Genomic DNA, 57671 nt, shown 5'->3' with positions numbered 1-57671 from the left:
CAGGAGTCGGCGGGGTTCCTCGGCACTCCGGGCCTGGTGGGGAGCCGGGCGGGGCAGGACTTCTCGACCTTGTTCGCCGTCCGGTCGTGGGACGCGCAGACCGCCCCCGACGGGACGCAGCGCCTGACCGTCCACGCGACCGACGATGCCGCGAGGCTCGGCCTGGTGCTCGAGCTCGAGCTCACCGCGCAAGGCGTGGTCCGCGAGCGCGCCGTGCTCACCAACGACGCCGACGACGTCTTCAGCCTCGACGCGCTGCTGCTCACGCTCCCCGTCCCCGCCGTCGCGACCGAGCTGCTCGACTTCACCGGGCGCTGGGCGCGGGAACGCAGCCCGCAGCGCACGGCCTTCACGCACGGCACGCGGCTGCGCGAGAACCGCCGCGGTCGCACCGGCTACGACGCGGCCTTCGTGCTCGTCGCGGGGACGACCGGCTTCGCGAACCGCACAGGCGAGGTCTGGGGGCTGCACACCGCCTGGTCCGGCAACCACCGCTCGCTGGCCGAGCGCAGCCACTACCACCCGGGACTGCTCGGCGGCGGCGAGCTGCTCGGCTCGGGCGAGGTCCGGCTGGGGCGTGGCGAGTCGTACACCAGCCCGTGGGTCTACGGGTCGTGGGGAGTGGGGCTCGACGCGCTCGCGGCCCGGTTCCACGCGTGGATGCGTGCGCGGCCGCAGCACCCGCGCACGCCCCGGCCCGTCACGCTCAACACCTGGGAGGCCGTCTACTTCCAGCACGACCTGGGGCGGCTGACCGCGCTCGCGGACGCCGCCGCCGCGGTGGGTGCGGAGCGGTTCGTGCTCGACGACGGCTGGTTCGGGGACCGTCGCGACGACACCAGGGCCCTCGGGGACTGGTACGTGTCCGCGGACGTGTGGCCCGAGGGGCTGCACCCGCTGGTCCAGCACGTCACCGGGCTCGGGCTGCAGTTCGGCCTGTGGGTGGAGCCGGAGATGGTCAACCCCGACTCCGACCTGGCCCGCGCGCACCCCGACTGGCTGCTCCGCGTGCCGTCCCGGCTGCCCCGGGAGGCGCGCCACCAGCAGGTGCTCGACCTCGCCGTGCCCGGGGCGTACGAGTACCTGGCGGAACGCCTGCACGCGTTGCTGGAGGAGTATCCGATCGGGTACCTCAAGTGGGACCACAACCGCGACCTCGTCGACGCCGGCCACGGGGGAGCTCCCGGGGTGCACGGGCAGACGCTGGCCGTCTACCGGCTGCTCGACGAGCTGCGCGCGCTGCACCCCGGCGTCGAGATCGAGTCGTGCTCGTCGGGCGGGGCGCGCGTCGACCTGGAGATCCTGCAGCGCACCGACCGGGTGTGGGCCAGCGACTGCATCGACGCCTACGAGCGGCAGCAGATCCAGCGGTGGACCAACCTGCTGATCCCGCTGGAGCTCGTCGGCGCGCACATCGGGTCCGGCACGGCGCACAGCACCGGTCGCCGGCACGACCTGTCCTTCCGGGCCGCGACCGCGCTGTTCGGGCACCTGGGGATCGAGTGGGACCTCCAGGAGGCCGACGAGGCGCAGCTGGCCGACCTCGGCGCGTGGATCGCCCTGTACAAGGAGCTGCGGCCGCTGCTGCACACCGGGACGGCCGTGCACGCCGACGTCGTCGACCCCGTCCTGGCCGTGCACGGCGTGGTCGCGCAGGACCGCGGCGACGCCCTGTACGCCGTGGTGATGACGGGCCGCTCGGCGAGCACGTCCCTGCCGCGCGTGACGCTGCCGGGGCTCGACCCCGACGCGCTCTACGACGTCCGGCCGCAGGCCCCGGGCGACTCCGTCGACCACGCGCCGGCGTGGTGGACCTCGGAGGGCGTGCGGCTGCCCGGTCGGCTGCTGTCCGGTGTGGGCCTCGAGGCGCCCCTGCAGCTGCCCGAGCGCATCGCGCTCGTCCGGGCCGTCCGGGTCTGACGGGACGACGACGGGGGCAGCCAGCCCAGCTGCCCCCGTCGCCGAGCCGGGGACTACTTCGTCGCGCCCGAGGTGAAGCCGTTGTAGATGTACCGCTGCAGGAACAGGAAGAGCACCAGGATCGGGATGATCGTGATGACCACACCGGCCGAGATGATCTCCCACTGCGAGCCGTAGGGGCCCTTGAAGTCGAAGAGCGTGGTCGAGATCGGCCGCAGGTCCTTCGACGGCAGGTAGAGGAACGGCAGGTAGAACTCGTTGTAGATCGCGATGCCCTTGATGATGACGACCGTCGCGATGGCCGGCTTGAGGTTGGGCAGGATGATCTGGAAGAAGATCCGCAGGTGCCCGGCGCCCTCGATCATCGCCGCCTCGTCCAGGGACTTCGGGATCGCCCGGATGAACTGCAGGAAGATGTAGATCGAGATGATGTCGGTGCCCATGAAGAGCAGGATCAGCGCGAAGCGGGAGTCGTAGAGCCCCAGCCCGTTGATGATCTGGAACGTCGCGACCTGCGTCGTGACACCGGGGACCAGCGTCGCGAGCAGGAACAGCCCGAGCACCGTGGCGCGACCGGCGAAGCGGAAGCGATCGAGCGCGTAGGCCGTGGCGGCACCGATCAGGATCGTGCCGACGATCGCGGCTCCGAAGATGAAGACGGTGTTGCCGAACGCCTGGAGCATGTTGCCCCGGGTGAACGCCGTGACGTAGTTCTCGATGTTGCCCCAGTCGGACGGCGGGGTCATCGGCCCCGTCGACAGGAACTCCTGGCTCGTCTTGAAGGACCCGAACAGGATGAGGCCCAGGGGCAGCAGCATGACGATCGAGGCGATGACCAGCGAGACGTACTTTCCGGTGCTCGTGGCTGCACGGATCATGTGAGGTCGACCTCCTCCTCGGGGATCACCTTGCGTTGGATCCAGGTGACGATGAGCACGATCAGCAGGAGCACCACGGCCATCGCCGAGGCCAGGCCGACCATGTTGCGGTTGAAGGCCATCCAGACCGTCCTGATGACGAACGTCTCCGTGCCGTTGGCGCCGCCCGTCATGACGAACGGGACCTCGAACACCGAGAGCGCACCGGAGATCGCGAGGATCAGCGACAGGCCGATGATGGGGCGGATCGACGGCAGGATGATGTACCGGAACTGGTGCCACCGGTTGGCGCCGTCGAGCTCCGACGCCTCGTAGACCTGGGCGTTGATCGACTGGATCGCGCCGAGGAACATGACGAAGTTCAGGCCCATGTAGCGCCACACGGACACCCCGGCCAGAGAGAAGTTCGCGACGTCGGGGTCACCGGTCCACTGCTGGATGAGGTTCTCGAGGCCGGCCGCCATGAGGATCGTGTCGATCCCGCCGCCCGGCTTGAGGAAGTTCAGGAAGATCAGGCCGATCGCGACCCCGTTGATGAGGTACGGGAAGAACAGGATGCCCTTCCACAGGTTCCTGAACCGGGTGTTGAAGGACAGGATCGTCGCGAAGTACAGCGCGATCGCCATCTGCACGAACGAGGCGACGAAGTAGTAGAGCGAGACGTAGAACACGCGGACGTTGTCCGGGTCCGTGAAGACCTCGACGTAGTTGTCGAAGCCCACGACGTTCTTGGTCTTGTCCAGTCCGTCCCAGTCCGTCGCCGAGTACCAGAACATGTTGAGGACGGGTGCGAACGTCAGAAGAAGCAGGAGCCCGACGGGGATCAGCAGGAAGTAGTAGGGCGTCAGCCGGCGGTACCACGCGGTGCCGCGGCCCGCACCGCCCCGGGGCTTCCGGGGGGTGCGGACCGCGTCGGACTGCTGCGCGGCCGCCGTCGCCGGGTCGTCCAGACCCGAGGGAGCGGTCGTCATGGGAGGGACCTCAGCCGGCCGAGGCTCGACCCTCGGCCCACTGGGCGTTGAGGTCGTCGAAGATCTGCTGCTTGGTCCGAGCACCCGAGCGGGCGTCGTCGATGTTCTTCTGGCGGAACTTCGGGTCCGTCGTGACGATGCCGGACGCGGTGTCGATGTCCGCGAACAGCGCCTCCTTGCCCTCGGGCGCCGGGTTCAGCGTGATGAGCTCGACCTCCTCGACGAAGCCCTCCAGGGCCGCGGGCACGGGGCCGTCGATGATCGGCGACAGGCCCGCCTGCGACTCCGAGAAGCCCGACTCGTGGTTGAACCAGTCGATCCACGCACGCGCGGTCGCCTTGTTCTCCGAGTTCACGTTGATGCCCAGGTTGTAGTCGCCGCCGGCGACCGAGTGGAACTTGCCGTCGACCTGGACCGGGGTGGGTGCGTAGGCGATGTCGTCGCCGCTGGCGCCGGCGGCCTCGGCGGCCGCTGCCATCTGCGGGATCGCCCACGAGCCCAGGACCATCGTCGCGACCTCGCCGGTGCCGAGGAGGCGCTTGGACTCCTCCCAGTTGGTGGTCGTCGGGTCGGCCTCCGTCAGGCCCTGCGCGACGGCGTCGTAGATCAGACCGTCGACCACGCCGTAGTCGCTGTCGTCGGTCCACGGGGTGTCGGACTCGACGATCTTGTTCTTCCAGTCCGGGTCCGCCGAGACGGCGCCCAGCCAGCCGTCCCACTGCGAGAGCGGCCAGCCGTCCTTGTAGTTGGTGTACAGCGGCGCGATCTCGACGCCGTTGTCCTTGATGGCCTGGAGCGCGTCGAGGAACGCCTGGGGGGTGTCGGGGAACTCCGTGATGCCGGCTTCCTCCCAGACGCGCTTGTTGTAGACGAAGCCCTGGACGTTGCCGACGACGGGGATGCCGTACGACTGGCCCTTGAAGGACTTGTCGTTGATCCACTGGTACTCCGCGCCGATCTCCTCCTGCGTGCCGAGCGGCTCGAAGAAGTCGCCGAGCTGGTCCGGGGTCACCGAACCGGGGATGGCGAGCACGTCGCCGTAGTTCTCGGTGTTCATGCGCGTCTTCACCTCCCCCTCGTAGTCGGTGAGGCCCTCGACCTTGACGTCCGTGACGTCGGGGTACTTGGCCTTGAACTCCTCGACGTACTCGTCGAACGTCCCGTCCTCGACCAGGTCGGTGCGCCAGGTCAGGACGGTGATCTCACCCGAGGGGGCGCCGTCGTCGTTGGCCTCGTCGCTGCTGCCGCCGCCGGACGAGCAGGCGGTGAGCGCGAGGAGCGAGCCGGCGGCCGCGAACGCCATGAGGCGGGTGCGTCGCTTCTGAGGGAACATCGTTGATCCTCTCTTCGGGCCGGCACCTCCGCGTGCCGACCAGGGTCTGATGAGGCACAGCGGCTCGGGGGTCGAGTGCACTGTGCTCCGCGTGGCATTCTTAGGCAAGTGAACAAAGTTAGTCAACGGGCGTGTCCTAGAAGACTCAGGCCGTGCCCAGATCGTTATGGTGTGCGACGAGGGGGACACCCCACGAAGGAGGACTGGTGAGCGGCTCCCAGCCGGGTCTCGGCGCCGCGCACGCGAGCAGCCGATCGGCGATCCTGGATCTCATCCGGGCCGCCGGGACGATCAGCCGGGTCGAGCTGACGCGCGCGACAGGGCTCACCGCGGCCACCATCTCCACGGTGGTGCGGCGGCTCATCGACGACGGCCTCGTGCTCGAGGTCGGCCGGGCCGAGTCCACGGGGGGCAAGCCCCGGATGCTCCTGCAGCTGGACCCGTCCGCGCGCTACGCCGTCGGCGTCCACCTCGACCACGCCGGGATCACCTACGTCATCGCCAACCTCGGCGGCGCGATCGTCGCGCGCTGGCGCCGGCCCGGTGCCGGGTCCGACGACCCCGCCACCGTCGTCGCCCGCATCGCTGCGGAGATCCGGACCACCATCACGCGCGTCGGGGTCGACCCCGCGCGGATCCTCGGGCTCGGCGTGGTCTCGCCCGGACCGATCTCGTCGTCGACCGGGATGACGCTCACCCCGCCCGTCATGCAGCGGTGGGCCGAGTTCCCGCTCGCCGCCGCCCTCGAGGACGCCGTCGGGCTGTCCGTCCTGCTCGACAACGACGCGACCGCCGCCGCCATCGGCGAGTACTGGTCCGGCGGGATCGCCACCGGCTCGGCGTTCGCCGCGCTCTACATGGGCACCGGGATCGGCGCCGGGATCATCGTCGACGGCACCGTCTACCGCGGGTCCAGCTCGAACGCCGGCGAGGTCGGGCACATCTGCGTCGACCTCGACGGACCCGTCTGCTGGTGCGGGAACATCGGGTGCGTCGAGGTGCTCGCCGGACCCGCGGCGGTCGTCGCAGCCGCGCGCGACGCCGGCCTCGACCTGGCCGGCCGCAACGTCGCGGAGAACTTCGGGGCGCTCGCCCGCGCCGCCAGCCGGGGTGAGGAGGTCCCGCTGCGGCTGCTCGAGCGGTCGTCCCGGTACCTCGGCGTCGCGGCGCAGACCCTGGCCAACGTGCTGGACCTCGAGCTCGTCATCCTCACCGGCCCGGCGTTCGCGCTCGCGGGCTCGCTGTACCTGCCGGAGATCGAGCGTCGGCTGGGGCAGTCGTTCTTCGCCCGCGGCAGCCACCCCGTGCGCGTGACGATCTCCTCGAACGCGCCCGAGGCTGCGGCCGTCGGCGCCGCCGCGCTCGTGCTGCAGAGCGAGCTCGCCCCGCGCCAGTCCGGCGTCCGGATGCCCCTGGAGCTGCCGCTCGAGGTCACCGCCGGCTGACCCGGCATCAGTCGCGGTCGGTGTCCGGCCCGCTCGGCAGCGCCGCCGCGCGGTCCAGGACGAACCGGGTGCGCAGGACCGCCGCCACAGGGACGTCGCCGTCGGCCAGCATCGCGTCGACCGACGACGCGAGCGTGGCCAGCGCACAGTCCCGCGCCACCGCCGCCTGCGACGTCAGCGTCGCACGCTGGTCGGCGCTGAGCCGGCGACGGCCGGTCGCGAGCACCTGGTCGACGACGTCCGACACGGACGCGCACACCCGGTGCACCGCCGACCCCGCAGTCCGGTGCTCGGGGCGGTGCCGTTCGAGCGCGGCGTGCGCGGCGTCGAGCAGGGCCTGGCGTTCCTTCCACGAGTGAGCCGCGGGCCGGTACGCGTCGTGCGGAGCGAGGTCGAGCGCGAGCAGGCGCGGCACGCCCGCGACCCGGACGACCACGCTCACCGGTTCGAGCAGGAGCTCGCGCTCGTCGACGACCGCGTCCACGAGCACCAGCACCACCTCGTGCACCGGGAGCTCCAGCAGGGCGTCGACACGTCGGCGACGTTCGGGCGTGGCCCGCTGACGCAGCTCGAGCGACGACCCGTCCGTGTCCACGACGTCCCACACGAGGTGCTGACGGACCTCGTCGATCCGTACCGGCCGGACCTCCTGCGGGCGCAGGAGGACGGAGCGGGCCGCCGTGTCGTCGAGACGCGCAGACCCGAGGCCCCGGTGGTGCAGGTCGGCCCACCGGTCCACCGCGATCGCGGACAGGGCGCCGAGGTCGACGACGTCGGACGCCTCGCGAGACAGGACGGACCCGCCGGTGGCGGCGAGGCTGCCGTCCGCGGCGAGGCGGGGAGCGTGCAGCCGGAAGGGCCCCGCGCACACGGACTCGACCGTGCGCCCCCAGAACGTCGGGACGTCCCAGCCGACCGTGAACCCCCGGTCCGCACCCGACGCCCGGGCCGAGGTCACCGACCTCGACTCCGCGCCGTCGACGTCCCAGACGGTCAGCGTCGTGCCTCGTGCGCCCGACGTGGACCGCCACGTGCGCGCGCCGAGCGGGACGAGCCGCAGCGTGTCCGTCGCCGTGAACTCGCGCCGGGTCCGGCCCAGCAGCGACTCCAGGGCGCCGCCCGTCGACCGGCGCAGCGCCTCGCACAGCGCCAGGCACGCGGCGAGCGCGGCGCCGACCGACCGCTCGGTGACGTCCGTCTGGTGCCGCGCGTAGCCGCCGACGAGGCCGGCGGCGTCGTGGGTCCTGCGCGCCAGCAGGGCGAGACCTGCCGCCCGCGCGGCGTGCGCGGTCGCGGTCAGGCGGTCGGCTGCGTCGGCGCTCGCGTGGGCGACCCCCGCGCCGGCGACGGCCTCGACCGTCGCGGCGACGGAGTCGACGGCGTCGGACTGTGCAGCGCTGAGCGTGCGTGGCCGGTGCAGCGACTCGACGTGCTCGGCGACACCCGGTGGCCAGGACCACGCGCGGCCGGCGTCGAGGAACACGCGGCACACCGCCTCGAGGTGGACCGCGGACCGCTCCGCCGGCGGGCTCGCACTGAGCATGCCGGCGAGGCCGCCGCCCGCGACGTAGACCACGGGGTGCGCGGCGCCGGGCCAGCTGATCTCGACCTGCCGGCCCGCCGCCGTGACCTGCGTGCCCGTCGCCTCGGCACGGCCCGCCGCGACCCGGGTCGCGGCGATCCCCGCCGACCGGCAGAGCGTGAGGGGGTCGAGGCCCAGCAGCTCGGCGAGGGGGTCGGTCGTCTGCACGGCCAGCCCGTCGCGAACCCATCGCGACGCCAGCAGCACGTGCACGCACGTGCCGGTGGCGGGGCACGGGCAGCGGGCCGTGCGGGGGCCCCCGCCGTCGAGCCGGACGACGAGCTCGCCGACGCGGACCTCGCCCGCGGTGGCGCCCCGCGACTGCCAGTCGACCGGCGTCGACGCCTGCAGCTTCACCGCCCGCCGGACCGTACCGGCGCCCGCGGCGATCGCGAGGGCGTCGTCGTCGTACCCGGCGTACACGGCGACCCAGTCGTCGACGCCCGTCATGGCATCACGTCCGACAGCCACTCGGCGAAACGGTCGGGCGTCAGGGCAGCGATCTCCATCCCGCGGTCCGCCAGCAGGCCGGCGACGCGTGCGTCGTAGACCGGGCGCGCGTCCTCGTCGAGCGCCGCGAGGCCCAGCAGGCGCACGCCGGCGGTCCGCAGCCGGGTGACGGTGCGCAGCAGGCTGCTCACCGAGCCGCCCTCCTCGAAGTCGCTGACCAGCACGACGACGGTCCGGGCCGGGGCCGTGACGAGCGTCTCGCAGTACCGCATCGCACCGGCGATGTCGGTGCCGCCGCCCAGCTGGGCGCGCATCAGGAGCGTGACGGGGTCGGCGGCCAGGTGCGACATGTCCACGACCGACGTGTCGAACAGGACCAGCCGCACGGTCACGCCGGGCAGGCCCGCGAGGATGCTGGCGCACACCGCGCTGTAGAGGACCGACGCCGCCATCGAGCCCGACTGGTCCACGCACAGCACCACGTCCCAGGGCACGTGCCGGCGGGTGCGGGACACGAACCAGGGCCGGTCGATGACGAGCGTCCCCGACGAGGTGTCGTAGTGGCGCAGGTTCGCTCCGATGGTGCGTCGCCAGTCGAGGTTCTGCGCGACCGCGTGCGGGGACCGGCGGAACCGGTTGCGCCGACCGGACCGGGCCGCCGTGAACCGTGGGCGGAGCTGCTGCACGATCTCGTCGACCACCCGGGCGATCACCGTGCGCATCCCCGCCTCGAGCTGGGCGTCGAGGGTGCCCCGGACCGACAGGAGCGCCGTGGCGAGCTGCGGGCTCGGGTCGAGGGTGCGGGCGGTGTCCTCGTCGGCGAGCAGGTCCGTCAGCCCGTAGCGCTCGATCGCCTGCGCCTGCAGCCGCTCCACCGTCGACGCGGGGAACAGCTCCCGCGCGCGGGCGAGCCAGGTGATCGCCGTGAGCGCCGTCGGGTCGAGCGTGCCGCCCGAGCCACGACCGGCGAGGCGGTCGCCGCGCTGCGTGTACTCGCGGTCGAACAGGTACCCGAGCGTCTCCTCGAGCAGGCTGTCCTGACCGCCGAGCACCTGGTCGGCGGGCAGCCGGCCGTCGGCGTACCGGCCGAGCACGAGCCGCCAGCGCCGGGCGGTCTCGTCGCTCACGAGGGCTCCCGGTCGAGCACCCAGGCCAGCAGCGACTCGTCGGCCAGCGACCGGCTCAGCTGCCGCTCCAGGGCGACGCCCTCGGCCAGGTCCGCCTGGGTGAGGTCGGTGTGCCGGACGTCGACGAGCCCGCCGGCGGGCCCCGCGACGTGCTCGGCGAGCTGCGCCGTCTCCGTCGGGCGCAGGCGCGCGAAGCTGCGGCGCAGCTCGGGCAGGGCGGCGAGGAACGCCTCGTCCGACATCCGGGTCAGCGCCGCGCCGACCGCGTCGACCAGGGCGGGCGTGTGCAGCAGCAGGTCCGGGGCGGCCGCCATCACCCCCGCCAGGAAGCGCACCGACACCTCGACGTCCGCGCCCGTCCCGAGGTGCGCCACGAGCTGCGCGGAGAGCTCGTCGTCCCCGACGGCGCCGTCGACCACCCCGAGCGCGACCAGCGCGCCGCGGACGCCCGGCGACGTGTCCGGGTCGAGGCGGGCACGGTCCAGAGCACGTTCCAGAGCCGTCACGTCGAGCTGGTGCTGCAGGTCGCGCAGCAGGTCGTGCACCGCGACGAGCGTGGCGACCGCGCGCTCCTCGTCGTCGGGGCCCGGACGCGCGCCGCCGAGCACCAGGTACGCCGCGGCCGGCACGGCCTGGTGCAGGAGCTGGAGGAGGGAGTACCCGATCGCGTCGTCGACGTCGAGGGACGCACGCGCCCGCCACAGCGCGAGCGTGCGGTGCGCGGCGCCGACGACCGAGCCGAGCGAAGGATCCACGTCGAGGTGCGACCCCACGAGGTCGACGAGCGGTCGCAGGCGCGAGCCGAGGCCGACGACCGCGGCCTGGGCGAGGACCTGGACCGCGCCCGCGGCGCTGCGGCGCTCGGGCGAGGCGTCCAGCGCGTGCTCGGCGGCCACGATCCTGGCCTCGGCGACATCCAGGAGCGTGCCGCCGTGCTGCGCGAGGTCGATCAGGGCGGCCTCGACCATCGGGGTCCACGCGTACTGCCACTGCTCCTGGAGCAGACCCAGACCCTGGCCGCGGACCAGGTCGGGTCCGCCGACGCGGCGCGAGAACCCGGTGCCGAGGAACTCCATGAGCGCCAGGAACCTGCTGCGCTCGCGCTGCCCGGGGCTGCGGACCGGGTCAGTGGTCGTCGTGCGGGGCAGGGAGTCCGTCACGACGAGCCGGAGACGTTCCGCGGTGCGACGTGCCTCGGCGACGATCGGCGGCGCGGCCGTGCCCGGCGGGACCTCGCCCAGCGCATGCCCGCAGAACGCGCGGTCGACGGCCTCGCGCAGCGCCGCGTCCGGGCCGGAGTCGTCGACGAAGCACGAGGTGATCGCGTCGAGGACGTCGGTGCGGCCCGGCCACGGGTGCCCCCGCAGGTGCGCGAGCCGGGTCGCCTGCTCGAGTGCCGCCCCTGTCGCTGCCGTGCCCGTGCGGTCGTACGCCCCCGCGGCGTGCACCCGCCGCGCCACGTCGACGAGGATCTCCGCCGTGACCTGCTCGGGCCCCTCCGCCGCGGTCAGCCACTGCCACGTCCGCTGGTGGAACCCGGGCGAGGGCATCCCGGCGCCGTACCCACGGAGCGCGTCCAACCGTGCGAAGTCGTACCGGATGAGCCATGCCGCGGTGTTCTGGGTGGCGGGTGGGCCGTACCCACCGGCCGGTTCGAGCGCCCGGACGGGGTCGCCCTCGGGGGCTCCGGTCAGCGCCTCGACCAGCGCGAGCGTGTGGAAGCCGCCCGTGACGACGACGACCGGCCCGTCCACCCGCGCCCGCCACTCGCGGACGCGTGCCGCCATCCGCGCCTCCCGGTCCAGCGAGCCCTCCGCGGCCAGCACCTCCGGCTCGTAGTCCAGCCGGGCCAGCGCGCTCCACACCAGGACGTCGCGGCACGTCCGCCGCCAGTCGGCCAGGTCCTCACGCGGCCGCAGCTCGACGAGCTGGTCCCAGAGCTCGTCGTGGTCGCGGCAGTGCTCCCGACGGGCGATCTCCGCGAGCGTGCGCGAGTCCGCGAGGTAGCGCTCCGCCTGCAACGTCCTCGTCAGGTGCTCCTCGTCGGGGTGCTCCGCGGCGGCCCATGGACGGTCGATGAACGCCACGGGGACACCCGCCTCGCCGGCCGCGCGCAGTGCGACCCACTCGGGCGAGAACTCCGCCAGCGGGTAGAACGCACTCGAGGTGCTCTCCCCGGTCCGCGCGATGCTGAGCACCGCGACCGGGGGGACCGTCGCCGGGTCCTGCAGGGCGGCGACCAGCGGGGTGTACTCCTCCGGGCCCTCGATGAGGACGGCCGCGGGCCGGACCTCGCGGACGAGCGCCGCCACCGCCAGCGCGCACGCGGGGCTGTGGTGCCGGACCGGGACGAGGTACAGCCCGTCGTCCTGGAGGCCCGCGAACGCGTCGAGCGCTCGCTGCAGCCGCGGCGGCACCACGGCACCGGGGGCGGTCAGCCCCACAGGTCGGTCGCGGCGCCGAGGAACTCGCGCCACCGCGCGTCCGTCCGGGCGCGCTCGCGGACGACCGTGTCGACGTAGTAGCGCAGGCGGGTGGCGTCCTCCGCGGAGTCCTTGAGCGCCACCCCGGCGAGCTGGCGGGCGATCCCGGCGCCCGTGACCGTCCCCGAGCCGAGGTAGCGGGCCTCCAGAGCGGCCGCGTGCGCCACGTTCACCGCCTCGGCCGTCGACATGACCGTCTCGGGGGTCTTCACCGGCACACCGTCCGACGTCCGTCCGCCGCGCAGGTCCTGGAACGCGGTGACCAGCAGGTCGAGCACGTCACGGTCGACCCGGACGCGCTCCGCCTGGTCGCCGAGTGCCGCCGCCAGCTGGTGGGAGATGAGCTCGACCTCGAACGCGCGGTCCGTGAGCGGCCGGACGGTCTCGAAGTTGAACCGGCGCTTCAGGGCCGCGGACATCTCGTTGACGCCGCGGTCGCGGAGGTTCGCGGTGCCGATGAGGTTGAAGCCCGGCCGCGCCGAGACGCGGGACTCGGCGCCCTGCTCGGGCACCATGAGCTGCTTCTCCGACAGGATCGAGACGAGCGTGTCCTGGACCTCCGGCGCGCAGCGCGTGATCTCCTCGAACCGCACCACCTGCCCGCCGACCATGCCCTGGTACACCGGCGACGGCACGAGCGCGCGGGGCGTCGGCCCCTCCGCCAGCAGCAGCGCGTAGTTCCACGAGTAGCGGATGTGGTCCTCGGTGGTGCCCGCGGTGCCCTGCACCGTGAGGTTCGACGTGCCCGAGATCGCGGCGGCGAACAGCTCGGAGAGCATCGACTTCGCGGTGCCGGGCTCGCCGACGAGCATGAGCCCCTGCCGGCCGAGCAGCGTGACGACGGCCCGGTCCACCAGCGGGTCGTCGCCGTAGAACTTGCGGGTCACCCCCACGGCGGGGTCGCCGACGACGAAGTCGCGCACCGCGCGCGCGGACAGCCGCCAGCCCGGCGGGAGCTCGGCGCCCTGCTCCCGGTCCCGTTCGGCGAGCGCGACGAGCTCGTGGGCGTACCGCTGCTCGGCGGACGCGCGGATCTGGGCCTGCTCTACCACTGGCACTTCTTCTCCCAGTCCGCGTCGAACGAGCCGCCGGCGGCGACGTGCAGGTAGTCGGCGTAGGCCTCGGCCAGGAGCACCGGCGGCACCTCGGCGAGCGCGACGTCGCTGCGCCGCCGCGACGTGGCGCGGAACGTCAGCGCACGGACGGCGGCAGCGACATTCTCCTCGGGGAGGGTGTTCCCGGTGAACTCGATGACGACGTCCAGGCCGGCGCTCGCGAACGACTTGGTGTAGGTGCAGAACCAGCCCCCGTCCTCCGCCGGGCCGCGCTGGTAGCCGCGCTTCGTGGCTCGCCCTCGCACCGTGAACGTGTCGGTCAGCCAGCCGCGGCGGTCGTCGATCTCGGCCGCACCCTCGGGGTAGGGGGGCACGCTCGACGCGAGCTGGTCGAACCGGGGGAGCACCGCGTAGTCGGCGAGGTGGGCGCGCCAGGCGGCGACCTCGTCCGCGCTCATGGTGGCCGCGTGCGCCAGCGCGACGACCGCGTCCGGGGCCAGCACCACGTCGTCGTCCTCGGCGTCCACCAGCGCGCCGTCGGGCGTCGGGCGGAACAGGCGGGCGCCCGGGCCGGGGTTCTCCACCCAGACGAGGGTGCCGACGAGGCGGGAGACCACCGGGTGACCGAGCAGGAACTCGGACCACTCGGCGGCCGGCCACGTCCGGCCCACGCACATGGCCTCGTAGAGCCGCTGGGTCTGCAGGGTCACCACCTGCTTGAGGCCCGACCGGGCCGCGGTCAGCTGCGCCTTGGCGGCCGTGACGAGCTCGGCGTCGTCGTCCGACCGCGCAGGCGGGAGACCCTTGACCACCGCCCCGTCGGGGCCGGACAGCTCCAGGCTGAACGTCGGGGTCATCCGGGCCGTGAACGCGCGCGGCCCGTAGTCGAGCACCAGCACCCCGGTGTCGTCGAACCCCGCGGTGGGGATGGTGCGATCGGCGAGCTGGTCCGCCGACCAGCCCTTGCGCTCGGCCAGCTCCTCGACCAGCACTCGCGCGCGCTCCTGGATCGACGCCTGCTTGAACCGGCGGGAGACGCTCAGCAGGTACTGCACGGTGGCCGGCTCGTCGATCGCCGAGAGCAGCACCACGAGCGACTCGAGCTGCGAGCGGCGCCGACCGTGGTCCTTCGCGTACGCCTGGACCGCCTTGACCGCCTGAGGCCCGTCGGTCCCCGCCGCGAGGGCGAGCACGCCCTTCGACGCGATCGCCGACCCCAGGTACTCCGCGCCGTACGCGCGTCGGAGCTGCTCGGTCATGTCCTCGAGGGTCAGCGACGCGAACTGCCCGTAGTACTCGGGCATCTGCTTCGCCCACGCGTGGTGCTGCGCCAGCGTCGCCGGTGCCTCGGCGGCGGCACGGTCGCGCGCCTGCGCGTCCGGCACCTGTGCGGTGTCCTGCGCGATCCACGACCCCAGCACGAACGTCCCCAGCGCGTGCCGGCTCTCCGGTGTCAGCAGGGACACGTAGCGGGGGACCAGCCCGGCGCCGAGCGGGTCCTTGAGGCGCACCGCGAGGTGCACCCACCAGCGCAGCACGTCGGCCGGGACCACGGAGCCGTCGCCGGCCCACCGGCACTCGGGGAGGCGGTCGAACGGGAACCAGTCGAGGCCCGCCGGCGGCTTGGCGCGCAAGCCCGTCGCGGCCTCGGCGGCGAGGACCTCGGGCGTCAGGAACGTGGAGACGTCCTCACCGAGCAGCGCGACCGCGCTCAGTGCCGTCGCGCGGACGTTCTCCCGCTTCTCCTTGCCGATCAGCGCCCGCAGGGGCTCGATCCCGGCCGGGTCACCGATCTGCCCGAGCCACGTCGCGGCGGCTGCTCGCACGTCGCCGTTGCTCGCCGTCAGGGAGTGGACCGCCAGCGGGACGGCGGCAGCGTGCTGCTCGAGCAGCCGCTGGGCGGCGCGACGGTGCGTCTTGCCCGTGCCCGTGGCGAGCGAGGCGATCGCGGGGACGAGCGGCGCGGGCAGGGTGGGGAACGAGCCGAGGATCTGCAGGGCGCGTCCGACCGAGTCGTCGCCGAGGGACCCCAGCGAGGACCGCACCCCCAGGGCCGCCTCCAGCGCCGCCGGGTGCTCGGCGAACCAGGGCCAGACGTTCTCGGGGTCGAGGGTCAGGTAGCCCCAACCGAACGCGAGCTCGGCGACGAGCAGCTCCGGGTCGACGCCCAGCGAGGCCCACGCGTCCGCGATCACCCGCAGGTCGGTCTCCCGGGGGTCGGTCGCCGACAGGTGCTCCACCACCCACCACTGGCCGTGCCCACGGCTCGTGCTGAGCAGCGCCCACCGCATCGCGGCACGCAGCGGCAGTCCGGTGACCGGCACCCAGATCTGCTGGTTCTCGAGCACGGAGAGCGTGGCCTTGGTCGGTACAGGTCCGCGTCCGTCGATGTGGCGGACCACGCCGCGCACGTCCGCGGGCGTGACGGCGTCGATCTGCTGCAGGTACCTGGCCAGCCGTTGGCGGTTCTCCTTCGCCCAGCGCTGCTCGCGGGCGTCGGACCGGTCCGCGTCGGCGCTGGCCAGGTGCTCCTGCTGCTGCCGGCGGAGCTGGGCGAGCGACGCGACGAGCAGGGACACCGTGGCGTCCTCGTCGATCCGGGCGTCCGGCACCGGCTGCCACGGCGGGGTCGGGACGACGCCGTCCGGAGCGGGGGCGTCGTCGATGATCGCGGCGCGATCGAGGGCGGCGCGCAGGACGTCGGACCGGCGCGTGGTCGTCGAGCGTGCGATCGCCTCCTCGATGGCGGCGCGGCCCTCGGCCTCGAGCGCCAGCAGCGGCTCGACCACCGACGGGACGGCCGTGAGCGGTACCGACGTCAGCGCCTGGCCGAGAACCCTGGAGCGCAACCCGACGGGTGCGGTCTCCAGCAGACCGATCGCCGCGGACCGCACGTCCTTGGAGCTACCCGCGACCAGGGCCGTGATCTCGGGTGCGAACAGCGCGACGAGCGCCGGGTCGGTCGCCAGGACGCGGACGAGTCCCTGCCTGGCCTGCAGCGTGAGGTCGGGGACGGCGGCGCGGACGGCGTCGGCGTGCAGGCGGAGGTAGTCCGGGACGCCTGCCATCTCCGCGGGCTGGACCATCGGGTGGCCGTAGGTGGAGGTGTCGAGGGTCAGGACCGCCTGTACCACGAGCACCGGAGCCGCGTCCGCGGGGACACCGGCCGCGACGACGAGCTGCTCGACCAGCGCCGTCGACCAGCGCGCGGCACGCCGGGGCTTCGCCTCGAAGATCGGGTCGTACCAGGTCCACAGGCGGACGAGCACGCCGAGCCACGGTGGCGAGCCGAGCTCCGGCTGCCGGCCGGCGGGGACGAGTGCGGCAACCAGCCGCAGCAGGCGCACCCAGCGGTCGGCGTCCACCTGCTCGGGCCGCGCGACGAGCGCCCGCCACGCGTCCGCACTCTGCTGCACGGACCAGCCGGTGAGCGCCGCGTCGATCGTGTCGTCGAGGGCGGCGTCCCAGGGGTGCAGGTTCGCCAGGACGTTGAGGGCGTGGAACGGCACGACGTCGTCCGACGGCTGGAGCTCCATCAGCAGCTCCGCACCGTCACCCCGGTCGACGTAGGCGAGCGCGCGGGCGTACAGGTCCGCCGGCTGCTCGCACGCCTTCAGCGCGGTCAGCGCGTCGACCAGCGCCTTCGGGGGTGCGTCCTTGCCCAACGACCGCCGCAGACCTTCGAGCACGTCCAGCCCCTTCGCCGTCCCTCGTCGACACGGCGGTCCGAGGTCCGGGCGCTGCGTGGTGCAGTGATTGTGCCCGTCCGCACCCACACGCACCTAGGGCGTCACCCGAGCGGCGGTCAGGCCGTCAGCCGCTCCAGCCCCGCGATCGGGATCGGCAGCCACGTCGGCCGGTTGCGGGACTCGTACACGGCCTCGTAGAGCGTCTTGTCCAGCTCGAGGGCGCGCAGCAGGGTCTGGTCACCGCCGCCGTAACCGCGCAGCAGCCCGTCCCGGGCGTCGGACGTCCAGGCGGCGGCGTCGGCACCCGTGAGCCCCCCGACGGCGGCGGCGTAGTCGACCGAGCGCAGCAACCCGGCGAGGTCCCGCAGCGCGAGGTCGGGACGCGTGCGCTGCTCCAGCGGGGCCAGCGGCTCACCCTCGAAGTCCATGATGAACCAGGTGTCGTGCGACCGGAGCACCTGCCCGAGGTGCAGGTCGCCGTGCACGCGTTGCCGCGGGGGAGCCGACGGCAGCCCCCGGACCTGCTCGACGACGCCCGCGACGCCGTCGGCGAACCGGGACAGCGAGGGGACCGCCGACAGCGCCCACGAGAAGCGTGCGGCCACGGCCCGGGCGACGTCCTGCGGCCCCTGGTCCGACGCGTCGACGCCGTACGCCGACACGAGGGCCGTGTGCATGCTCGCCGTGATCGCGCCCAGGTCGGTGGCCGGCGCGGCGAACGACTCGCCCCGCGCCGCGTACGCGCAGGCGAGCTCGAACCCGTCCTCGGCGGCGTCGACGAACGACGCGAGCACGCCGAGGTAACCCGTCACGAGGGCGCCGTCCGGTCCGGGCCACTGCCCCTGGAGCCACGCGAGCGGCGCCGGGACGTGTTGCCAGCCGACCGCGACCAGGTGGCGCGGGACGTCGACGTCGGGGTTCTCACCGGCGGCGACGGCGCGCAGCACCTTGAGGATGCCCGGCTGGGCGCCGGGCAGGATCACGGAGGTGTTGGACTGCTCGCCGGTGACGACGCGGGCCGCGGAGACGTCGACGTCGGCCCCGGGTCCGTCGGCGATCGCCAGCCAGGCACGCAGGAACTCCGGACGTCCGGCCCCGTCCAGGACGCTGCGACCGTCCAGGACACCGATCGCGTCGTCGTCGGCGCTGTCCACCAGCACCAGCGGCACCTGGAGCACGGCGTCGATGGACCCCGCCCGCGCGCGGACCAGCAGGACCGTGACGTCGTCGGCGAGCGCGAACGAGCCCACCGTCGAGAGCGCCGTGCTCGCGCCCTTGGCGGGGAACCAGCGCCGCGTCGGCAGCCAGTCCCGCAGGACGTCGAGCAGGCGCGCGTCGTCGGGGGACGGGCGGGCGATCAGGCTCACGGGGCGGTCAGCTCCAGCCAGTAGAAGTCGCGCGAGCCGAGGGTGAACGACGCGGAGCCGTCGGCGCCGACGGACGCGAACGGAGCACCGCCGAACACGTCGTGCATCGACCAGCCCGCGCGGTCCTTCATCGTCACCGTGGCCGCGCGCGCGGTGGACGCCATGTTGGCGACGACGAGGATCGTCTCGTCGGCGGTGTGCCGGCAGAACGCCAGGACCGAGTCGTTGTCGCAGGCCAGCACCTCGAACTCACCGGCGCCCAGGGCGGGGTGCTGCCGGCGGACGGTGAGCATGCCGCGCACCCAGTGCAGCAGGGACGTGGGCTGCGCCAGCTGCGCCTCGACGTTCGTGTGGCTGAAGTGGTGGACCAGCGACTGCACGAGCGGCAGGTAGAGCTTGCCCGGGTCGGCCGTGGAGAAGCCCGCGTTGCGGTCCGGCGTCCACTGCATCGGCGTGCGGACCGCGTCGCGGTCGGGCAGCCAGATGTTGTCGCCCATGCCGATCTCGTCGCCGTAGTACAGGCACGGGCTGCCCGGCAGGGACAGCAGCAGGGCGTGCGCGAGCTCGATCTCCTTGCGGGAGTTGTCCAGCAGCGGGGCGAGCCGGCGGCGGATCCCCACGTTCGCGCGCATGCGGGAGTCGGGCGCGTACCAGCCGTACATGGACGCGCGCTCCTCGGTGGAGACCATCTCGAGCGTGAGCTCGTCGTGGTTGCGCAGGAAGGTGCTCCACTGGGCGCCGTTGTCCGGGATCGGCGGGGTGTCGGCCAGGATCTCGACGATGCTCGTGGCCTTCTGGTCCCGGATCGAGTAGTAGATCCGCGGCATCACGGGGAAGTGGAAGCACATGTGGCACTCCGGCTCCTCCTCGGTGCCGAAGTAGTGCACGACGTCCTCGGGCCACTGGTTGGCCTCGGCCAGCATGATCCGCCCGGGGAACTCCTCGTCGATCATCGCCCGGACCTTGCGCAGGAACGCGTGCGTCTCCGGGAGGTTCTCGCAGTTGGTGCCCTCGGCCTCGAACAGGTACGGGACGGCGTCCAGGCGGAACCCGTCGACGCCGATGCCCAGCCAGTACCGGCCGACGTCCATCATCGCCTCGACGACGCGCGGGTTCTCGAAGTTCAGGTCCGGCTGGTGCCCGAAGAACCGGTGCCAGAAGAACTGCCGCCGCACGGGGTCGAAGGTCCAGTTGGACGTCTCGGTGTCGACGAAGATGATCCGCGCGTCCTGGTAGCGGGTGTTGTCGTCGCTCCACACGTAGAAGTCCCCGTAGGGCCCCTCGGGGTCGGAACGGGACGCCTGGAACCACGGGTGCTGGTCGCTGGTGTGGTTCATCACGAGGTCGACGACGATGCGCATCCCCCGGGAGTGCACCTGCTCGATGAGCTCGGTGAAGTCTGCCATGGTGCCGTACTGGCCGGCGATCGCCGTGTAGTCGGCGACGTCGTACCCGCCGTCACGCAGTGGGCTCGGGTAGAACGGCGGCAGCCACAGGCAGTCGATGCCGAGCCACTGCAGGTAGTCGAGCCGGTCGATCAGGCCGCGCAGGTCACCGCTGCCCTGACCCGACGAGTCGGAGAACGTGCGGAGCATGACCTCGTAGAACACCGCGGTCCGGTACCACTCGCGGTCCTCCGTCAGACCTCCGGGTGCCTCGACGGGGTGCGGCATCACCGGCTGGCGGCGCCCGGGCAGCATGATCTGCGCAGTCGTCGGTGCGGGCTCGCGCGCGTGCCGACCGGTCCCGGGTGTCTCGGTCACGGCGCCACCAGGTTCACCACGTGCGCGGCGCGGACCATCGGGTCGAGCCGGACGTAGACCGACTGCCCCCACTCGTACGTCTCGTTGGACAGCACGTCGTGGGCGACCACCGGCCGCCCCGGGTCCAGACCGAACGCGTGCAGGTCGAGCGTGACGGTGCCACCACGGGCGTTCCACGGGTCGAGGTTGACGATCACGACGATGGTGTCGGCGCGGCCCGTCGGGGAGTGCTCGGCGTCGAGGTGCTTGGCGAAGGCGACCAGAGCGTCGTCCGACGTGGGGAGCACGCGCAGGTTGCGCAGCTGGCGCAGCGCCGGGTGGGCGTGCCGCAGCTCGTTGAGGCGGCCGAGCAGCAGGTTGATGCCGATGGCGTCGGCCTTCGACCAGTCACGGGGCTTGAACTCGTACTTCTCGTTGTCGATCTGCTCGTCCACGCCCGGTCGCGGCACGTCCTCGACCAGCTCGTAGCCCGAGTAGATGCCCCACGTCGGCGCCCCCAGCGCAGCCAGCACCGCCCGGACCGCGAAGCCGCGCACGCCCGTGGCCTGCAGGTACGGCGGCAGGATGTCGTGCGTCGTCGGCCAGAAGCTGGGCCGCATCCACGCGCCCTGCTCGCCCGAGACCTCCGCCAGGTACTCGGTGATCTCGTCCTTCGTGTTCCGCCACGTGAAGTACGTGTACGACTGGTGGAAGCCGATCTTGGCGAGCGTCTGCATCATCGCCGGCCGCGTGAACGCCTCGGACAGGAAGATCACCTCGGGGTGCTCGGCGCGCACCGACTCGAGGATCCGCGCCCAGAAGTCGAGCGGCTTCGTGTGCGGGTTGTCGACGCGGAACAGCGTCACCCCGTGGTCGATCCACACCTGCAGGACCCGACGGATCTCGGTGTAGATGCCCTCGGGGTCGTTGTCGAAGTTCAGCGGGTAGATGTCCTGGTACTTCTTCGGCGGGTTCTCCGCGTACGCGATCGTGCCGTCGGCCCGCGTGGTGAACCACTCCGGGTGCTCAGTCACCCACGGGTGGTCGGGGGAGCACTGCAGCGCGATGTCGAGCGCCACCTCCATGCCCAGGTCCCGCGCCGCGGCGACGAACGCGTCGAAGTCGTCGAACGTGCCCAGCGTCGGCTCGATCGCGTCGTGCCCGCCCGCCGGGGAGCCGATCGCGTACGGGGAGCCCGGGTCGCCCAGGTCGGCGAACAGGGAGTTGTTGGGGCCCTTGCGGTACGTCTCGCCGATGGGGTGGACGGGCGTCAGGTAGACGACGTCGAACCCCATGCCCGCGATCCGCGGCAGGTCGAGCGCCGCCGTGCGCAGGGTCCCCGACACCCACTTCCCGGCCGCGGGGTCGTACTTGGCGCCCTGCGAGCGGGGGAACAGCTCGTACCAGGACCCCGCGAGGGCGAGCGGACGGTCGACGGTCAGCGGGTACGCCGGCGAGCGGGTCACCGAGTCGCGCAGCGGGTGCTCCGCCAGCGCCGCGTGCACCTTGCCGGACAGCCCGGCCCCGAGGCGCTCCTGGGGGGTGTCGCGGATGTCGCGCAGCCCCATGACGGCGTCCGTGAGGACCCGGGCCGCCGACTTCGACATCGCGTCGGCACCCGTGCGCGCCGCCGCACGCTCGAGCAGCAGGGCACCCTCGGCGAGCATCAGCTCCACGTCGACGCCGGCCTCGACCTTGATCGTGGCGTCGTGCACCCACGTGCCGTACGGGTCCGACCAGCCCTCGACCCGGAACGTCCAGTCGCCTGTGCTCGTCGGCACCAGGCGGGCCTCGTAGCGGTCCAGACCGGGCGCGATGTCGACCATCCGGGCACTCGCGCGGTCGACGCCGGACGGGTCGGTCAGCACCGCCGTCGCTGCGACGGCGTCGTGTCCTTCGCGGAAGACGGTCGCCCGGACGGGCACCGCTTCACCGACCACGGCCTTGGCGGGGAACCGGCCTGCCTCGGCCACGGGGGAGACATCGACGACGGGGATACGTCCGACAGAGGTGCCGAGGGGCACGGGGCGAATCGTCACGCTCCCGAACCTATCCGTAGGTCCAGGTCGGGGGCATCTGGAGCGCCGTCGCGCAACGAGAAGCCCCGGGGTGGCGACGTCGCGCGCGTCACGAGGAAGACTGTGCCGGGACGGCGACGTGGGAGGGGGACCCATGGCACGACGGCGGCCGAGCCGGGTCGTGGTGCTCGGCGCGGGACTCGCCGGCGCCTTCGCCGCCGCGGCAGCAGCAGCCCCCGGGCGCACGGTCACCCTCGTCGAACGTGACGTGCTGCCCACCGCACCGGCCGCGCGGCCCGGGGTGCCGCAGGGACGGCTGCTGCACGTCTACCTCCACCGCGGTCTGCTGGCGGTCGAGGAGCTGCTCCCGGGGTTCCGGGCCGAGATGCAGGCGGCGGGTGCGGTCTCGTTCGACAGCGGCGACCTCGCCTGGCTCGGTGAGTTCGGCTGGGGCCCGACCGGGCGGCGACAGTTCCCGCTGCTGTCCGCCACGCGCCCCCTCGTCGAGCACCTGGTGCTGGAGCGGGTGCGGGCGCTGCCCGGCGTCCTGGTGCGCGACGGCGTGCGCGTGCAGCGGGTCCGCCGCGGTGCGGGACCCGACGAGCCGGCCTGGTGGGTGGAGAGCGCCGGTCTGACGCTCCCCGCCGACCTCCTCGTCGACGCGACCGGCCGGTCCTCGCGCCTGCCCGTGTGGCTCGCCGCCGCCGGGGTCCGGGCGGCCGAGGTCTCCGAGGTGGACGCCCACATCGGCTACGCGGCCCGCCGGTACGCCATGGACGGGGTCGAGGTCGGGCCGCCGGGCGTCGTCGTGCTCCAGACCCCCCGTGACCCCGCGGGAGGCATCGCCCTGCCCGTCGAGGACGGGCGCTGGCTGGTCGGCGCGATCGGCGCCGGCGACCTGCGGCCACCGCGCGACGCCGAGGGCTTCACCCGGTTCCTCGACGGGCTGCGGCACGACGCCGTCGCGCAGCTCGCGCGCGCCGGCACCCCCGAGGGGGACGTGGTCGTGCACCGCCAGACGGGCAACCGCCGGCACCACTACGAGCGGGTGCGCGACTGGCCGCCCGGCCTGCTCGTGGTCGGCGACGCGCTCTGCGCGTTCAACCCCGTGTACGGGCAGGGCGTCACGGTCGCGGCCTGCGAGGCGCTCGTGCTGCGGGACGCGCTGCGTCGTGGGCTCGCCGCGGGTGACGAGCGCCGGATCCTGCGCCGGTTCGCGCGGGTCGCCGCGCTGCCGTGGGCGGTCGCGACGAGCAGCGACCTGCGCTACTCCGCGGACACCCGGCCGTCGCCGCTCCAGGCGCTCCTCGGCCGGTGGACCCAGGAGCTCGACCGGCTCACGAGCCACGGTGACGTGCTGGCGCAGGCGACCGTCGCCCGCGTCTACCACCTCATGGCGTCACCGCTCCTGCTGCTGCGGCCCGGGCTGCTCGTGGCCGCGCTGCGGGCGCGGCGGCACGGTTATGGCCCGGCGGTGCCGGCCCCCGAGGTCATGACCGGGACGCACCCGCCCCCTTAGGTGCCCAGCGCCCTGCCCACGGTGCGGCCCGTGAACAGGCAGCCGCCCAGGAAGGTGCCCTCCAGCGCGCGGTGGCCGTGCACCCCGCCGCCGCCGAACCCGGACGCCTCACCGACGGCCCACAGGCCGGGCAGGACCTCGCCGTCGGGTCGCAGCACGCGGCCCTCGAGGTCGGTGTGCAGGCCGCCGAGGGTCTTGCGGGTCAGCACGGAGAGCCGGACCGCAAGGAGGGGGCCGTGCGACGGGTCGAGCAGCCGGTGCGGCTTGGCCACGCGGATGAGCTTGTCGACGACGTAGCGCCGGGCCATGGCGGTCGCGACGACCTGCGGGTCCTTGCCGAGACCGGTCTCCACCTGCCGGTCCCGCGCGACGATCGTGCGCTCCAGCGCGTCCGCGTCGATCCGGTCGGAGCCGGACAGCGCGTTCATCCTGGCGGCCAGCTCCGCGGGCGTGTCCGCCCAGAGGAACTCCTCCGACTTCTCGGCGAACGCCTCGACCGGTCCGACCGCCCCCGGCTTGACCCGCTCCAGCAGCAGCTTCATGTCCTTGCCGGTCAGGTCCGGGTTCTGCTCCGAGCCGGACAGCGCGAACTCCGACCCGAGGATCGTCTTGTCGAGCACGAACCACGAGTGGTCGTCGCCACGCTCCGTGATGTGCCGCAGCGACCCGAGGGAGTCGAAGCCGGGGAACAGCGGCGCGGGCAGCCGGTGCCCGTCGGCGTCGAGCCACAGGCTGCTCGGCCCGGCGAGGATCCGGATGCCGTGCTTCGACCACACGGGCGAGTGGTTGGTGATGCCCTCGGGGTAGTGCCACATGCGGTCCTCGTGCACGACGGCGGCGCCCGACGCCTTCGCGGCCGCGATCCCGGAGCCGTCCACGTGGTCGGGGACGCCCGAGAGCATGCGTGCCGGGAGCCGGCCCGCGGAGGCGGGCCACGTCGAGCGGACCAGGTCGTGGTCGGCGCCGATCCCGCCCGTGGCGATGACGACCGCGCTCGCGGACAGCTCGAACGGCTCCTGCACGGCGCGCGAGCTGGGCACCGCGCGCTCGGCGCCGTCCGCGACCAGCACGTCGCCGCGGACCCCGGTGACCCGGCCGTCGGTGGTCACCAGGCCGGTCACCCGGTGGCGGAACCGCACGTCGACCAGGCCCTCGCGACGCCCGTCGAGCAGGGCGCGGACGAACGGCTCGAGGATGCCGGGGCCGGTGCCCCACGTGACGTGGAACCGCGGCACGGAGTTGCCGTGCCCGTCGGCGAGGTAGCCGCCGCGCTCGGCCCACTGCACGAGCGGGAACCAGCGCACGCCCTGGGAGTACAGCCACGACCGCAGGTCGCCCGCGGCGAATTCGACGAAGCCCTCCGCCCACGCGCGACCCCAGCGGTCCGAGCCGTCGTCGGCGAAGTCGGCGGACCCGAACCAGTCGGCGAGGGCCAGCTCCGCGGAGTCCTTCACCCCGAGGCGGCGCTGCTCGGGGGAGTCGACGAGGAACAGCCCGCCGAACGACCAGAACGCCTGACCGCCCAGGCTCGCGGCGGGCTCGGCGTCGAGCAGGGTGACCCGGCGGCCGGCGGCGAGGAGCTCGGCGGTGGCGACGAGCCCGGCGAGGCCCGCACCGACGACCACGACATCGGAGTGCGTCATGGGGCGACTCTACGATCCGTGGGGCGACCTCCGTGCTGACCGACGCGACCGAGCGCCTGGACCGCGACGTCGTCCGACAGCCTCTCCGACCACCGCGATGGTCCGCCCTGGCCGGCAGGGCTAGCTGAGCTGGTCCAGGACGTACACCCGCATGCTCAGCGCCTCCACGACGGTCGCCTCACCGGGCTCCGCGTGCAGGTTGCCCTCGATCGCGGCAGCCCGCTCCTCCGCCGGGTTCTCCCAGACGGAGTCCCACGCGAGCCGCCACCGGCCGCCGTGGTCGTCGGCCAGGATCAGGTGCACGGCATCGAGCGACCCGTTGATGACCAGGAGCACCGTGTCCTGCTCGGGCGGCGGTGCGGTGCGCACCATCTGCAGCGTGCGGATCGACGAGTCGTGCCACCGGTCGTGGTCGAAGGCGACGCCCAGCGCGTCGAACCAGGCCAGGTCCGGGCGGCGGCCCGGCACGTACGGTCGGCCCGAGTAGAACCGCTCGGAGCGCAGCGCGGGGTGCTCGCGGCGCAGCAGCAGGAGCCAGCGGGCGGTCGCGAGCAGGTCCGCGCGCCACGGCGCCACGTCCCACCGCACCCACGAGAGCTCGTTGTCCTGGCAGTACGCGTTGTTGTTCCCGTACTGGGTGCGGCCCATCTCGTCGCCGGCCGTGATCATCGGCGTCCCCGCGGCGAGCGCGAGGGTGGCGAACAGGTTGCGGATCGAGCGGCGGCGCAGGGGCACGATGTCGACCGCGGGGGAGTCGGGACCGACGTGGCCCTCGATCCCGTGGTTCCAGGAGCGGTTGTCGTCACTGCCGTCGCGGTTCTGCTCGCCGTTGGCGGCGTTGTGCTTGTGGTCGTAGGCCACCAGGTCCGCGAGGGTGAAGCCGTCGTGGGCGGTGATGTAGTTGACCGACGCGCTGGGCCCGCGGACCAGGGGCGGGTCGCTGTGCCCGAACAGGTCGACGGAGCCCGACAGACGGGTCGCCAGGTCGCGGACGCGGTGGCCGGGCAGACCGTGCGCGGCGCGGCCGGGGTCGGCCAGCCAGAACGAGCGGGCGGCGTTGCGGAAGCGGTCGTTCCACTCGGCGAACGGCACCGGGAACTGCCCCGTGCGCCAGCCGCCGGGGCCGACGTCCCACGGCTCCGCGACGAGCTTGAGACCGTGCAGCGCGGGCTCGATCGCCATCGCGACGAGCGCCGGGTGGTCGGGCGAGAAGCCGCCCGGGTCACGGCCGAGGGTCACCGCGAGGTCGAAGCGGAAGCCGTCGACCCCGATGACGTCCGCCCAGTAGCGCAGCGAGTCGAGGGTCATCCGGACCACCTCGGCCCGGCGGAAGTCGAGCGTGTTCCCGGTGCCGGTGACGTCCGCGAGCGCGGCGGGCGCCCCGCCGTCGTGCGCGTAGTAGGTGGCGTTGTCGAGGCCGCGCCACGACAGGTGCTGACCGGGCAGCCCGCCCTCGCAGGTGTGGTTGTAGACCACGTCGAGCAGCACCTCGAGGCCGGCCTCGTGCAGCGCGTGGACCGCTGCGCGCAGCTCGGCGAGCACGGCCGCCGGACCCGCCGCCTGGGCCGCCGCCGTCGCGAAGGCCGCGTGCGGGGCGAAGAAGCCGAGCGTGCTGTAGCCCCAGTAGTTGGTGAGGCCCTTCTCGACCAGGTGCGGCTCGGAGGAGAACGCGTGCACGGGCAGCAGCTCGATCGCGGTGACGCCCAGGCCGAGCAGGTGGTCGACGACCGCCGGGTGGGCGAGGCCGGCGTAGGTGCCGCGGAGCTCCTCGGGCATCCGGTCGTCCAGCTGCGTCAGGCCGCGGACGTGGGCCTCGTAGACGACCGTGCGCGACCACGGCGTCCACGGGCGGTTGGTGGTCGGGTCCGGTCCCGGCAGGTCGCGGGTGTCGACGACGACGGAGTACGGGACGTGGCCGGCGGAGTCGCGCGGGTCCGCGGGACCGTACGGGTCGCCGGCCAGGTCGGGGCCGACGAGGTGGCCGTACGTCTCCGGCGTGTGCGCGACGTCCCCGTCGAGCCCGCGGGCGTAGGGGTCGACGAGCAGCTTGGCGGGGTTGTAGCGGTGGCCGGCCGCGGGCTCCCACGGTCCGTAGGCGCGGAACCCGTACCGCTGGCCGGCGCGGACGTCGGGCACGGAGGCGCTGAACACCCCGTGCCCGCTGGCAGACAGGGGGAGGCGCTTCTCGTCGTCGCCGTCGAACAGGCACAGGTCGACACCTGTGGCGTGCGCGGCGTAGACGGCGACGTCCACGCCCGCGTCGGTGACGTGGACACCGAGACGTGGCGCTCGCCGGTGGGGGGAGGGCGGGGTCACCCGCACATTGTGCGGGAACAAGCCCACACGTGTCGGGTGTCTCCGCCCCTGGACCGTGTGCTCGCCGAGTCCGGGTCGGGCGGTAACGTTCCGCGGGTGAGGATCGTCGTCTGTGTGAAGCATGTCCCTGACATCCAGTCCGAGCGGGCCCTGGGCCCCGACGGTCGCGTGGTCCGCGACGGCGGGGACGGCACCCTGAACGAGCTGGACGAGAACGCCCTCGAGGCGGCGCTGGCCATCGTGGAGGCAGGTGAGGGCTCTGTGGTGGCCCTGACCGTCGGCCCCGACGACGCCGTCGACGCCGTCCGGCGCGGTCTCCAGATGGGTGCCGAGGACGCGGTCCACGTGGTCGACGACGCGGTCGCCGGCTCGGACGTCGTCGGCACCGCGCGGGTGCTCGCCGCCGCGATCCGCCACCTGGACGCCCAGGAGCACGTCGACCTGGTCGTCCTGGGCATGGCCGGGCTGGACGGCCTGACGTCGCTGCTGCCGACCGCCCTCGCGGAGCTGCTCGACCTGCCGGCGCTGCCGCTCGCCGCGGAGCTGACCGTCGACGGGTCGACCGTGCGGGTGCGCCGCAACCTCGACCACGCCTCCGAGGTGCTCGAGGCCTCGCTGCCGGCGCTGGTGTCCGTGACCGACCAGGCCAACGAGCCCCGCTACCCCAACTTCAAGGGCATCATGGCGGCCCGCAAGAAGCCCGTCACCACCCTGACGCTCGCGGACCTGGAGGTCGACGCCTCGCACGTCGGGCTGCTCGGGGCGCGCACGCAGGTGCTCGAGGCCGCTGCCCGGCCGCCCCGCGACAACCGCGTGCTCGTGCAGGACACGGGCGACGCCGGGGTCCGCCTCGCCGCGTACCTCGTCGACAACCAGCTCGTCTGACGTCCCGAACCGAAGGATCGCCGCTGTGACCGCACCCGTGCTCGTGCTCGTCGACCACACCGTGGACGGAGCCGTCCGCGCCCCCGTCCGGGAGCTCCTCACGCTCGCCCGCGAGCTGTCCGGCGGCGCCGGGGTGCACGCCGCATGGGCCGTCGACGGTGCCGAGCCGTCGCCCGAGGTCGTCGCCGAGCTCGCCGCGCTCGGTGCCACGCACGTCCACCGTGTCGTCGTCGACGCGGACCCCCACCTGTCGGCCGTGCTGGCCGAGGCGCTCGCGTCGCTGCTCGACGCCACCGGAGCAGGTCTGCTGCTCGTGGTCTCCTCGTTCGAGAACAAGGAGGCCGCCGCACGCCTCGCGATCAGCACCGGGGCCGGTGTCGTCACCGACGCGGACGGCCTCGCGCTGGTCGACGGGCGCTACGTCGCCTCCAAGACGGTGTTCGCCGGCACCTGGAACACGACGTGCGCGGTCACCACCCCGCTGGCGATCGTCGCGCTCAAGTCGAACTCGGTCGTGCCGTCGACGGTCGAGGGCGCGCCCGCCCCGCAGATCGGCGAGCACACCGTCGCGGTCAGCGAGAGGGCCCGGCGGGTGACCCTGGTCGAGCGGGTCGAGCGGCCCGCGAGCGGTCGGCCGGATCTCGGCAGCGCCAGCATCGTCGTGGTCGGCGGGCGCGGCACGGAGGGTGACTTCTCGGTCGTCGAGGAGCTGGCGGACGTGGTCGGTGGCGCGGTCGGCGCCACGCGTGTGGCCACCGACGAGGGCTGGATCGGGCACGACGCGCAGATCGGCCAGACCGGCGTCACGATCGCGCCGCGGCTCTACGTCGGCGTCGGCGTGTCGGGTGCCGTGCACCACCGCGGCGGCATGCAGGCGTCCGGCACCATCGTCGCGATCAACTCCGACCCCGACGCCCCGATCTTCGAGATCGCGGACTTCGGCGTCGTCGGCGACCTGTTCACCGTCGTGCCGCAGGCCGCCGCGGAGATCCGCCGCCTGAAGGGCTGATCGCGGCGAGGGCGCGTCGGTAGGGTCCGGGCATGGTCCGGCCCGCACCGATGCAGAGCGTCGAGCTCGTCGAGCACGACGACGACGACGCGCCCCGCGATCCCCCCGCGCGGCTGAGCCGGGCGGACCGCTGGCGGCTCGTCCGGCGCTGGGCTCCCGTCCCCGTCACGCTGGTCCTGGTGCTGGTCGGGGTGCAGGCCGTCGAGGTCGCCCGCGACCGGGCCGCGCTCGCGGCGCTGAGCGAGGTGCCCGGCGTGGTGCCGGTGGTCGATGAGGACGTCCGGGTGCTCTGGACGCCGGAGGAGGCCCTCTCGTCGCTCTTCTGGTGGGACCTGCGCGGGGACGGGGCGCTCGTCGGGCTGGAGCGACCGGCCGACGGGTCCCAGTCGCTGGTGGCCGTCGACAAGCTCACCGGGGAGCGGCTGTGGACGACCCCGCTGGCGCCGGCGCACCCGCTCGAGGCCGCCGGGAGCCAGATCGGCGGCTGCGCGCAGGTGCCGCACGTGGCGGGCCGGGTGGCGTGCCTGGTGAGCGACGGTCTGGTCACCTACCAGGAGATGTCCGCCGACCTGGTGCCCGGCGAGCTCAGCACGGTCGTCGTGCTCGACACCTCCGACGGGTCCGTCGTCGCGGAGCAGCGGGCGCCCGGGGCTGTCGCGTTCACCGTGCTGCCGGACGCCGTCGTGGTGGCGGTCCAGGAAGCCGACGACGCGATCACGCTCGTCGCGACCGGCCTGCTCGACGGCGAGCCGCACTGGCGGACGACCCTGCCGGCGCCGACCGCCGAGCCGCAGGCCGACGTGTTCGTGGACGGCAGCGTCGCCCTGTTCCGGACCCTCGACGGGGTCGGCGCCGTGGTGTCGCCCGGTCGGATGGTCCTGCTGGACGGCGAGGGCACCGTGCTCCGGTCCGACATCGATGCGGGCGCGGGCTGGCACGTCGACGAGGCCACCCGAGCCGTGACGGCGTTCTCGAGCGATCCGGGCGGGGCCCAGCGCACGACGTTCGTCGGGCGCGACGGGGAGGACGTCACGATCCCCGGGGCGCCGGTGAACCTGTCCGCCGACGACGGCAGCATGCCGGGCCTCGTGCTGATGTCCGACTCGAGCCTGCGCGTGTACGACCGGGACAGCCCGACGCCGCTGTGGACGGTCGACGGCGTGCGGGCGGACAGCGCGCTGGTGATCCGCGGACGCGTGTACGCCAGCTCGGGACGCGGTCTGGTCGCGATCGACGCCCGCACCGGCGAGGAGCTCTGGCGGACACCGGCGCCCGAAGGGCGGGCCATGGGAGGCCTGGTCACCGACGGCTGGCACCTGCTGAGCTCGCAGCAGCGGCCGGACGAGTCGGGCGGGGTCTGGACGGAGGAGGTCTCGAGCGTCGGGGAGCTCGCGGCGTACGGCCTGGACGACGGGGTCGAGGACTGGCGGGTCGACCTGCCCGACGGGGTGGCGGGCGTCTGGTCCACGGGGTCGACGCTGGTGGGCTGGGGTGAGGGCGGGGCGTCGGTCCTCGGCTGACTGGTCCGTCCGGGTGATCGCGTCGGTCGGGCAACCGAACCCCGGACAGGTGCTCTCCGGCTCCGCTAGCCTGCGCGTCGGTCCCGGCTGACAGCACGCCGGGCAGGGGTGCCCGAGGAGTCCCGTGATCCGCTATCTGCCGTACCTGATCGAGATCGCCCTGCTGGTCTACTGCCTCATCGACTGCATCCAGACGGACGTCCCCCGGAACCTGTCGAAGACCACCTGGGTGTTCGTCATCATCCTGCTGCCGGTCGTCGGCGGGATCGCGTGGCTCGTCGCGGGACGCCCCGAGCGCCGGCAGGCGCGCAACGTCCCGTGGCCGTCGACGCAGACCGCCGGGTTCCCCGAGTACGAGAGGCCGCGCCGGACGTCCCCGGACGACGACCCGGAGTTCCTCGCCGGCATGCGCACGTCGGACGACAAGCACGAGCAGATGCTCAAGGACTGGGAGGCGCAGCTGCGCGACCGGGAGCACAAGCTCCAGGCCGACGAGCCGCGCGACCAGGTCTGACGCTCACGGGCGGATAATCCGGCCATGCGACGGCGCATGGGCATGGCGGCGGTCGAGCTCGTCGAGCGCGACGACGAGCCCGCGCGCCCGGGCGATGCCGAGCCCCGGCGCAGGTCGTGGCGGCGGCTGCTCGTCCCGGTGCTCGTCGCCGCTGTCGCGCTCGTCGGGGTGCAGGTGGTCGTCGAGCTGCGCGACCGTGCCGCCGTCGCGGCGCTCGCCGACGTGCCGGGCGTCGTGCGACCGGTCGACGAGGACGTGCGGATCCTGTGGACGCTGGATCCCGGCACCCGCTGGGTGCCCTGGTCGGAGCTGCCCGGCGGGATCCTCGTGGGCCTGCAGCGCGCGAGCGACGAGTCGCAGGCGCTCGTCGCCGTCGACGAGCTCACCGGCGAGCGCCGCTGGACCACGCCCCTCGTCGGCGCGCACGTCGTCGAACGCACCGACGAGGGGTTCGACCAGGTCGGCGGGTGCGTGCTCGAGCCGGGAGCCACCGAGCACGTCGTGTGCCTCGTCACGGACACCTACCTGGGGTTCCGGCAGACGGAGAACGTGCTCGTCCCGTCGCCGCTCAGCCGGCTGGTGGTCGCGGACGTCGCGGACGGCTCCGTCGTCGCCGACCGGGAGGTGCCCGGGGCGGTGGCGTTCACCGCGCTGCCGGGTGCCGTCGCGGTCGGCGTCCCCCGCCCCGGCGGTGCGCTCGTGGTCACCGCGACAGACCTGCTGACCGGCCAGGAGCGGTGGCAGTCGGTCGTGCCGTCCGCCGGCGCCGAACCCGACGAGGGCGGCTTCGTCGACCGGTCCACCACGCTGCTCCGCACGGACGACGGGCTCGCGGTCGTGACCGCCGGGCGCCGGATCACGCTGCTCGACGGCGACGGCGGTCCGGCGCGCACCGTGGTCGACGCGAGCAACGGCTTCACGGCGGACGCGCGGCTGGGCATCGTCGCCGCGTTCTCGCAGGACGACGAGGGGCAGGAGACGACGACGATCGTCGGGGGCGGTCCGGACCTCGTGCTCCCCGGCCGGCTCGGGCAGGTCTCGGCCGACGACGGCAGCCTCTCCGACCTGGTCCTCGCGGCCGGCTCGAGGCTCCGCGCGTACGACCGGTCCACCGGAGACGAGCTGTGGGATGTCGGGCACGGCCTGTCGGGCGCGGCGGTCGTGGCGCGGGGGCGGGTCTACCTCAGCACGCCGGACGGGGTCGTGGCGGTCGACGGCCGCACCGGCGCGGAGCTCTGGCGGGCACCGGTGCTCACCGGCCGGACGATGGGCGACCTGGTGACCGACGGGCGCCACCTGCTGAGCGCGCAGCAACGGCCCGACGAGCCGGGCGCCGTGACCGCGCTGAACGACTGGCCGGGCATCGGCGAGCTCGTCGCCTACCGGTTCGACGACGGCGGCGAGGAGTGGCGCGTCGACCTGCCCGGGACCCTGATCGGCGTGGCGTCCGAGGGGCACACGCTCCTCGGCTGGGGCCCCGCCGGCGCCGTCCTCGGCTGAGCCCCCGTCAGGACAGGTCGCGCAGCCAGCGGACCGTCGCGACGCCCTGCGCGGCCTGGAACCGGCGCAGGTTCGGGATGCCGAGGGGCGCGGGCTGGCGCGAGCTCCACGCGAAGTACCCCGACAGCCCGGCCAGGCCGGCCCGCAGGTCGTCGTCGTGCACCCCGTCCGACACGGCGTGCTCGCGGAAGTTGGTCGCCGGGTCCCCGCCGCCCTGCAGCGCGACGCTCGGCAGCATGAACGCCAGGTCGAGCCACGGGGCACCGACGCTCGCGTGCGGCCAGTCGATGATCCAGACCCGGTGCTGGTGGTCGGGGTCGATCATGACGTTGTCGGCGCGCAGGTCCCCGTGCACGAGGGAGTCGCCCGCGCACACGCGCAGCGACTCCTGCTCCCAGCGGACCAGCTGCTCGACGTTGTCCAGCGCCCACCGGCCGATGTCGCCCGCGAGATCCGCGTACTGCTCCTGGGTCTGGCGGTCGAGGGCGTGCAGCTTGCGCCAGCCGGTGAAGTCCTCGGCCAGCTGGTCGTCCGTGCGCGGCAGCGAGTGCCCGGGCAGGGGCTCGGCGTCTGCGAGCGCTCCCACGGCGTCGGCGACGGCGCGCAGGTCCTCGGGCCGCCACGGGAGCTCGGGAGAGCGGCCGTGCACCACCTCGAACCCGAGGATCACCCAGTCGCCGTCGTCGGAGGACCACAGGAGCTGGGGCGCCGGGACCTGCGGGGGCAGCGCGTGGGACACCCGGATCTCGGCGCGGGCGAGGTCGGGGGAGACCGGGTTCTGCTCGCCGGAGACGGCCTTCACGAAGACGCCGCGCCCGTCGGCGAGCTCGAGCACGGCAGCGAAACCGGGGCTGAACCCGCTGGTCGCGCTGATCTCGGCCGTGACCTGAGCGCCCGCCAGCTCGGCGATCCGGGTCCGGACGTGCCGCGGGAGGTCGCGCCAGTCCAACCGCTGGCCGCTGAAGGCGAGCGGGAGGGCAATGACGTCATCGGCACTCACGCGGCACATCCTGCCAGGTAGCGAGCGGCGCTCGGCGGGTGATCCCACGGGGCGTGCGGTCGGGAGTTGTGGAGGTCGTTCGTAGACTGGAGCCGATGAGCGTGTATCTCGACCATGCGGCGACCACGCCCATGCTCCCGGAGGCCGCGCGGGTGCTCGCTGAGCAGCTCGTGCGCACCGGCAACCCCTCGTCCCTGCACGGGTCCGGCCGTGCGGCCCGTCGGGTGGTCGAGGAGGCCCGCGAGCGGCTCGCCGCGGCCCTCGGTGCGCGGCCCAGCGAGGTCGTCTGGACGTCGGGCGGCACCGAGGCCGACAACCTCGCCGTGAAGGGTCTGTTCTGGTCCCGACGCAACGAGGACAAACGCCGCCGACGACTGCTCGTGTCTGCCGTGGAGCACCACGCCGTGCTGGACCCGGCGTTCTGGATGGCCGAGCACGCCGGCGCGGAGCTGGTGCTCCTGCCCGTCGACGGTGACGGGACGGTCGACGTCGACGCGCTGGGCGAGGAGCTGGAGCGCAACGGCGACCAGGTGGCGCTGATCTCCGTGATGTGGGCCAACAACGAGGTCGGCACCCTGCAGCCGCTCGACGACGTGGTCGCGCTCGCCCGCCGGCACGGTGTGCCGGTGCACGCGGACGCGGTGCAGGCCGTCGGCCAGGTGCCGGTCGACTTCGGCGCGTCGGGCCTCGACGCGATGACCGTCAGCGGCCACAAGGTGGGCGGACCCGGCGGTGCCGGTGCGCTCCTCGCGCGGCGCGGGCTCGACCTGACCCCCGTGCTGCACGGGGGAGGGCAGGAGCGCGGCGTGCGGTCGGGCACGCTCGACGCCGCCCTGATCGCGTCGTTCGGGCTCGCCGTCGAGCACGCTGCCGCAGGGCGCGACGCCTTCGCCGCCCGCGTGGGAGCGCTCCGCGACTCCCTGGTCGCCGGAGTGGAGGCCGCCGTCCCCGACGCGGTGCTGCGCGGGCCGCGGGACACGTCGCGACGGCTGCCCGCCAACGCCCACTTCACGTTCCCGGGCTGCGAGGGCGACTCGCTGCTCTACCTGCTCGACTCCGCCGGGATCGAGGCGTCGACCGGGTCGGCCTGCCAGGCGGGCGTCCCGCGGCCCAGCCACGTGCTGCTCGCGATGGGGGTCGACGAGGTCGCCGCGCGCGGCGCGCTGCGGTTCAGCCTCGGGCACCCGTCGACCGCCGCCGACGTCGACGCGCTGCTCGCGGCCCTGCCGGGCGTGGTCGACCGGGCCCGGGCCGCTGGGCTCGCGACCGTCGGGTCGGTGACCTGATGCGCGTCCTGGCCGCCCTGTCCGGGGGCGTCGACTCCGCGGTCGCCGCGGCCCGAGCGGTCGACGCCGGGCACGACGTCGTCGGCGTGCACATGGCCCTGTCCCGCACCCGCGACCAGTTCCGCACCGGCTCGCGCGGGTGCTGCTCCATCGAGGACGCCGGGGACGCCCGTCGCGCCGCCGACGTGCTGGGGATCCCGTACTACGTGTGGGACCTGTCGGAGCGGTTCGAGGAGACCGTCGTCGCGGACTTCGTGGCCGAGTACGAGGCCGGTCGCACGCCGAACCCGTGCGTGCGCTGCAACGAGCACATCAAGTTCGCGACGCTGCTGGACAAGGCCGTCGCGCTCGGGTTCGACGCCGTCTGCACCGGCCACTACGCGCGCATCGAGACGCGCGCGGACGGCACCCGGGAGCTGCACCGCGCCCGGGACCTGGCCAAGGACCAGTCGTACGTGCTGGCCGTGATGGGTCCGGAGCGCCTGGCGCGGTCGATGTTCCCGCTCGGCGACGTCGCCTCCAAGGAGGTGACCCGTGCCGAGGCGGCCGCCCGCGGGCTGTCCGTGTCCGCCAAGCCGGACTCCTACGACATCTGCTTCGTCGCCGACGGGGACACCCAGGGCTTCCTGCGCTCGCGGCTCGGGTCGCAGCCCGGGGAGATCGTCGACGGTTCCGGCGCGGTGCTCGGTCAGCACGACGGCGCGTACGCGTTCACCGTCGGGCAGCGCAAAGGGCTGTCGATCGGCCGGCCGGCTCCCGACGGCAAGCCGCGGTACGTGCTCTCCGTCGAGCCGGTCAACAACCGGGTCGTCGTCGGCTCCGCCGACGAGCTCGCCGTGCACGCCGTCGAGGCGGACCGAGCGGTCTGGTTCGCCGACGCGAACGGCTCGTTCGCGTGCTCCCTGCAGGTCCGGGCGCACGGCTCCGCGGTCCCCGCGCGGGCCACCGTCCGCGACGGGGTCGTCGAGGTCGTGCTCGACGCCGCCGGTGACCTGCGCGGTGTCGCGCCGGGACAGTCCGCGGTCCTGTACGACGGCACCCGCGTGCTCGGCCAGGCCACCGTGACCTCCGCGCAGCGCGTCACCGCCGGCGTCGCCCGGTGAGCGGCGGACGACCGGGCGTCACGGGCACCGGGCCGTGGCCGGGCCTCGACGTGCTGGAGGCGCAGACCGTCGTCGTCGGCGACCTCGTCGACACCCCGTCCGAGGTGGCCGGTCTCCCGTTCACGGTGACGCTCGCCGAGCGCGGACCCTGGTGCGACCGCACCGGCCGCGCGGCCGCCCTGCTCGCGGAGCTGCCCACCGAGCTCGGGCCGCACGGCTGGAAGCTGGCCGACCGCCCCAGCCGTGACCTCGCCCGCGCCCAGGCCTACGTGCGCGAGGACGTCGACGCGCTCGCGGTCGCCGGGCACGGGTGGTCCGGACCGCTCGTCGTACCGGTGCTGGGCCCGATGACGCTCGCCGCCTCCCTCTACCTGTCCCGTGGCGACCGGGTGGTGTCCGACGCCGGCGCCGTCCGCGAGCTCGCCGCGTCGCTGGCCGCGGGCCTCGCCGAGCATCTCGCCGCGATCCGCCGTTCGGTGCCCGGCGCCGAGCCGACCGTGCTGCTCCACGAGCCGCTGCTCGCGCAGGTCATGGCCGGGGTGCTGCCCTCGTTCTCCGGCTACTCCGCGCTGCGGTCCGTCCCCGGTCCCGTCGCGGCCGAGCGCATCGGCGACGTGGCTCGCGCACTGGACGGTGCCCGGGTCGTCGTGCACGGCGGCACCGCCTGGACCTCCCTCGGGGCGATCCGCGCGGCTGCCGTCGACGGGTTCGCGCTCGCCGTCCCCGCGCTCGACGAGCGGAGCTGGGAGAAGGTCGCGGAGGTCATCGAGGGCGGGCTCGCCTTCTGGCCCGAGCTCGCGCCGCAGGCCTCCTCGCAGTGCGCCGGACCCGACGTGACCGGGCAGGCCGATACGCTCACCCGGCCGTGGCGGTCCGTGGGGCTGCCGATGGCGGGGCTGCGCGACGTCGTGCTCCTCGCCGGTGACATCACCGGGAAGGGCAGCCCGGACGACGCCCGCGCCGTGCTGGCCGGACTGGTCCGGGCCGCGCGGATCGTGGCCGAACGAGCGGAGGCATGACGGTGGCTGCTGCACAGCCGAGCGTGCGGCGCGCCCTGGCGCTGCTGATCGGGTCCGGGGCCGCGATCGTCGGGATGGTGCTGCTCGTCATCTGCTACACCGGCATCGGCGTGACCACCCTGACCGCCACGAAGGACGACCCCGACCCGTGCGTCGAGGCCTACGCCGCCGGGACCGACTCCGCGTCCGTGCAGTACACGATCGTCCCGCCGAAGGCCATCTGCACGTGGGACGTCGACGGTTCGCCGACCGAGGTCGTCGTCGCCGCCGCGTCCGTCCCGCTGTTCGCCACCGGCGCGGTGCTCGCCGTCGGCGGCGTGCTGGTGTGCGGGGTGCTGGTGGTGGGGCCGTGGCTGCAGCGGCGACGTGCTCGCGACGAGGTGTAGCTCGTAGGCCTCGATCGATCACCCACAACCGAACCTCACGTGCTCACTGCGGCGTCCGGCCGTACTCCGCGGCGACCGCGTCAAAGATGCTGGGACCCGAGGCCCCTGGCACGACCGGCATCTGGCAGCCGGGTATCAGCTGCAGGAAGTGGACGAGCCCGTCGCGGCCTTCCGCATCCAGGAGGCCGAGCAGCTGCGCCTGCATCGCGTCCCACGGCAGACCCGGCCCGCCCTGCGCGTCACCGTCGGCGGCCCCTGCGTCGAAAGCTCCCGCCTCTACCGCACCTGACGTCAGTCGGGGCAGGTCCAGCGCTCCGGGCCGTGGGCCGCCGACGGGCCATGCCTCCAGGTGTGCGTACGCGGCACGGCACACCGCGATCTCCACCGCGATCTGTTGGGCCGTCCACGCTCGCTGATCCTCGGGTGCCGCGGCGATGACGTCCCCCTTGGTCGCGAGCGCCTCGTCCACCACCGCGGGGTCGAGACCCTCGAACAGGGGGTCTCCAGCGGCCACGGGCTCGCTCCCACCGACGCATCCGCCTAGCAGCATCCCCATGGCCGCCGTCGCCACCAGCGCCTTCATCCGTGTGCTGCGGAGCGCGCTCACCATGCGGCGACCATAGCGGCGCGACTGCGTGCACATGCTCTCGGGTGCGTCGGGACAGCGCGCTGTGGGCGGCGCGCGAGAGGATGTGCCGGTGAGCGACGAAGCACCCGCGCCCGTGAGCGCGTCCGCCGAGACCGAGATCCCTGCGCAGGCCCGTCACCGGTGGGCGGAGCTGGCCGCCCTGATCGAGGCGGACCAGTTCGCGTACTACATCCGCGACGCGCCGACGTCGTCGGACAAGGAGTACGACGAGCGGCTGCGGGAGCTGCAGGCGCTGGAGGACGAGCACCCGGGACTGCGGACGCCGGACTCGCCGACGCAGCGGGTGGGGGGCACGTTCTCGACGGAGTTCGCGTCCGTCGCGCACGTCGAGCGGATGCTCTCGCTGGACAACGCGTTCTCCGACGAGGACATCACCACCTGGGCGGGGCGGCTGCACCGGGACCTCGAGTCGGACGCGTCGATCCACTACCTGTGCGAGCTCAAGATCGACGGCCTCGCCATCGCGCTGCTGTACGAGCAGGGGCGGCTGGTCCGGGCGGCGACGCGCGGTGACGGGCGGACCGGCGAGGACGTCACGCTGAACGTCCGGACCATCTCGACGATCCCCGACGTGCTCGCCGGCGACCCCGCGACGCACCCGGAGCGCATCGAGATCCGCGGCGAGGTGTTCCTGCCGGTCGCGGCGTTCGCCGAGCTCAACGCGTCGCAGGTGGAGGCGGGCAAGAGCCCGTTCGCCAACCCGCGCAACGCCGCCGCCGGCTCGCTGCGGCAGAAGGACCCCCGGGTCACCGCGTCGCGTGACCTGCGGATGTACGCGCACGGCATCGGCGCGCTGGTCTGGGGCGCGGGGCAGGGGACCGGGATCGAGCGGCAGTCGCAGGTCTACGACCTGCTGGCGGGCTGGGGTGTCCCCGTCTCGGGGCACACGCGCATCGTCGAGGGGCTCGACGGGGTGCGGGAGATGATCGCGTACTACGGCGAGCACCGGCACGACGTCGAGCACGAGATCGACGGCATCGTGATGAAGGTCGACGAGATCGCCCTGCAGCGCCGGCTCGGGTCCACCAGCAGGGCTCCGCGCTGGGCGATCGCGTACAAGTACCCGCCCGAGGAGGTGAACACCAAGCTCCTCGACATCCGCGTGAACGTGGGGCGCACCGGCCGCGTGACGCCGTTCGGCGTGATGGAGCCGGTATTCGTGTCGGGGTCGACGGTCGAGATGGCGACGCTGCACAACGCGAGCGAGGTGGCCCGCAAGGGTGTGCTCATCGGCGACACCGTCGTGCTGCGCAAGGCGGGGGACGTCATCCCGGAGATCGTCGGGCCGGTGGTCGACCTGCGGGACGGCACGGAGCGCGCGTTCGTCATGCCGACGGAGTGCCCCTCGTGCGGCACCCCGCTGGCGCCCGCGAAGGAGGGCGACGTCGACATCCGCTGCCCCAACCAGCGGTCCTGCCCCTCGCAGCTGCGCGAGCGGCTGTTCCACGTCGCGTCGCGCGGGGCGTTCGACATCGAGGCGCTCGGCTGGGAGGCCGCCAGCGCACTGCTGACCGCCGGGGTGGTGACGGACGAGGGAGACCTGTTCGCGCTCGATGCCGACGCGCTGCGCAAGGTGCCGCTGTTCACGTTGTCGGCCCGCTCCAAGGTCGCGGGCGCGGTCCGCGAGGCCGGGGACCTGAACGCGACCGGTGCCGCACTGCTGGGCAACCTGGAGAAGGCGAAGCAGGCCGCGCTGTGGCGCGTCATCGTGGCGCTGTCCATCCGGCACGTCGGACCGACGGCGGCGCGGGCGCTCGCGCAGCACTTCGCGTCGGTCCCGGCGATCGCGGTCGCGACCGAGGAGGAGATCGGGGCGGCCGAGGGTGTCGGTCCGACGATCGCCGGTGCGGTCCGGGCGTGGTTCGACCAGCCCGGCGAGGACGACAAGTGGCACGCCGCGATCGTCGACAAGTGGGCGGCCGCCGGGGTGCGCATGCAGGAGGAGCGGGACGAGTCGGCTCCGCGCACGCTCGAGGGGCTGACGGTCGTCGTCACCGGCGGGCTGGAGCGGTTCAGCCGGGACGGCGCGAAGGAGGCGATCCTGGCGCGCGGAGGCAAGTCGGCGGGCAGCGTCTCCAAGAAGACCGACTACGTGGTGGTCGGCGAGAACGCCGGGTCGAAGGAGACCAAGGCCCGCGAGCTCGGGCTGCGGATCCTGGACGAGGCGGGTTTCGAGCTGCTGCTCGCGCAGGGGCCGGCAGGGGTCGGGGACGTCCCGTCGGGCATCGAGGACAACCCGGCAGGTGCCGGGGACGCGACCGAGGGCTCCGCGGACAGCCCGACAGGTGCCGGGACGGCGGGCGTCGGAGTCGACACCGCCGACGACGGCGAGGGCTGACGTGACGAACGCTCGTCGGCCGGAGGGTTCGCCGTGACCGGTGCCGTGGTGCGGGTGGCTGCGGGCGCGCAGGTGGCGGATGCCGGGGCGCTGACCGCCGAGGCGTACCTGGCGGACCGCTTGCTCGACGCGGACGACTCCTACGCCGACGAGCTGCGGGACGCCGAGCGACGGGCGCGGGAGGCGACGCTGCTCGTCGCGCTGATCCCGCCCGGGGAGGGGGACGGCGCGAACGACCGGGACGAGGACCTGGTGGTGGTCGGGACGGTGACGCTCGCCCCGTACGGCACGTCCTACGCCGAGGTCGCGGAGCCGGGCGAGCTGGAGATCCGGATGCTCGCGGTCGCCCCGGAGGCCCGGCGCCGGGGCATCGCCGAGCTGCTCATGTCCGCCGCGCTGCGTGAGGCGGTCGCCGGCGGGGCGACGCGGGTGGTGCTCTCGACGCTCGACTCCATGGAGGCCGCGCAGCGCCTGTACCGGCGGCTCGGGTTCGTGGCGGTCCCGGAGCGCGACTGGGGGCACGTCGAGGTCCACCTGCGGGTCCACACGTGGACGGCGCCGGACGCGCCGGGTGCGCTCGTCGAGTGCGCGACGTGGCCGCCGGCACGGGTGGTCGACGTGGACGGCTGGCGCGTCGGGCTGTCCGGCGGGCTGACCCGTCGCGCCAACAGCGTCCTGCCGCTCGGCACCCCGCCCGATGTCACGGCGACGCTCGACCGGGTGGAAGAGCTCTACGCGGCCGAGGGGCAGCCCTCGATCGTGCGCGTGTGCCGCGCGGCGCCGCGGGGTCTGGACGACCTGCTCGCGCTGCGCGACTACGAGGTGATGTCCCGCACGGACGTGCTGGTCCGGGCGCTCGACGGGGTCGAACCTCGGCACGGCGCCGTCCGTACAGCCGCCGGACCGGTGCGCGTCTCGGTCGCGGACCACCCGGACGACAGGTGGCTCACGGCGTGGTCCGGCTCGAAGGCCCGGCTGCACGCCACCGGGGCGGCGGCCGAGGCGGACGAGACGAGCCTCCGCCTGGCCCGCGCCGTGCTCGACGGAGCGCCCGCCGTCTACCTCACGGCGACGGATGCCACGGGACTGGTGGGGGTCCTGCGCGCCGCGTTCGCGGAGGACTGGGTGGCACTGTCCTGCCTCGTCGTCGCGCAGGCCGCTCGTCGCCACGGGCTCGGACGGTTCCTGACCCAGCGCGCGCTCGACGAGGCGGCGCAGCGGGGTGCCCGGCGGGCGTTCCTGCAGGTCGAGGCCGAGAACGCCGCCGCCGGAGCCCTGTACACGGCCCTCGGGTTCCCGCCGGCGGAGCGCTACGTGTACCGCGAGCGGGGCTAGGTCTCCGGTCTCGTCATCGCCAACGGGGTCAGCTCTCGGGTCCGGTCACCGCGAAGTACGTCGCGAAACGGGCGGCCGCGAGCTCGTCGCCCTCGACGGCCGCCTCTCCGGCAGTGACGACGTCCGTGAGCGAGCGGTCGCCGGACACGATCGCGTCGAGCGCCCGGGGCGTGGTCGTGATGGCGGCGTCCGGTCGGTCTGCCGTTCCGCGTGAGACGTCGACGCGCCCGTCGTGCAGCCGGACGGCGAACTGGTACTGGCCCAGTCGCAGCTCGTAGGTGGCGGGTGGCTCGGTGTGGGTGAGCTGCGCCGCGAGCGACAGGATCACCGAGTCGACCCCGAGGTGGGCGTCGCGGGGGAGGGTGGGGGAGCGGACGCCCCAGGCCCCGAGCGCGAGGACCACGGGTTCGAGCTCGGCGCCCCGCGACGTCAGCGCGTAGACGGCGACGCCCGCCGGGGGTGGCAGTGTCGTCCGCTCGATGACTCCCTCCGCCTCGAGCTCGCGCAGCCGCTGGCTCAGGATGTTCGCGCTGACCCCGGGGAGGCCCGCGCGAAGGTCGGTGAAGCGCTTGGGCCCCAGGAGCAGCTCCCGGACCACCAGCAGCGCCCACCGTTCTCCGACCAGGTCGAGCGCGTGGGCGATCCCGCAGCCGTCGTCGTACGTACGCGTCATGGAGACATACTAGAGGGTTGTTATTACTAACTAGAAAGTCCTACTGTGCAACATGCGGACGACGTGGACTCTGGTGGTGCTCGGCACGGCGTTCTTCGTCGTCGTCCTCGACAGCACGATCGTGTACGTGGCGCTGCCGTCGATCGCCGACGAGCTCGCCTTCGCGCCCGGCGACGTGCAGTGGGTGCTCAGCGCCTACCTCGTGACGTTCGGCGGGCTCCTGCTGTTCGGCGGCAGGGTCGCCGATCTGCTCGGCCGCCGCCGGGTGTTCCTCGTGGGCATCGCGATCTTCACGGTCGCCTCGGTCGTCTGCGGCCAGGCGGATGAGCCGGCCGTGCTCGTCGGGGCTCGCGTCCTGCAGGGTGCGGGTGCAGCCGTCATGGCGCCGACGGCGTTGTCGCTGCTGCTCACGACCTTCGAGCCCGGCCCGGAGCGCAACCGGGCGCTCGGCGTCTGGGGCGGGATCGGCGGGGTCGGCGGGACAGCCGGGTTGCTGCTGGGCGGACCGATCACGCAGCTGTGGGGCTGGCAGTGGATCTTCCTCGTCAACCTGCCGGTCGGCGTCCTGCTGCTGGCGGCGTCGGCGCGGCTGCTCCCGCCGAGCACCGGGATCCCGGGGACGCACGCCTTCGACGTGGCCGGCGCAGCGACGGTCACCGGGTCTCTCGTGCTCCTGGTCCTGGGGATCACGGAGGCGTCCTGGCCCGCGCTGGCGTCCGCCGCCCTCCTGATGGCGGTCTTCGTCCTGGTGGAGCGGCGCGCGGTCGCACCGCTGGTGCCGTGGCGGGTGGTGCGGTCGAGACGGCTCGTCGCCGGGAACGTCCTGCTGCTGGTCGCCGGGATCTGCGTGGACGGTGTCCTGCTGGTGCTGGCGCTCGGTGCGCAGGCGTCGGGGATGTCGCCGGTGCTGTTCGGGCTGACGACCGCGGCCATGACCGCTGCCTCGGTGGCCGGGTCCTTCGCCGGGCAGGCCGTCGTCACGCGGGCCGGGGTGCGGGCCGTCGCCGTGGCCGGTACCGCGCTGCTCGCGGTCGGGAGCATCGCGCTCGCGACGCTGCCGCCCGTCGTCGGTCTGGTGGTGTTCGGCGCCGGCCTCGGCGCGGCCTTCGTGAGTGCCCAGATCGCTGCGGTGTCCGGGGCCGCGGCCGACGACGCAGGGCTGGCCGCCGGGATCGCGGACACGTCGTTCGCGGTCGGCGGTGCGCTCGGCGTCGCCGTCCTGTCGACCGTCGACGGCACCCGCAGCGCGCTCGTCGTCGCCGCGGGTGTCGCCGTCCTCGGTCTGGTCGTGGGCACGGCCCTGCGCGTGGAGCGCTCGACCGTCAGCGCGGAGGTGTCATGACCCCCCGTGCGGGTCGAGCGCGTCGAGCAGGGTCCGGCGCGCATCCTGCGTCCCGTCCCGCGGTACGGGCAGGTCGAGGACCACGCGACCGGGCCGGTCCGAGAGCACCACGACGCGGTCCGCGAGCAGCAGCGCCTCGTCGACGTCGTGCGTGACGAGGACCACCGCGCGCCCGTGGCCGGCGAGGTCGAGACCTGCGAGCCAGGCGTTCATGCGGCGTCGGGTGATCGCGTCGAGCGCGCCGAACGGCTCGTCGAGGAGCAGCACGGGGCGCCCGGGCAGGCAGGTCCGCAGCAGCGCGAGGCGCTGGCGCATGCCGCCCGACAGCTCGTGCGGCCACGACCGCTCGAACCCCGCCAGCCCGAACTCGTCGAACAGCGCCCGAGCCCGTTCGTCCGCGACCGCCCGGTCCATCCCCGCGATCCGGGCCCCGACCAGCGCGTTCGGCAGCGCCCGCCGCCACGGGAGCAGCCCGTCACGCTGCGGCATCCACGCCGTCGCCGGGCCGCCCGCCGGGTTCACGAGCCGGGTCACCGCACCGCCGGTCACGGTCGCGCCGGTCGGCGTCAGGCCCGCGAGGACACGCAGCAGCGTGGACTTTCCGCAGCCCGACGGCCCGACGACCGCGACGAACTCGCCGACGCGCACCTGGAGGCCGACGTCCTGCAGCGCGACGACGCCCGGCACGTCACGGCGGCCGGCGCCGGGGAACGTCACGGTGAGCCCGGCGACCCCGAGCGCGAGGTCCGACGTCGCCGGCGACTCAGTCGACAGGGAGGTAGTCATCGGTCCACGCCGCATCGGTGTCGAACCCCGCGTCGGCGAGGTCGTGGTCCTGCAGGAACCCGACGAAGTCGTCCCAGACCTCCGCCTCCTGGACGCCCCAGTGCTCGGGGTCGTCGGTGTAGCGCGGTGCGAGCCACTGCGCGCTCAGCGTGAGCAGCTCCTCGTCGATCTCGGGCGCCGCCACGTGGATCGCGTCGGCGGCGGCCTGCGGCTCGGCGATGGCGTCCTCGTACCCGTGCGTGAGGGCGGCGAGGAAGTCGCGGACCAGCTCCGGGTCGTCGTCGAGGTGCTGCTGCGAGGTCGCGACCAGCGGGGTGTACCAGTCGGGGATGCAGTCGGTGTGGTCGATGAACGGGATCGTCGAGACGTCCAGCCCGTCGATCTGGCCGAGCCGGATGGTGTCCCACGCGTCGAACACCCAGGCGGTGTCGAACTGGTGCTCCGTCAGACCGATCCGGAAGTCGTCGCTGGACAGCGGCGTCAGCTCGACGGCGTCCGGGTCGCCGCCGTCGCACTCGACGAGCGTGCGGATGAGCGCCTCCTCCAGCTCGGAGCCGTACGAGCCGTACGAGTGGCCGGCCAGGTCGCGCGGCCGCGTGAGGCCGGTCTCCGTCAGGGAGATCAGGCTCGACGTGTTGTGCTGGATGACGGTGGCCACCGAGACGACCTCGGCCCCCTGCTCACGCGCGGGGACGAGCCCTTCGGCCACGGAGAACGCGAAGTCGGCCTTGCCCGCGGCGAGCAGCTGCAGGCCCGAGGTGTCCCCGGGCTCGACGATCCTCAGGTCGATCCCGGCGTCGGCGAAGTACCCGCGGGCCTGGGCGAGGTAGAGGCCGGAGTGGTTCGTGTTGGGCGTCCAGTCGAGGATGACGGACACGGGCCGCAGCGCGGGCTCGTCGGCGGCGACCGCAGTACAGGCGGTGAGCAGCGAGAGGCTCGCGACAGCGGCGAAGAGACGGGTTCTCACAAGGGGGTCCTTCCAGGACGAGAGGGGAGCGACGGCCGCTGCCACGGGGTGGCGAGGCGCGCGAGGCCGTCGACGAGCAGGAACAGCAGTCCGGTGAGCACGGCCACGAGGGCGACGGCGACGAGGATCTGGTCGACCTCGTAGCCCTTGCGCGAGCGTTGGACGAACACGCCCAGGCCGCTCTGACCGGCGAGGTACTCGGCGACGACGGCCGCGCCGATCGCGTACGTCGCGGCCACGCGCAGGCCACCGAGAGCGCCGGGAACCGACGCGGGGAGCTGGACGAGCCAGAACTGGTGGCGACGCGTGCCGCCCAGCCCGGCGACCATCTCGGCGTGCTCCGCGTCCACGGCGGACATCGCGGTCACCGCCGCGACGAGCACCGGGAAGAACGCCGTGAGGGCGACGAGCACCACCTTGGGCAGCAGCCCGAACCCCGCCCAGAGGATGAGCAGGGGTGCGAGGACGACGGTCGGCACGGTCTGCGTGAGCGTGACCAGCGGGTACACGGTGTCCGCGACCAGCGGGAACGCCGCGATGAGCACGGCGAGCAGCAGCCCGACGACGGCCCCGACGAGCAGCCCGAGGCCGGCCTCGGTCAGGGTCGTGACGACGTCGGGCCCGAGCAGCGGTGCGACCTCGACCGCGGTACGGGCGACCTGCGACGGCGGCGGCAGCACGAAGGCGGGGAGGCCGGACAGGCGTACCCCGACCTCCCAGCCGACGAGCAGCACGAGACCGGCCACCGACGGCGCGACGAGACGACGCCAGCGGTGCACGACGTCAGGCCCGGAACTTGCCCACGAGGTCCTGGATCGTGGGTCCGGCGTCGTCCTTGCCCTGCCCCACCTTGATCACGCTGGAGACGGCCGACGCGCCGGCCTGCACGGTCGCCTCGTGCACGGCCCGCAGCAGCGGCCAGAGCTGGTCGGGCGTGCCCTGGATGGTGGTGCCCATGGCGCCGACCTCGTACACGAGGCCGGACTGCTGGATGACGGCGATGGCGGCGTCGACGTAGGCGTAGCGGTCGTCGTCGGTCCCGCTCGGGCGGGGAGAGACCTGGATCTGTGCGAGCACGGTGTTCCTCCGGGTGGTCGGACCGGGCACACGCAGCACAGGTCCACCCGTCCGGGGACGACGACGACGGAGGCCCGGCGACGGCCGGGTGACCGCCCACGCCGCGCTCGGTGGCGCATCCCTCCGCTGGCATTACCCAGTTCAGGTTCTCGGGTCGACGTGCGCTGACACCGGTGGTGTCGCGGCTCGTCCTCTCAGCCCGGCTGTCCCGAGCTCCCCTGCGTTGGCAGGACGAACCTACCCGGACCGGACGGGACCGGCGGACGCCTTCTCACCCTGCGGTCACTCAGCGAGCGGCCCAGAGCAGACCGCGCTCGATGATCGTCCGCACCTGCGGTATCTCGAGGTCGGCCAGCAGGTGCCCGGGTGCGCACACGAACACGCGGCCGGCGCCCCAGCGGCGGGTCCAGACGGCGGGAGACGTGACGGGCTGGTGCCACGGGTCGTCGGGGCCGGGCGTGATGGTGGTCGTGGCCAGCACGTCGTTGAGCGGGTCGGTCAGCAGCCAGTACTGCTCGGAGCGCAGCGTGAAGTCGTGCACGCCCTCGACGATGGGGTGGTCGCCGGTGACGGCGATCGTGTGCTCGACCAGGGGCCCGCCGGGGTGGGCGGCGAACTGCGCGCCGACCAGCTGGAGGTAGTCCGTGGCCACCCGGAACGAGTCGACGATCCCGCCGTGCCAGCCGGCGAACCCGGTGCCCGCAGCGACGGCGGTCCGCAGGCCGCGCAGCTCGTCGGCCAGGATGTCGCCCATCGTCCAGCACTGGACCACCAGGTCGGTGGCGGCCATGAGGTCGGGGTCCGCGTAGGCCTCGAGCGTCCCCTCGACGACGACGTCGAAGTCGTGCTCGCGCAGGAACGGCACGAACAGCTCGACGGCCTCCTCGGGCGCGTGCCCGTCCCACCCGCCCCGGACGACGAGGGCTCGACGTTGCTCGGTCACGACGGGGTCTCCTAGCTGATCAAGGCGTCGATGGCGGCGGCGGACAGCACGTGCTCGGAGGCCATCGCGCTCGCGCCCAGCACGCCTGCTCGTCCCTTGGTCCGAGAAGCGACGATACGCAGGTGCTGGGTCGCCAGGGGCAGGGACCGGCGGTAGACGACCTCGCGGATCCCGGCGAGCAGGTGCTCACCGGCCTCGGCCACGACGCCGCCGATGACGATGACGGACGGGTTGAGCATGCTCACGCACGCCGCGAGGACCTCGCCGATGTGCCGGCCCGCGGCACGGACCTCGCGGCTGGCGTCGAGGTCCCCGGCGCGCACGAGCGCCACGACGTCGGCGCTGGTGGCGGCGTTCGCCAGGGCGTTCGCGATGGCCGGCCCGCTGGCGACGGCCTCGAGGCAGCCGGTGTTGCCGCAGCGGCACGGCAGGTCGAGCCCGCCCGGGACGGCGATGTGGCCGAGGTCGCCGGCCGCACCCTGGGCGCCGCGACGGATCTGGCCGTCGGAGATGATCCCGGCGCCGATGCCCGTCGCAACCTTGACGAACAGGAGGTGGTCGACCTCCGGCCACTGCGACGTGTGCTCGCCGAGGGCCATGACGTTGACGTCGTTGTCCACCAGCACGGGGACGCGCAGCTTGCGGGCGAGGAGGCCGGGCACGTCGGCGTCGTCCCAGCCCGGCATGATCGGCGGGTTGATGGGCCGTCCGGTGGAGTGCTCGACGGGGCCGGGCAGGCCGACGCCGACGCTGACCAGGTCGCTGATCGGGCGCCCGGCGGTGCCGAGCAGCTCGAGGCCGAGCTCGACGACGCGGTCGAGCACGGGGCCGGGTCCCTCGGCGATCGCGACGGGCTCGTGGTGCTCGGCCAGCACCGTGCCCACCAGGTCCGTGAGCGCCAGGCGGGCGTGGGTGGCGCCGAGGTCGACCGCCAGCACGACGCGGGCGGCGGGGTTGAACGCGAAGGTGGCGGGTGGCCGGCCACCCGTCGAGGTGGCCTCGCCGGCCGGCGCGACGAACCCGGAGGACAGCAGGAGGTCCACCCGGGCGGCGATCGTGGAACGCGCTTGCCCGGTCAGTGTGGCCAGGTCGGACCGGGTCCGCGGCTGACGGTCACGGAGGAGCTGGAACATGTCCCCGGCGCCCGTCGGCCGAGGAGCGAACTTGGTGAGCTCGTCCATGCGCACAGTGAACCATTCCGCCTTCTGTAGGTCACGTTCGTGTAACTGTGCCACAAGGGTGGCGACTTTTGCTTGACCGGCGACAGAAGTGGTCCTACGTTCCTGCTCATGGTCAACGAAGACCCGCCACTGCTGCAGATGCGCGGAATCGTGAAGCAGTTCCCGGGAGCCCGGGCGCTGGACGGTGTCGACCTGGAGATCCGGGCCGGCGAGGTCCACTGCCTCCTGGGCCAGAACGGCGCCGGCAAGTCCACGCTCATCAAGGTGCTCGCCGGCGCCCACCAGCCGACCGAGGGCGAGATCCTCGTGGACGGCCAGCCGGTCACCATCACGCACCCGGTCGCGGGCCTCAAGCTCGGCATCGCGACGATGTACCAGGAGCTCGACGTCGTCGACGGCCTGTCCGTCGCGGAGAACATCTACCTCGGGCACGAGCTGGCCACCGGCGGGTTCTCGCAGCGCCGCGCCGCCACCGCCAACACCCGGGCGCTGCTCACGCGCCTCGGCCACGGTGACATGTCCCCGCACCGCGAGGTCGGCCGGCTCTCGGCCGCGGGCAAGCAGATCGTCAGCATGGCGCGCGCCCTGTCGCACGACGCCCGCGTGATCGTCATGGACGAGCCGTCGGCCGTCCTCGACGCGGAGGAGGTCACCAACCTGTTCCGCGTGGTCCGCGAGCTCACCGCGTCGGGCGTGGCCGTCGTGTACATCTCGCACCGCCTCGACGAGATCCGGCAGATCGGCGACCGGATCACCGTGCTCAAGGACGGTCGGACCGTCGCGACGGGGCTGCCTGTCGCGCAGACGCCCACGGCCGAGCTCATCAAGCTCATGACCGGTCGCAACGTCGAGTTCGCCATCCCGCCGCGCGACACCATCGCCCCGGACGCCGCGACGATCCTCAAGGTCGACGGGCTCGCGCTGCGCGGAGCGTTCAGCGACGTGTCGTTCGAGGTGCGCGCCGGCGAGGTCGTCGGGCTGGCCGGGCTGGTCGGCTCGGGTCGCACGGAGATCCTCGAGACGGTGTTCGGGGCGCGCAAGGCGACGGCCGGCACCGTGCAGGTCTCCGGGAAGAAGCTCCGCGCCGGCTCCGTCAGCGACGCGGTGACCGCCGGCATCGGCCTGTGCCCCGAGGAGCGCAAGAGCCAGGGCCTGATCCTGGACGAGCCCGTCTACCGCAACATCACGCTCTCGACCTTCGCGCGCAACGCCAACGCGTCGTTCCTCGACGAGGGCGCCGAGCGCGCGGTGGCTCGCGAGCAGATCCAGGCACTCGACGTGCGCCCGTCGGATCCCGACCGCAGCGCCCGCACCCTGTCCGGCGGCAACCAGCAGAAGGTCCTGCTCGCGCGCTGGCTCGTGCACGGCTGCCGGGTGCTCCTGCTCGACGAGCCCACCCGCGGCGTCGACGTCGGTGCGCGTGCCGAGATCTACGGGCTGATCGCCGACCTGGCCGCCCAGGGGGCTGCCGTCGTGGTCGTCTCCAGCGACATCCCGGAGGTGATCGGCCTGGCCGACCGCGTCCTGGTCATCTCCGAAGGCCGTGTGGTCCACGACGGACCGGCGTCCGGTATCGACGAGCACCGCGTGCTCGACCTCGTCATGGAAGGAAGTGCCGCGTGAGCGAGCAGGACATCACGGCAGCCGTGCCGGCCGCCGACGAGAGCTCCCGGGTCGAACAGGTCTCCTCGACCACGAAGCGTGCCGGTCTCCTCTCGGGGGCCGCGGGTCGCAACCTCGGTCTGGTGATCGCCCTGGTCGCGATCTGCGCGTTCGGGGTGATCACGGCGGGCGAGCGGTTCGCCAGCATCGACAACCTGCTGACGATCCTGCGGCTGGCTGCGGTGCTCGGCGTGATCAGCATCGGGATGACCTTCGTCATCACGGGCGGTGGCATCGACCTGTCCGTCGGATCGGTGATCGGCCTCGCCTCGGTCTGGGCGTCCACCCTGGCCACGCAGACCATGGCGCAGAACTCGCACTGGATCGTCATGGTGGGGTGCGCGCTCCTGGTGGGCGTGGGCGCTGGGCTCGTCAACGGCGTGCTCATCGCCTACGGCAAGGTCGTCGCGTTCATCGCGACGCTCGCCATGCTCGTCGCTGCGCGCGGGCTGGCGGAGATCATCGCCAACCGCCAGACGCAGGTGGTCAAGGTCCAGGCATTCCTCGACTTCTTCCGCGACGACTTCCTCGGCATCCCGATGCTGGTCTGGATCTTCGTGGTGGTCGCGGTCGTCGGCTGGGTCGTGCTCAACCGGACCACCTTCGGGCGCCGCACCATCGCGGTCGGCGGCAACCCCGAGGCCGCCCGGCTCGCGGGCATCAAGGTGAAGCGCCACACGATGTACCTGTACGCCCTGTGCGGTCTGACCGCGGGGATCGGCGGCCTGATGATGCTCGGCCGTACGACGGCCGGCAGCTCGACCAACGGCCAGTTCTACGAGCTCGACGCCATCGCCGCCGTGGTCGTCGGCGGCACCCTGCTCATCGGCGGCCGCGGCACGATCGTCGGCACCGTCCTGGGCGTCCTGATCTTCACCACGCTCACCAACGTGTTCACGCAGAACAACCTGTCCATCTCGGCGCAGAACATCGCCAAGGGCGTGATCATCGTCGTCGCCGTGCTGCTCCAGCAGCGCATCGCCGAGCGCTCCCGCGCCGGAACCTGACCTTCACCAGCCCCGACCGACCTCTCAGCTCCGACAGACCTCTCAGCTTCGCCCCTGCACCACATCCGTACCGATCAAGGAGGATCGTCATGTCCACATCCATGCGTCGCACGTGGTTCGCCGCTGCGGGGACCGTCGCCGCACTGGCGCTCGTCGTCGGCTGCACGTCCAACACCCCCGAGGCCGAGGACACCGGTGAGGCACAGGCGCCCGCCGCAGCCGCCGGCAGCAACGACGAGCCCGGCGACAAGGTCGTCATCGGCTTCTCCGCCCCGGCCGCCGACCACGGCTGGATGGGCTCCATCACCAAGTCGGCCGTCGACGAGGCCGCCAAGTACTCCGACGTCGAGCTGGTGCAGGCCGAGGGCACCAACGACGTGAACGTGCAGATCAGCCAGATCGAGCAGTTCATCAACGACGGCGTCGACGCCATCGTCCTGCTGCCGTTCGACGGCGCCGCGCTCACCGAGGTCGCCATCAAGGCGATGCAGGCCGGGATCGTCGTCATCAACGTCGACCGCGAGTTCGAGGACCCGGACGCCGCCCGCACGACGGTGCTGGGTGACAACTACGGCATGGGCGTGAGCGCCGGCGCGTACATCTGCGGCGAGCTGGGCGGCAACGCCGACGCCAAGGTCGCGGAGATCGCCGGCATCGACTCGCTGCCGCTGACGCAGGACCGCAGCCGGGGCTTCGCGGACGCGCTCGGGGCCTGCGGCCTCGAGGTGAGCAACCGCGTGGCGGCCGACTTCACCGTCCAGGGCGGGGAGGCCGCCGCGGCCAACCTGCTGCAGGCGGCGCCGCAGCTCGACGCCATCTGGAACCACGACGACGACCAGGGCGTCGGCGTCATGGCGGCCATCGAGAACGCCGGTCGCGACGAGTTCATCATGGTCGGCGGCGCCGGCTCGAAGAACGTCATGGAGGCCATCAAGGCCGACGACTCCGTCCTCAAGGCGACGGTCATCTACCCCTCCACGCAGGCTGCGGACGGCATCAAGCTGGCCCGCCTCCTGGTGCAGGGCAAGTCGATGAGCGACCTGGTCGAGGTCGAGGTGCCGCGCACGGTCCAGCTCTACGCGCCCGTGGTGACCAAGGAGAACGTCGACCAGTACCTGCCGACCGCCTTCGAGTCCTGAGTCCCCAACAGAGCCGGGCGGGTTCCCTCTCCGCAAGGGAACCCGCCCGGGGCACGGGCCGCGAGGAGGAGCCGTGACAGAAGCAGTCCCACGCCTGGGCATCGGCATGGTCGGGTACGCGTTCATGGGCGTCGCGCACTCGCAGGCCTGGCGCAACGCCCCCCGGTTCTTCGACCTCCCGCTGCGGCCCGACATGGCCGCGGTCGCGGGTCGCGACGAGGCCGCGGTGAACGCCGCGGCGACCAAGCTGGGCTGGTCCAGCGCGGAGACCGACTGGAAGGCGCTGGTCTCCCGCGACGACATCGACCTGGTCGACATCTGCACCCCGGGGGACACGCACGCCGAGATCGCGATCGCGGCGCTCGAGGCGGGCAAGCACGTGCTGTGCGAGAAGCCGCTGGCCAACTCCGTGCAGGAGGCCGAGGCGATGGTCCGTGCGGCCGAGGCCAGCACGGGTCTGGCGATGGTCGGCTTCACGTACCGCCGCGTCCCCGCGATCCAGCTGGCCCGCACCCTGGTGACGGACGGTCGGATCGGTACGGTCCGGCACGTGCGCGCGCAGTACCTGCAGGACTGGATCGCCGACCCGCAGGCGCCGCTGTCGTGGCGGCTGGACAAGCAGAAGGCCGGGTCGGGTGCGCTCGGGGACATCGGCGCGCACATCGTCGACCTCGCGCAGTTCGTCACGGGGGAGTCGGTCACGGGTGTGTCGGCGGTGCTGGAGACCTTCGTGAAGGAGCGCCCGGTCGCTTCGGAGCACAGCGGTCTGCACGGTATCGCCGGCGCAGAGACGGGCCCGGTGACGGTGGACGACGCCGCCATCTTCCTCGGCCGGATGTCCGGCGGGGGGCTGGCGACGTTCGAGGCCACCCGGTTCGCGTGGGGCCGCAAGAACGCGATCCGCCTGGAGATCAACGGGTCGCACGGGTCGCTCGCGTTCGACTTCGAGGACATGAACGTCCTGCACTACTTCGACGCGACCCAGCCCGCACCCGAGGCGGGCTTCCGGCGGATCGTCGTCACCGAGCCCGAGCACGCCTACGTCGCAGCCTGGTGGCCCCCGGGTCACGGGCTCGGGTACGAGCACGCGTTCACGCACCAGGCGGTGGACCTCATCACGGCGATCGCGGAGCAGCGGCAGCCCGTGCCCAGCTTCGCCGACGGGCTCGTCGTGCAGCGCGTGCTCGCCGCGGTCGAGCAGTCTGCCGCGAACGACAGCACCTGGACCCCTGTGCAGAAGGAGAGCTGACCATGGCCCGACCGATCACGCTGTTCACCGGCCAGTGGGCCGACCTGCCCTTCGAGGAGGTCGCGCGGCTCGCCGCCGGGTGGGGCTACGACGGACTGGAGATCGCCTGCTGGGGGGACCACCTGGACCCGTGGCGCTGGGACGACGAGGAGTACGTCGCCGGCAAGCTCGCCCTGCTGGAGAAGTACAACCTGAAGGTCTACGCGATCTCCAACCACCTCAAGGGCCAGGCCGTCTGCGACGACCCCATCGACCAGCGCCACCGCGACATCCTGCCGGACGTCGTCTGGGGTGACGGCGACCCCGAGGGCGTCCGGCAGCGGGCGGCCGAGGAGATGAAGCACACCGCCCGGATCGCCGCGAAGCTGGGTGTGAAGACGGTCGTCGGGTTCACCGGGTCGAGCATCTGGAAGTACGTCGCGATGTTCCCGCCGGTGTCGCAGGAGGCCGTCGACGCCGGCTACCAGGACTTCGCCGACCGGTGGAACCCGATCCTCGACGTGTTCGACGAGGTCGGTGTGCGGTTCGCGCACGAGGTCCACCCCAGCGAGATCGCGTACGACTACTGGACGACCGTGCGGACGCTGGAGGCCATCGGCCACCGCGAGGCGTTCGGCCTGAACTGGGACCCCAGCCACTTCATCTGGCAGCAGCTGGACCCGGTCGACTTCATCCTCGAGTTCGCCGACCGGATCTACCACGTGGACTGCAAGGACGTGAAGCTCCGCCTCGGCAACGGTCGCAACGGCCGCCTGGGATCGCACCTCGCGTGGGCGGACCTGCGCCGCGGGTGGGACTTCGTGTCCACCGGCCGCGGGGACGTGCCGTGGGAGGCGTCGTTCCGGGCGCTCAACTCCATCGGCTACGACGGGCCCATCTCGGTCGAGTGGGAGGACGCCGGGATGGACCGGCTGCTCGGTGCCCCGGAGGCGCTGGAGTTCGTGAAGCGCAACGCGTTCGACCCGCCGACGGCGGCGTTCGACGCCGCATTCAGCACGCGCTGACCGAGGCGTCGCCGGATACTGGGCAGATGATCAGCGTCTCCCGTGCCGAGCAGCTCCACTCCGCTGGCCTGCGCTGGCGTCCGGGCCCGGGCGACCGGTTCGCGGTCCGGACGCTCGCCGACCAGGTGTTCACGATCTCGGACATGGTGGTCGAGCCGCACGAGTACCCGACCGGCACGGTGCTCGGGTTCAACGGCACGACGGAGTGGGCGCTCGACTCGGTCGCCCAGGAGGACGCGCTCTGGCTGCCGCGCGAGGACCAGCTCCGCGAGCTGCTCGGCCGGACGTTCCGGAGCCTGGCGCGGTCGACCGACGGGCAGTACCAGGTGCTCGTCGAGCTCTCCGGTCAGCCGGAGCGGGTGTTCACCGCCGACGACGCGGCCGATGCCTACGGCCAGGCGCTGCTGGCGCTGGTCAGTGCGGCAGTGGACCGGGTCTGATCAGTCGTCGTAGCGGTCGGGCTCCTGGACGGGCACGAATGTGCCGCGCTCACCCGACACGGCCCACCCCGGCCCGTCGTCGTCGCCGGCGGGCCCCCGCGGCGGGATGCTGATCGGCTGGGTGTCGTCCGGGCGCACCTCGTGGAGGGGCGGCCACGCGACGCCTCGGTCGGTCCCGACCACGGGGGCCGGCGCCGGGCGGCGGACGGCGACCGACGGCGGTCGGCTCTGGGTCGCGGGCACCACCTGCGTGGGCGTGAAGATGATCGCGCACAGCTCGCGGTAGGTGGAGTCGGGGTTGGCCACCCAGGAGATCCGGCTCAGCGCCTGGTCCTGGCCGGCGGACTCCATGAGGAACTCGCCGTAGCCGAGCACGCGGCCGGTGATGGACCGGGAGTACCGCATGTCGGTGACCTTGACCAGCGGCATCATCGAGACCTTCTTGGTGACGAGGCCGTAGAGCAGCAGCATGCGCTTGTCGGTGGCGACGAACCACTCGTTGCGCCAGTCGAGCACCTTCCACACGAGCCGCACCAGCACCGCGACCCACAGCCACCACAGCAACTCGGAGTTCTTGCCGACGGCCGTGGCGGCCACCTCGACCAGCCACGCGACGACCACGAAGCCGACGAACGTGCTCAGCGTGGGCTCCGCGAGCTTGCCCCAGTGGGACCGACGGGTCAGCACGACCCGCTCGCCGGGCAGCACGTACTTCCGGAGCGTCCGGTGCCCCGCGAGTGTCTGCTCGACGGTCGCCATCGTCACTCGGTGAGGTTCTCGAAGAACCGGGCGAAGCTCGAGAACGCGCTGACGATGATGTCCCAGACGGCCTGCACGGCGTCGGCGGCGCGGTCCGGGCTCGTGACGATGGCGTACACGAGGAAGATCGCGATGATCCAGATGAGGGCGGTCTTGATCTTCGGCGGCATGAGGGTCCTCGCAGGGCGTCGTCGGTGGGCGCGGGCGCGGTCGGGGGGGAGCGCGTTCTTGCGGGCAGCACGGTCGGGACAGGGCGGCGGATCGACCCGGGGGCAGGGCCGGCCAGCACCACCAGTCTCGGCAAAGCGTACTTACCGGACGGGCCTCAGCGGGGGAGCACACACCGGGAGGTGCCGCCTCAGCCGCCGTTCTGCTCGTACGCGGCGCGCAGCAGCGGCACCAGGTCGCCGACCTGCGACACCGCGGTGACGCCGACCTTGTGCGTCGCGGAGCCGGGCGACGTCGCGGGGACGAGCGCCGGGTGGGTGGGCGGGTCGACGAACCGGAGCCCGACGTCGACACGGGTGGCCGTCGTCGCGGCCACCGCGGCGAACTGCCGGGCGCGGACGAACGGCACGTACGTCGACCGACCCTCCCGACGGACATCGTCGCCGAGGCCCAGCAGCGCGGCCTCGAGCGCGTCGTAGATCGGTCGCAGCCCCGCCTTGCGGCCCGAGTACTGGGCCAGGACGTAGCCGTCGACGTCGGGGCGCTCCCACCCGGCCCGTTCCGCGACCTCGAACGCGATCGTCCACCGCGTGTTCTGCGGGACGCCGTGCACGTCCTTGAGCCAGCGCCGCACGGCGTTCTGGTCCAGCGGGTCCACACCGCTGGTGTCGTGCACCAGGGTCGCCCACTCGTCGAGCGACCGCCCGGTGCGGTCCGCCATGCTGGCGGTGACCGCGGCCCGCATGTCGTCGGGACTCGTCGCCATGGTTCTCAGCGTAGGCAGCCATGCCCGGACGTCTAGACTCCGACCCATGTCCACCCTCTCTCGCGACGAGGTCGCGCGCGTGGCGGGCCTGGCACGGATCGACCTCACCGAGGCAGAGCTCGACCGCCTCGCGGGCGAGCTCGACGTCATCGTCGAGTCGGTCGCCCGCGTGAGCGAGATCGCCACGCCCGACGTGCCGGCCACCAGCCACCCCCTGCCGCTGACCAACGTGTTCCGCCCCGACGTGCCCGTGGAGCCGGTCGACCGCGAGCTCGTGCTCGCGGCGGCGCCCGAGCACATCGACGGCAAGTTCGCGGTCCCGCAGATCCTGGGGGAGGACGCATGACCGACCTCACCCGCCTCTCCGCCGCCGCGCTCGCGGAGAAGCTCTCGGCGAAGGAGGTGTCCAGCGTCGAGGCGACGCAG

Annotated in this window: 48 protein-coding genes and 1 riboswitch (2 of these 49 cut by a window edge); of the genes, 23 read left to right on the top strand and 25 right to left on the bottom strand. The window is 73.3% G+C overall.

The window, feature by feature from the left end:
• Positions 1-1920: the 3' portion of an alpha-galactosidase gene (locus ASD16_RS21255; protein WP_055922851.1), read on the top strand. 219 nt of this gene lie to the left of the window's left edge; only the last 1920 of its 2139 coding nucleotides appear in the window; the start codon falls outside the window, past its left edge; the stop codon is at positions 1918-1920.
• A 53-nt stretch (positions 1921-1973) separates the two neighbouring features.
• Here the strand turns inward: ASD16_RS21255 and ASD16_RS21250 are convergent, their stop codons facing one another.
• From ASD16_RS21250 to ASD16_RS21240, 3 genes are read right to left on the bottom strand one after another with little or no spacing between them, the layout of a single operon-like run.
• Positions 1974-2798: a carbohydrate ABC transporter permease gene (locus ASD16_RS21250; protein WP_055922847.1), complete on the bottom strand. Its 825-nt coding sequence runs from the start codon at positions 2796-2798 to the stop codon at positions 1974-1976.
• Positions 2795-3769 carry a carbohydrate ABC transporter permease gene (locus ASD16_RS21245; protein ID WP_055922844.1) on the bottom strand — a complete coding sequence of 325 codons (975 nt, stop codon included), beginning with the start codon at positions 3767-3769 and terminating at the stop codon, positions 2795-2797. Before ASD16_RS21245 ends, ASD16_RS21250 begins: the two co-directional genes overlap by 4 nt.
• A gap of 10 nt (positions 3770-3779) precedes the next feature.
• Positions 3780-5102: an ABC transporter substrate-binding protein gene (locus tag ASD16_RS21240; protein WP_055922841.1), complete on the bottom strand. Its 1323-nt coding sequence runs from the start codon at positions 5100-5102 to the stop codon at positions 3780-3782.
• 206 nt (positions 5103-5308) lie between these two features.
• On the opposite strand from ASD16_RS21240, the gene ASD16_RS21235 reads away from it, so the two are divergent.
• Positions 5309-6547 (top strand): ROK family transcriptional regulator, encoded by a 1239-nt coding sequence (locus tag ASD16_RS21235; RefSeq protein ID WP_055922838.1) that lies wholly within the window; start codon positions 5309-5311, stop codon positions 6545-6547.
• A gap of 7 nt (positions 6548-6554) precedes the next feature.
• Here ASD16_RS21235 and ASD16_RS21230 read toward each other — a convergent pair whose 3' ends face one another.
• The 8 genes from ASD16_RS21230 to ASD16_RS21195 form a co-directional block, all read right to left on the bottom strand.
• The gene (locus ASD16_RS21230) at positions 6555-8579 is read right to left on the bottom strand and encodes a hypothetical protein (protein ID WP_055922835.1); all 2025 of its coding nucleotides are present in this window, start codon (positions 8577-8579) and stop codon (positions 6555-6557) included.
• Complete coding sequence (locus ASD16_RS21225; protein ID WP_055922832.1) at positions 8576-9706, bottom strand: VWA domain-containing protein; 1131 nt, start codon at positions 9704-9706, stop codon at positions 8576-8578. Before ASD16_RS21225 ends, ASD16_RS21230 begins: the two co-directional genes overlap by 4 nt.
• A complete protein-coding gene (locus ASD16_RS21220) occupies positions 9703-12150 on the bottom strand; it encodes a DUF5682 family protein (RefSeq protein ID WP_055922830.1) in 2448 nt (815 codons plus the stop codon). The genes ASD16_RS21225 and ASD16_RS21220 overlap by 4 nt, the downstream gene beginning before the upstream one ends.
• On the bottom strand, positions 12141-13241 hold the full coding sequence (locus ASD16_RS21215; RefSeq protein WP_235523481.1) for an AAA family ATPase: 1101 nt from the start codon (positions 13239-13241) through the stop codon (positions 12141-12143). The genes ASD16_RS21220 and ASD16_RS21215 overlap by 10 nt, the downstream gene beginning before the upstream one ends.
• The gene (locus ASD16_RS21210; RefSeq protein ID WP_055922827.1) at positions 13235-16933 is read right to left on the bottom strand and encodes a DUF4132 domain-containing protein; all 3699 of its coding nucleotides are present in this window, start codon (positions 16931-16933) and stop codon (positions 13235-13237) included. Before ASD16_RS21210 ends, ASD16_RS21215 begins: the two co-directional genes overlap by 7 nt.
• 116 nt (positions 16934-17049) lie before the next feature.
• Positions 17050-18300: a hypothetical protein gene (locus ASD16_RS21205; RefSeq protein WP_055922824.1), complete on the bottom strand. Its 1251-nt coding sequence runs from the start codon at positions 18298-18300 to the stop codon at positions 17050-17052.
• The gene (gene treS / locus ASD16_RS21200; protein WP_055922884.1) at positions 18297-20000 is read right to left on the bottom strand and encodes a maltose alpha-D-glucosyltransferase; all 1704 of its coding nucleotides are present in this window, start codon (positions 19998-20000) and stop codon (positions 18297-18299) included. The genes ASD16_RS21205 and treS overlap by 4 nt, the downstream gene beginning before the upstream one ends.
• Positions 20001-20059: 59 nt before the next feature.
• Positions 20060-22081 (bottom strand): alpha-1,4-glucan--maltose-1-phosphate maltosyltransferase, encoded by a 2022-nt coding sequence (locus tag ASD16_RS21195; protein WP_235523479.1) that lies wholly within the window; start codon positions 22079-22081, stop codon positions 20060-20062.
• Positions 22082-22214: 133 nt separating this feature from the next.
• Between ASD16_RS21195 and ASD16_RS21190 the strand changes: the two genes are divergently transcribed.
• Positions 22215-23579 carry an NAD(P)/FAD-dependent oxidoreductase gene (locus ASD16_RS21190; protein WP_055922820.1) on the top strand — a complete coding sequence of 455 codons (1365 nt, stop codon included), beginning with the start codon at positions 22215-22217 and terminating at the stop codon, positions 23577-23579.
• Here ASD16_RS21190 and ASD16_RS21185 read toward each other — a convergent pair.
• Positions 23576-25222: an FAD-binding dehydrogenase gene (locus ASD16_RS21185; RefSeq protein ID WP_055922817.1), complete on the bottom strand. Its 1647-nt coding sequence runs from the start codon at positions 25220-25222 to the stop codon at positions 23576-23578. The genes ASD16_RS21190 and ASD16_RS21185 overlap by 4 nt on opposite strands.
• 120 nt (positions 25223-25342) lie before the next feature.
• Positions 25343-27538: a glycogen debranching protein GlgX gene (gene glgX, locus ASD16_RS21180; RefSeq protein ID WP_055922813.1), complete on the bottom strand. Its 2196-nt coding sequence runs from the start codon at positions 27536-27538 to the stop codon at positions 25343-25345.
• Between the two features lie 96 nt (positions 27539-27634).
• On the opposite strand from glgX, the gene ASD16_RS21175 reads away from it, so the two are divergent.
• The 5 genes from ASD16_RS21175 to ASD16_RS21155 all read left to right on the top strand — a co-directional run bounded on the left by ASD16_RS21175 (position 27635) and on the right by ASD16_RS21155 (position 32966).
• Positions 27635-28423, top strand: a complete 789-nt coding sequence (locus ASD16_RS21175) for an electron transfer flavoprotein subunit beta/FixA family protein (RefSeq protein ID WP_055922810.1) — start codon at positions 27635-27637, stop codon at positions 28421-28423.
• Positions 28424-28448: 25 nt separating this feature from the next.
• Complete coding sequence (locus tag ASD16_RS21170) at positions 28449-29432, top strand: electron transfer flavoprotein subunit alpha/FixB family protein (protein ID WP_055922808.1); 984 nt, start codon at positions 28449-28451, stop codon at positions 29430-29432.
• A 32-nt stretch (positions 29433-29464) separates the two neighbouring features.
• On the top strand, positions 29465-30952 hold the full coding sequence (locus tag ASD16_RS21165) for a PQQ-binding-like beta-propeller repeat protein (protein ID WP_055922805.1): 1488 nt from the start codon (positions 29465-29467) through the stop codon (positions 30950-30952).
• A gap of 124 nt (positions 30953-31076) precedes the next feature.
• Positions 31077-31466, top strand: coding sequence for a PLD nuclease N-terminal domain-containing protein (locus ASD16_RS21160; protein ID WP_055922802.1), 390 nt, complete (start codon positions 31077-31079; stop codon positions 31464-31466).
• Between the two features lie 24 nt (positions 31467-31490).
• Complete coding sequence (locus ASD16_RS21155) at positions 31491-32966, top strand: PQQ-binding-like beta-propeller repeat protein (protein ID WP_157454059.1); 1476 nt, start codon at positions 31491-31493, stop codon at positions 32964-32966.
• A 7-nt stretch (positions 32967-32973) separates the two neighbouring features.
• On the opposite strand, the gene ASD16_RS21150 is transcribed toward ASD16_RS21155, so the two are convergent.
• A complete protein-coding gene (locus ASD16_RS21150; protein WP_235523485.1) occupies positions 32974-33975 on the bottom strand; it encodes a phosphotransferase family protein in 1002 nt (333 codons plus the stop codon).
• A gap of 86 nt (positions 33976-34061) precedes the next feature.
• Between ASD16_RS21150 and ASD16_RS21145 the strand changes: the two genes are divergently transcribed.
• Genes ASD16_RS21145 through ASD16_RS21130 form a run of 4 tightly spaced genes read left to right on the top strand, consistent with a single transcriptional unit; the run spans position 34062 to position 37760 of the window.
• A complete protein-coding gene (locus ASD16_RS21145; protein WP_055922793.1) occupies positions 34062-35252 on the top strand; it encodes a cysteine desulfurase family protein in 1191 nt (396 codons plus the stop codon).
• Positions 35252-36355: a tRNA 2-thiouridine(34) synthase MnmA gene (gene mnmA / locus ASD16_RS21140; RefSeq protein WP_055922790.1), complete on the top strand. Its 1104-nt coding sequence runs from the start codon at positions 35252-35254 to the stop codon at positions 36353-36355. The genes ASD16_RS21145 and mnmA overlap by 1 nt, the downstream gene beginning before the upstream one ends.
• Positions 36352-37374: a hypothetical protein gene (locus tag ASD16_RS21135; RefSeq protein ID WP_055922787.1), complete on the top strand. Its 1023-nt coding sequence runs from the start codon at positions 36352-36354 to the stop codon at positions 37372-37374. Before mnmA ends, ASD16_RS21135 begins: the two co-directional genes overlap by 4 nt.
• Positions 37371-37760, top strand: coding sequence for a hypothetical protein (locus ASD16_RS21130; RefSeq protein WP_055922784.1), 390 nt, complete (start codon positions 37371-37373; stop codon positions 37758-37760). The genes ASD16_RS21135 and ASD16_RS21130 overlap by 4 nt, the downstream gene beginning before the upstream one ends.
• Positions 37761-37803: 43 nt before the next feature.
• Here ASD16_RS21130 and ASD16_RS21125 read toward each other — a convergent pair whose 3' ends face one another.
• A complete protein-coding gene (locus ASD16_RS21125; RefSeq protein ID WP_055922780.1) occupies positions 37804-38370 on the bottom strand; it encodes a hypothetical protein in 567 nt (188 codons plus the stop codon).
• A 31-nt stretch (positions 38371-38401) separates the two neighbouring features.
• Here ASD16_RS21125 and ligA point away from each other — a divergent pair, with 31 nt between their 5' ends.
• Both ligA and ASD16_RS21115 read left to right on the top strand, forming a co-directional pair.
• The gene (ligA, locus tag ASD16_RS21120) at positions 38402-40747 is read left to right on the top strand and encodes an NAD-dependent DNA ligase LigA (RefSeq protein WP_082571049.1); all 2346 of its coding nucleotides are present in this window, start codon (positions 38402-38404) and stop codon (positions 40745-40747) included.
• A gap of 33 nt (positions 40748-40780) precedes the next feature.
• Complete coding sequence (locus tag ASD16_RS21115; protein WP_055922776.1) at positions 40781-42082, top strand: GNAT family N-acetyltransferase; 1302 nt, start codon at positions 40781-40783, stop codon at positions 42080-42082.
• Between the two features lie 28 nt (positions 42083-42110).
• On the opposite strand, the gene ASD16_RS21110 is transcribed toward ASD16_RS21115, so the two are convergent.
• Positions 42111-42755 (bottom strand): winged helix-turn-helix transcriptional regulator, encoded by a 645-nt coding sequence (locus ASD16_RS21110; RefSeq protein ID WP_055922773.1) that lies wholly within the window; start codon positions 42753-42755, stop codon positions 42111-42113.
• 52 nt (positions 42756-42807) lie between these two features.
• Here ASD16_RS21110 and ASD16_RS21105 point away from each other — a divergent pair, with 52 nt between their 5' ends.
• A complete protein-coding gene (locus tag ASD16_RS21105; protein ID WP_082571048.1) occupies positions 42808-44097 on the top strand; it encodes an MFS transporter in 1290 nt (429 codons plus the stop codon).
• Here ASD16_RS21105 and ASD16_RS21100 read toward each other — a convergent pair.
• The 6 genes from ASD16_RS21100 to ASD16_RS21075 all read right to left on the bottom strand — a co-directional run bounded on the left by ASD16_RS21100 (position 44092) and on the right by ASD16_RS21075 (position 49051).
• Complete coding sequence (locus tag ASD16_RS21100) at positions 44092-44883, bottom strand: ABC transporter ATP-binding protein (protein WP_082571047.1); 792 nt, start codon at positions 44881-44883, stop codon at positions 44092-44094. The genes ASD16_RS21105 and ASD16_RS21100 overlap by 6 nt on opposite strands.
• A complete protein-coding gene (locus ASD16_RS21095; RefSeq protein ID WP_055922767.1) occupies positions 44861-45850 on the bottom strand; it encodes an ABC transporter substrate-binding protein in 990 nt (329 codons plus the stop codon). The genes ASD16_RS21100 and ASD16_RS21095 overlap by 23 nt, the downstream gene beginning before the upstream one ends.
• A complete protein-coding gene (locus ASD16_RS21090; RefSeq protein ID WP_055922764.1) occupies positions 45847-46629 on the bottom strand; it encodes an ABC transporter permease in 783 nt (260 codons plus the stop codon). Before ASD16_RS21090 ends, ASD16_RS21095 begins: the two co-directional genes overlap by 4 nt.
• 4 nt (positions 46630-46633) lie before the next feature.
• On the bottom strand, positions 46634-46927 hold the full coding sequence (locus ASD16_RS21085; protein WP_055922875.1) for a thiamine-binding protein: 294 nt from the start codon (positions 46925-46927) through the stop codon (positions 46634-46636).
• 101 nt (positions 46928-47028) lie between these two features.
• Positions 47029-47156, bottom strand: a riboswitch (TPP riboswitch).
• Positions 47157-47213: 57 nt separating this feature from the next.
• Complete coding sequence (locus ASD16_RS21080) at positions 47214-47870, bottom strand: ThuA domain-containing protein (RefSeq protein WP_055922762.1); 657 nt, start codon at positions 47868-47870, stop codon at positions 47214-47216.
• A gap of 11 nt (positions 47871-47881) precedes the next feature.
• Positions 47882-49051: an ROK family protein gene (locus ASD16_RS21075; protein ID WP_055922759.1), complete on the bottom strand. Its 1170-nt coding sequence runs from the start codon at positions 49049-49051 to the stop codon at positions 47882-47884.
• A 108-nt stretch (positions 49052-49159) separates the two neighbouring features.
• On the opposite strand from ASD16_RS21075, the gene ASD16_RS21070 reads away from it, so the two are divergent.
• The 6 genes from ASD16_RS21070 (at position 49160) to ASD16_RS21045 (ending at position 55552) form a co-directional block, all read left to right on the top strand.
• Positions 49160-50674: a sugar ABC transporter ATP-binding protein gene (locus tag ASD16_RS21070; RefSeq protein WP_055922756.1), complete on the top strand. Its 1515-nt coding sequence runs from the start codon at positions 49160-49162 to the stop codon at positions 50672-50674.
• Positions 50671-51720 carry an ABC transporter permease gene (locus ASD16_RS21065; RefSeq protein ID WP_055922755.1) on the top strand — a complete coding sequence of 350 codons (1050 nt, stop codon included), beginning with the start codon at positions 50671-50673 and terminating at the stop codon, positions 51718-51720. The genes ASD16_RS21070 and ASD16_RS21065 overlap by 4 nt, the downstream gene beginning before the upstream one ends.
• Before the next feature lie 89 nt (positions 51721-51809).
• The gene (locus ASD16_RS21060; RefSeq protein WP_055922752.1) at positions 51810-52859 is read left to right on the top strand and encodes a substrate-binding domain-containing protein; all 1050 of its coding nucleotides are present in this window, start codon (positions 51810-51812) and stop codon (positions 52857-52859) included.
• Positions 52860-52965: 106 nt separating this feature from the next.
• Positions 52966-54108 (top strand): Gfo/Idh/MocA family protein, encoded by a 1143-nt coding sequence (locus ASD16_RS21055; protein ID WP_055922748.1) that lies wholly within the window; start codon positions 52966-52968, stop codon positions 54106-54108.
• Positions 54109-54110: 2 nt separating this feature from the next.
• The gene (locus tag ASD16_RS21050) at positions 54111-55112 is read left to right on the top strand and encodes a sugar phosphate isomerase/epimerase (protein ID WP_055922746.1); all 1002 of its coding nucleotides are present in this window, start codon (positions 54111-54113) and stop codon (positions 55110-55112) included.
• A 26-nt stretch (positions 55113-55138) separates the two neighbouring features.
• Entirely contained in the window at positions 55139-55552 is a 414-nt protein-coding gene (locus tag ASD16_RS21045) for a hypothetical protein (protein WP_055922743.1), read from the top strand.
• On the opposite strand, the gene ASD16_RS21040 is transcribed toward ASD16_RS21045, so the two are convergent.
• The 3 genes from ASD16_RS21040 to ASD16_RS21035 form a co-directional block, all read right to left on the bottom strand.
• Entirely contained in the window at positions 55553-56311 is a 759-nt protein-coding gene (locus tag ASD16_RS21040) for a PH domain-containing protein (RefSeq protein ID WP_055922740.1), read from the bottom strand.
• Between the two features lie 2 nt (positions 56312-56313).
• Positions 56314-56481, bottom strand: coding sequence for a hypothetical protein (locus ASD16_RS22115; RefSeq protein WP_200943025.1), 168 nt, complete (start codon positions 56479-56481; stop codon positions 56314-56316).
• A gap of 188 nt (positions 56482-56669) precedes the next feature.
• Positions 56670-57245: a DUF5655 domain-containing protein gene (locus tag ASD16_RS21035; RefSeq protein ID WP_055922736.1), complete on the bottom strand. Its 576-nt coding sequence runs from the start codon at positions 57243-57245 to the stop codon at positions 56670-56672.
• A gap of 46 nt (positions 57246-57291) precedes the next feature.
• Here ASD16_RS21035 and gatC point away from each other — a divergent pair, with 46 nt between their 5' ends.
• Positions 57292-57591: an Asp-tRNA(Asn)/Glu-tRNA(Gln) amidotransferase subunit GatC gene (gene gatC, locus ASD16_RS21030; RefSeq protein WP_055922732.1), complete on the top strand. Its 300-nt coding sequence runs from the start codon at positions 57292-57294 to the stop codon at positions 57589-57591.
• Positions 57588-57671, top strand: the start of a protein-coding gene (gatA, locus tag ASD16_RS21025) for an Asp-tRNA(Asn)/Glu-tRNA(Gln) amidotransferase subunit GatA (RefSeq protein ID WP_055922728.1). 1428 nt of this gene lie beyond the right edge of the window; only the first 84 of its 1512 coding nucleotides appear in the window; it begins with the start codon at positions 57588-57590; the stop codon falls past the right edge of the window. The genes gatC and gatA overlap by 4 nt, the downstream gene beginning before the upstream one ends.

The organism is Cellulomonas sp. Root485 (assembly GCF_001426705.1).
Lineage (GTDB): Bacteria > Actinomycetota > Actinomycetes > Actinomycetales > Cellulomonadaceae > Cellulomonas.
This window is presented reverse-complemented; position numbering and strand designations above follow the sequence as displayed.

What these genes read in the sequence shown, in the direction of transcription:
- ASD16_RS21105 (WP_082571048.1), top strand. Translation starts at nt 42,808, where the DNA reads ATGCGGACGACGTGGACTCTGGTGGTGCTCGGCACGGCGTTCTTCGTC.
- mnmA (WP_055922790.1), top strand. Translation starts at nt 35,252, where the DNA reads ATGCGCGTCCTGGCCGCCCTGTCCGGGGGCGTCGACTCCGCGGTCGCC.
- ASD16_RS21100 (WP_082571047.1), bottom strand. Translation starts at nt 44,883, where the DNA reads ATGACTACCTCCCTGTCGACTGAGTCGCCGGCGACGTCGGACCTCGCG.
- ligA (WP_082571049.1), top strand. Translation starts at nt 38,402, where the DNA reads ATGCTCTCGGGTGCGTCGGGACAGCGCGCTGTGGGCGGCGCGCGAGAG.
- ASD16_RS21035 (WP_055922736.1), bottom strand. Translation starts at nt 57,245, where the DNA reads ATGGCGACGAGTCCCGACGACATGCGGGCCGCGGTCACCGCCAGCATG.
- ASD16_RS21250 (WP_055922847.1), bottom strand. Translation starts at nt 2,798, where the DNA reads ATGATCCGTGCAGCCACGAGCACCGGAAAGTACGTCTCGCTGGTCATC.
- ASD16_RS21050 (WP_055922746.1), top strand. Translation starts at nt 54,111, where the DNA reads ATGGCCCGACCGATCACGCTGTTCACCGGCCAGTGGGCCGACCTGCCC.
- ASD16_RS21165 (WP_055922805.1), top strand. Translation starts at nt 29,465, where the DNA reads ATGGTCCGGCCCGCACCGATGCAGAGCGTCGAGCTCGTCGAGCACGAC.
- ASD16_RS22115 (WP_200943025.1), bottom strand. Translation starts at nt 56,481, where the DNA reads ATGCCGCCGAAGATCAAGACCGCCCTCATCTGGATCATCGCGATCTTC.
- ASD16_RS21060 (WP_055922752.1), top strand. Translation starts at nt 51,810, where the DNA reads ATGTCCACATCCATGCGTCGCACGTGGTTCGCCGCTGCGGGGACCGTC.
- gatC (WP_055922732.1), top strand. Translation starts at nt 57,292, where the DNA reads ATGTCCACCCTCTCTCGCGACGAGGTCGCGCGCGTGGCGGGCCTGGCA.
- ASD16_RS21150 (WP_235523485.1), bottom strand. Translation starts at nt 33,975, where the DNA reads ATGTGCCGCGTGAGTGCCGATGACGTCATTGCCCTCCCGCTCGCCTTC.
- ASD16_RS21155 (WP_157454059.1), top strand. Translation starts at nt 31,491, where the DNA reads ATGCGACGGCGCATGGGCATGGCGGCGGTCGAGCTCGTCGAGCGCGAC.
- ASD16_RS21125 (WP_055922780.1), bottom strand. Translation starts at nt 38,370, where the DNA reads ATGGTGAGCGCGCTCCGCAGCACACGGATGAAGGCGCTGGTGGCGACG.
- ASD16_RS21040 (WP_055922740.1), bottom strand. Translation starts at nt 56,311, where the DNA reads ATGGCGACCGTCGAGCAGACACTCGCGGGGCACCGGACGCTCCGGAAG.
- ASD16_RS21045 (WP_055922743.1), top strand. Translation starts at nt 55,139, where the DNA reads ATGATCAGCGTCTCCCGTGCCGAGCAGCTCCACTCCGCTGGCCTGCGC.
- ASD16_RS21055 (WP_055922748.1), top strand. Translation starts at nt 52,966, where the DNA reads ATGGTCGGGTACGCGTTCATGGGCGTCGCGCACTCGCAGGCCTGGCGC.
- ASD16_RS21240 (WP_055922841.1), bottom strand. Translation starts at nt 5,102, where the DNA reads ATGTTCCCTCAGAAGCGACGCACCCGCCTCATGGCGTTCGCGGCCGCC.
- ASD16_RS21130 (WP_055922784.1), top strand. Translation starts at nt 37,371, where the DNA reads ATGACGGTGGCTGCTGCACAGCCGAGCGTGCGGCGCGCCCTGGCGCTG.
- ASD16_RS21110 (WP_055922773.1), bottom strand. Translation starts at nt 42,755, where the DNA reads ATGACGCGTACGTACGACGACGGCTGCGGGATCGCCCACGCGCTCGAC.
- ASD16_RS21070 (WP_055922756.1), top strand. Translation starts at nt 49,160, where the DNA reads ATGGTCAACGAAGACCCGCCACTGCTGCAGATGCGCGGAATCGTGAAG.
- ASD16_RS21145 (WP_055922793.1), top strand. Translation starts at nt 34,062, where the DNA reads ATGAGCGTGTATCTCGACCATGCGGCGACCACGCCCATGCTCCCGGAG.
- treS (WP_055922884.1), bottom strand. Translation starts at nt 20,000, where the DNA reads ATGCTGCCCGGGCGCCGCCAGCCGGTGATGCCGCACCCCGTCGAGGCA.
- ASD16_RS21190 (WP_055922820.1), top strand. Translation starts at nt 22,215, where the DNA reads ATGGCACGACGGCGGCCGAGCCGGGTCGTGGTGCTCGGCGCGGGACTC.
- ASD16_RS21185 (WP_055922817.1), bottom strand. Translation starts at nt 25,222, where the DNA reads ATGACGCACTCCGATGTCGTGGTCGTCGGTGCGGGCCTCGCCGGGCTC.
- ASD16_RS21230 (WP_055922835.1), bottom strand. Translation starts at nt 8,579, where the DNA reads ATGACGGGCGTCGACGACTGGGTCGCCGTGTACGCCGGGTACGACGAC.
- ASD16_RS21245 (WP_055922844.1), bottom strand. Translation starts at nt 3,769, where the DNA reads ATGACGACCGCTCCCTCGGGTCTGGACGACCCGGCGACGGCGGCCGCG.
- ASD16_RS21075 (WP_055922759.1), bottom strand. Translation starts at nt 49,051, where the DNA reads ATGGACGAGCTCACCAAGTTCGCTCCTCGGCCGACGGGCGCCGGGGAC.